48 protein-coding genes, 4 tRNA genes and 1 pseudogene (2 of these 53 cut by a window edge) are annotated in these 57671 nt (G+C 34.3%); 32 read left to right on the forward strand and 21 right to left on the reverse strand.

All coding sequences use genetic code 11. The features are described from left to right. Positions 1 to 149, reverse strand: the start of a protein-coding gene (gene bshA / locus EYY60_RS03725) for an N-acetyl-alpha-D-glucosaminyl L-malate synthase BshA (RefSeq protein WP_132988062.1). Its footprint begins 988 nt before the window's first position; 149 of the gene's 1137 nt are visible here — the first part of the coding sequence; the start codon lies at positions 147 to 149; its stop codon lies off the left edge, out of view. 484 nt (positions 150 to 633) lie between these two features. On the opposite strand from bshA, the gene EYY60_RS03730 reads away from it, so the two are divergent. The 6 genes and pseudogenes from EYY60_RS03730 (at position 634) to EYY60_RS03755 (ending at position 8929) form a co-directional block, all read left to right on the forward strand. After that, positions 634 to 1311, forward strand: coding sequence for a response regulator transcription factor (locus EYY60_RS03730; protein WP_132988063.1), 678 nt, complete (start codon positions 634 to 636; stop codon positions 1309 to 1311). Then, on the forward strand, positions 1308 to 2666 hold the full coding sequence (locus tag EYY60_RS03735) for a sensor histidine kinase (RefSeq protein WP_132988064.1): 1359 nt from the start codon (positions 1308 to 1310) through the stop codon (positions 2664 to 2666). The genes EYY60_RS03730 and EYY60_RS03735 overlap by 4 nt, the downstream gene beginning before the upstream one ends. A gap of 97 nt (positions 2667 to 2763) precedes the next feature. Beyond that, positions 2764 to 4050: a TolC family protein gene (locus tag EYY60_RS03740; protein ID WP_132988065.1), complete on the forward strand. Its 1287-nt coding sequence runs from the start codon at positions 2764 to 2766 to the stop codon at positions 4048 to 4050. 26 nt (positions 4051 to 4076) lie between these two features. Then, on the forward strand, positions 4077 to 5165 hold the full coding sequence (locus EYY60_RS03745; RefSeq protein ID WP_132988066.1) for an efflux RND transporter periplasmic adaptor subunit: 1089 nt from the start codon (positions 4077 to 4079) through the stop codon (positions 5163 to 5165). 33 nt (positions 5166 to 5198) lie between these two features. Further along, a pseudogene (locus EYY60_RS03750) lies at positions 5199 to 8302 on the forward strand (efflux RND transporter permease subunit). A gap of 198 nt (positions 8303 to 8500) precedes the next feature. Continuing rightward, positions 8501 to 8929, forward strand: a complete 429-nt coding sequence (locus EYY60_RS03755) for a hypothetical protein (RefSeq protein WP_132988067.1) — start codon at positions 8501 to 8503, stop codon at positions 8927 to 8929. 105 nt (positions 8930 to 9034) lie between these two features. Here EYY60_RS03755 and EYY60_RS03760 read toward each other — a convergent pair whose 3' ends face one another. From EYY60_RS03760 to EYY60_RS03780, 5 genes are all read right to left on the reverse strand, one after another. Next, the gene (locus EYY60_RS03760; protein ID WP_132988068.1) at positions 9035 to 9517 is read right to left on the reverse strand and encodes an ABC transporter ATPase; all 483 of its coding nucleotides are present in this window, start codon (positions 9515 to 9517) and stop codon (positions 9035 to 9037) included. A 95-nt stretch (positions 9518 to 9612) separates the two neighbouring features. Further along, complete coding sequence (locus tag EYY60_RS03765; protein WP_132988069.1) at positions 9613 to 10404, reverse strand: (Fe-S)-binding protein; 792 nt, start codon at positions 10402 to 10404, stop codon at positions 9613 to 9615. Between the two features lie 134 nt (positions 10405 to 10538). Next, positions 10539 to 11876 (reverse strand): (Fe-S)-binding protein, encoded by a 1338-nt coding sequence (locus EYY60_RS03770; protein WP_132988070.1) that lies wholly within the window; start codon positions 11874 to 11876, stop codon positions 10539 to 10541. Between the two features lie 6 nt (positions 11877 to 11882). Further along, positions 11883 to 12848, reverse strand: coding sequence for an MlaD family protein (locus EYY60_RS03775; protein WP_132988071.1), 966 nt, complete (start codon positions 12846 to 12848; stop codon positions 11883 to 11885). Positions 12849 to 12898: 50 nt separating this feature from the next. Beyond that, on the reverse strand, positions 12899 to 14026 hold the full coding sequence (locus EYY60_RS03780; protein ID WP_132988072.1) for an N-acetylmuramoyl-L-alanine amidase family protein: 1128 nt from the start codon (positions 14024 to 14026) through the stop codon (positions 12899 to 12901). Positions 14027 to 14108: 82 nt separating this feature from the next. On the opposite strand from EYY60_RS03780, the gene EYY60_RS03785 reads away from it, so the two are divergent. Both EYY60_RS03785 and EYY60_RS03790 read left to right on the forward strand, forming a co-directional pair. After that, positions 14109 to 16853, forward strand: a complete 2745-nt coding sequence (locus EYY60_RS03785) for a putative LPS assembly protein LptD (RefSeq protein ID WP_162847845.1) — start codon at positions 14109 to 14111, stop codon at positions 16851 to 16853. 127 nt (positions 16854 to 16980) lie between these two features. Beyond that, a complete protein-coding gene (locus EYY60_RS03790; RefSeq protein ID WP_132988074.1) occupies positions 16981 to 17361 on the forward strand; it encodes a RidA family protein in 381 nt (126 codons plus the stop codon). Here the strand turns inward: EYY60_RS03790 and EYY60_RS03795 are convergent. From EYY60_RS03795 to EYY60_RS03815, 5 genes are all read right to left on the reverse strand, one after another. Next, the gene (locus EYY60_RS03795) at positions 17342 to 17716 is read right to left on the reverse strand and encodes a methylglyoxal synthase (protein ID WP_132988140.1); all 375 of its coding nucleotides are present in this window, start codon (positions 17714 to 17716) and stop codon (positions 17342 to 17344) included. The genes EYY60_RS03790 and EYY60_RS03795 overlap by 20 nt on opposite strands. Before the next feature lie 10 nt (positions 17717 to 17726). Continuing rightward, positions 17727 to 18578 (reverse strand): N-acetylglucosamine kinase, encoded by an 852-nt coding sequence (locus tag EYY60_RS03800; protein WP_132988075.1) that lies wholly within the window; start codon positions 18576 to 18578, stop codon positions 17727 to 17729. A 134-nt stretch (positions 18579 to 18712) separates the two neighbouring features. Beyond that, positions 18713 to 19717: a type I glyceraldehyde-3-phosphate dehydrogenase gene (gene gap / locus EYY60_RS03805; RefSeq protein WP_132988076.1), complete on the reverse strand. Its 1005-nt coding sequence runs from the start codon at positions 19715 to 19717 to the stop codon at positions 18713 to 18715. Positions 19718 to 19809: 92 nt separating this feature from the next. Further along, entirely contained in the window at positions 19810 to 20796 is a 987-nt protein-coding gene (gene pfkA, locus EYY60_RS03810) for a 6-phosphofructokinase (RefSeq protein WP_132988077.1), read from the reverse strand. Positions 20797 to 21104: 308 nt separating this feature from the next. Further along, a complete protein-coding gene (locus EYY60_RS03815) occupies positions 21105 to 25574 on the reverse strand; it encodes a translocation/assembly module TamB domain-containing protein (RefSeq protein ID WP_132988141.1) in 4470 nt (1489 codons plus the stop codon). 227 nt (positions 25575 to 25801) lie between these two features. Between EYY60_RS03815 and tsaD the strand changes: the two genes are divergently transcribed. The 8 genes from tsaD to EYY60_RS03855 all read left to right on the forward strand — a co-directional run bounded on the left by tsaD (position 25802) and on the right by EYY60_RS03855 (position 33022). After that, positions 25802 to 26824, forward strand: coding sequence for a tRNA (adenosine(37)-N6)-threonylcarbamoyltransferase complex transferase subunit TsaD (gene tsaD / locus EYY60_RS03820; RefSeq protein ID WP_132988078.1), 1023 nt, complete (start codon positions 25802 to 25804; stop codon positions 26822 to 26824). Between the two features lie 2 nt (positions 26825 to 26826). Continuing rightward, positions 26827 to 27540 (forward strand): 16S rRNA (uracil(1498)-N(3))-methyltransferase, encoded by a 714-nt coding sequence (locus EYY60_RS03825; protein ID WP_132988079.1) that lies wholly within the window; start codon positions 26827 to 26829, stop codon positions 27538 to 27540. A 143-nt stretch (positions 27541 to 27683) separates the two neighbouring features. Next, a complete protein-coding gene (locus EYY60_RS03830; protein WP_132988080.1) occupies positions 27684 to 28322 on the forward strand; it encodes a DUF4159 domain-containing protein in 639 nt (212 codons plus the stop codon). A 12-nt stretch (positions 28323 to 28334) separates the two neighbouring features. After that, positions 28335 to 28832, forward strand: a complete 498-nt coding sequence (locus tag EYY60_RS03835) for a TrmH family RNA methyltransferase (protein WP_132988081.1) — start codon at positions 28335 to 28337, stop codon at positions 28830 to 28832. A 281-nt stretch (positions 28833 to 29113) separates the two neighbouring features. Further along, complete coding sequence (locus EYY60_RS03840) at positions 29114 to 30073, forward strand: M43 family zinc metalloprotease (RefSeq protein ID WP_132988082.1); 960 nt, start codon at positions 29114 to 29116, stop codon at positions 30071 to 30073. A 106-nt stretch (positions 30074 to 30179) separates the two neighbouring features. Then, positions 30180 to 31271, forward strand: a complete 1092-nt coding sequence (locus EYY60_RS03845) for an AI-2E family transporter (RefSeq protein ID WP_132988083.1) — start codon at positions 30180 to 30182, stop codon at positions 31269 to 31271. Positions 31272 to 31273: 2 nt separating this feature from the next. Further along, the gene (locus EYY60_RS03850) at positions 31274 to 32455 is read left to right on the forward strand and encodes a THUMP-like domain-containing protein (protein WP_132988084.1); all 1182 of its coding nucleotides are present in this window, start codon (positions 31274 to 31276) and stop codon (positions 32453 to 32455) included. A gap of 3 nt (positions 32456 to 32458) precedes the next feature. Beyond that, complete coding sequence (locus EYY60_RS03855) at positions 32459 to 33022, forward strand: hypothetical protein (protein WP_132988085.1); 564 nt, start codon at positions 32459 to 32461, stop codon at positions 33020 to 33022. Here the strand turns inward: EYY60_RS03855 and EYY60_RS03860 are convergent, their stop codons facing one another. Next, the gene (locus tag EYY60_RS03860; protein WP_132988086.1) at positions 33023 to 33676 is read right to left on the reverse strand and encodes a M15 family metallopeptidase; all 654 of its coding nucleotides are present in this window, start codon (positions 33674 to 33676) and stop codon (positions 33023 to 33025) included. Between the two features lie 151 nt (positions 33677 to 33827). On the opposite strand from EYY60_RS03860, the gene EYY60_RS03865 reads away from it, so the two are divergent. Beyond that, entirely contained in the window at positions 33828 to 34346 is a 519-nt protein-coding gene (locus tag EYY60_RS03865) for a hypothetical protein (protein WP_132988087.1), read from the forward strand. A gap of 72 nt (positions 34347 to 34418) precedes the next feature. On the opposite strand, the gene EYY60_RS03870 is transcribed toward EYY60_RS03865, so the two are convergent. Then, positions 34419 to 35522: a fatty acid desaturase family protein gene (locus tag EYY60_RS03870; protein ID WP_132988088.1), complete on the reverse strand. Its 1104-nt coding sequence runs from the start codon at positions 35520 to 35522 to the stop codon at positions 34419 to 34421. A gap of 324 nt (positions 35523 to 35846) precedes the next feature. Here EYY60_RS03870 and EYY60_RS03875 point away from each other — a divergent pair, with 324 nt between their 5' ends. Then, the gene (locus EYY60_RS03875; protein ID WP_132988089.1) at positions 35847 to 37607 is read left to right on the forward strand and encodes a glycoside hydrolase family 9 protein; all 1761 of its coding nucleotides are present in this window, start codon (positions 35847 to 35849) and stop codon (positions 37605 to 37607) included. 29 nt (positions 37608 to 37636) lie between these two features. After that, positions 37637 to 38437: a ThuA domain-containing protein gene (locus EYY60_RS03880; RefSeq protein ID WP_132988090.1), complete on the forward strand. Its 801-nt coding sequence runs from the start codon at positions 37637 to 37639 to the stop codon at positions 38435 to 38437. Here EYY60_RS03880 and EYY60_RS03885 read toward each other — a convergent pair whose 3' ends face one another. The 5 genes from EYY60_RS03885 to EYY60_RS03910 all read right to left on the reverse strand — a co-directional run bounded on the left by EYY60_RS03885 (position 38438) and on the right by EYY60_RS03910 (position 41529). Next, complete coding sequence (locus tag EYY60_RS03885; RefSeq protein WP_132988091.1) at positions 38438 to 40714, reverse strand: polyprenyl synthetase family protein; 2277 nt, start codon at positions 40712 to 40714, stop codon at positions 38438 to 38440. A 245-nt stretch (positions 40715 to 40959) separates the two neighbouring features. After that, a tRNA-Arg gene (locus tag EYY60_RS03890) sits at positions 40960 to 41033 on the reverse strand. A gap of 219 nt (positions 41034 to 41252) precedes the next feature. Continuing rightward, positions 41253 to 41326 (reverse strand) — tRNA-Arg (locus EYY60_RS03900). A 30-nt stretch (positions 41327 to 41356) separates the two neighbouring features. Continuing rightward, a tRNA-Pro gene (locus EYY60_RS03905) sits at positions 41357 to 41431 on the reverse strand. A 14-nt stretch (positions 41432 to 41445) separates the two neighbouring features. Beyond that, positions 41446 to 41529, reverse strand: a tRNA-Ser gene (locus tag EYY60_RS03910). Between the two features lie 241 nt (positions 41530 to 41770). Between EYY60_RS03910 and EYY60_RS03915 the strand changes: the two genes are divergently transcribed. Then, a complete protein-coding gene (locus tag EYY60_RS03915; protein WP_132988092.1) occupies positions 41771 to 42949 on the forward strand; it encodes an acetyl-CoA C-acyltransferase in 1179 nt (392 codons plus the stop codon). Between the two features lie 70 nt (positions 42950 to 43019). After that, a complete protein-coding gene (locus EYY60_RS03920; protein ID WP_132988093.1) occupies positions 43020 to 43781 on the forward strand; it encodes a C40 family peptidase in 762 nt (253 codons plus the stop codon). Positions 43782 to 43887: 106 nt separating this feature from the next. Here the strand turns inward: EYY60_RS03920 and EYY60_RS03925 are convergent, their stop codons facing one another. Further along, positions 43888 to 44733 (reverse strand): AraC family transcriptional regulator, encoded by an 846-nt coding sequence (locus EYY60_RS03925; RefSeq protein WP_035647005.1) that lies wholly within the window; start codon positions 44731 to 44733, stop codon positions 43888 to 43890. A 119-nt stretch (positions 44734 to 44852) separates the two neighbouring features. Between EYY60_RS03925 and EYY60_RS03930 the strand changes: the two genes are divergently transcribed. The 5 genes from EYY60_RS03930 to EYY60_RS03950 all read left to right on the forward strand — a co-directional run bounded on the left by EYY60_RS03930 (position 44853) and on the right by EYY60_RS03950 (position 48673). After that, positions 44853 to 45839: an aldo/keto reductase gene (locus EYY60_RS03930; RefSeq protein WP_132988094.1), complete on the forward strand. Its 987-nt coding sequence runs from the start codon at positions 44853 to 44855 to the stop codon at positions 45837 to 45839. 443 nt (positions 45840 to 46282) lie between these two features. After that, on the forward strand, positions 46283 to 46888 hold the full coding sequence (locus tag EYY60_RS03935; RefSeq protein ID WP_132988095.1) for an NAD(P)H-dependent oxidoreductase: 606 nt from the start codon (positions 46283 to 46285) through the stop codon (positions 46886 to 46888). Between the two features lie 2 nt (positions 46889 to 46890). Continuing rightward, complete coding sequence (locus EYY60_RS03940) at positions 46891 to 47169, forward strand: putative quinol monooxygenase (RefSeq protein WP_132988096.1); 279 nt, start codon at positions 46891 to 46893, stop codon at positions 47167 to 47169. Positions 47170 to 47177: 8 nt separating this feature from the next. After that, positions 47178 to 48155, forward strand: coding sequence for a zinc-dependent alcohol dehydrogenase family protein (locus tag EYY60_RS03945; protein ID WP_132988097.1), 978 nt, complete (start codon positions 47178 to 47180; stop codon positions 48153 to 48155). Positions 48156 to 48211: 56 nt separating this feature from the next. Continuing rightward, the gene (locus EYY60_RS03950; protein ID WP_132988098.1) at positions 48212 to 48673 is read left to right on the forward strand and encodes a DUF3291 domain-containing protein; all 462 of its coding nucleotides are present in this window, start codon (positions 48212 to 48214) and stop codon (positions 48671 to 48673) included. Between the two features lie 127 nt (positions 48674 to 48800). Here the strand turns inward: EYY60_RS03950 and EYY60_RS03955 are convergent, their stop codons facing one another. Then, the gene (locus EYY60_RS03955) at positions 48801 to 49508 is read right to left on the reverse strand and encodes a class I SAM-dependent methyltransferase (protein ID WP_132988099.1); all 708 of its coding nucleotides are present in this window, start codon (positions 49506 to 49508) and stop codon (positions 48801 to 48803) included. 292 nt (positions 49509 to 49800) lie between these two features. Here EYY60_RS03955 and EYY60_RS03960 point away from each other — a divergent pair, with 292 nt between their 5' ends. Together EYY60_RS03960 and EYY60_RS03965 are read left to right on the forward strand one after the other, a co-directional pair. Continuing rightward, on the forward strand, positions 49801 to 50688 hold the full coding sequence (locus EYY60_RS03960) for a LysR family transcriptional regulator (protein WP_132988100.1): 888 nt from the start codon (positions 49801 to 49803) through the stop codon (positions 50686 to 50688). Between the two features lie 398 nt (positions 50689 to 51086). After that, complete coding sequence (locus EYY60_RS03965; protein WP_132988101.1) at positions 51087 to 52373, forward strand: DUF2130 domain-containing protein; 1287 nt, start codon at positions 51087 to 51089, stop codon at positions 52371 to 52373. Positions 52374 to 52550: 177 nt separating this feature from the next. Here EYY60_RS03965 and EYY60_RS03970 read toward each other — a convergent pair whose 3' ends face one another. Beyond that, a complete protein-coding gene (locus tag EYY60_RS03970; protein ID WP_132988102.1) occupies positions 52551 to 53324 on the reverse strand; it encodes an META domain-containing protein in 774 nt (257 codons plus the stop codon). A 269-nt stretch (positions 53325 to 53593) separates the two neighbouring features. On the opposite strand from EYY60_RS03970, the gene nirB reads away from it, so the two are divergent. The 4 genes from nirB to EYY60_RS03990 form a co-directional block, all read left to right on the forward strand. Then, positions 53594 to 56107, forward strand: a complete 2514-nt coding sequence (nirB, locus tag EYY60_RS03975) for a nitrite reductase large subunit NirB (protein ID WP_111379144.1) — start codon at positions 53594 to 53596, stop codon at positions 56105 to 56107. Between the two features lie 265 nt (positions 56108 to 56372). Further along, positions 56373 to 56750 (forward strand): nitrite reductase small subunit NirD, encoded by a 378-nt coding sequence (gene nirD / locus EYY60_RS03980; RefSeq protein ID WP_132988103.1) that lies wholly within the window; start codon positions 56373 to 56375, stop codon positions 56748 to 56750. Between the two features lie 167 nt (positions 56751 to 56917). Beyond that, complete coding sequence (locus EYY60_RS03985; protein WP_132988104.1) at positions 56918 to 57502, forward strand: DUF4202 domain-containing protein; 585 nt, start codon at positions 56918 to 56920, stop codon at positions 57500 to 57502. A 6-nt stretch (positions 57503 to 57508) separates the two neighbouring features. Further along, positions 57509 to 57671: the 5' end (the start) of a sensor histidine kinase gene (locus tag EYY60_RS03990; RefSeq protein ID WP_132988105.1), read on the forward strand. 1649 nt of this gene lie beyond the right edge of the window; 163 of the gene's 1812 nt are visible here — the first part of the coding sequence; it begins with the start codon at positions 57509 to 57511; the stop codon falls past the right edge of the window.

Below are 57671 nucleotides of genomic sequence, written 5' to 3' on the forward strand. Positions count from 1 at the left end.
ACATTCGGATTTAAAAGTGCCAATCGAACTGGCTGACTATATGTGATAAAATGTATTTCGTGTCCTCGTCTGGCTAATTCAAGACCTAACTCAGTGGCTACTACCCCACTACCGCCAAACGTCGGATAACAAACTATTGCTATTTTCATGTATTAGATTTAATTCTACGAAAATACTCAAAAATCACGTTTAATTGACCGTTTCATTTGTTAGATTTTTGTAAATCTTAGATTCATCAGAGTATTAGGCTATTAGAATTTACAACATAAAATATTCTAATTTTTATCAGGAGCAGAAAAATTTGTTTTCATAAGAAAGTCCGGTCCCGCTGTCCGCTATATTCCCGATTAACAAAAACTACGGCTGAAAAAGCCTTGTTTTTCTAAATCGGGAGATGCCACTTCCATCGGGGCTAGATTAGACGTTTTTGTTTTCATAAACTACATTTAAGCTTGTATTTCTTTAAAGATTAAATAATTCGATAACAAAACTCAATTTTAATAAGACACATGTCCTTATATGGTTCAAAAAATAAATATTACTTTTGACAATCCTATTTTTTGAAAACAACTCATCAGAAGATTAAAATATTTCCGTTTTAATCAAAACAACAACTATTATAATATACCATATATGAATGTTTTACTCATAGAAGATGATAAACGCATCAGCGAATTTATAGTAAAAGGTTTGGAGGAAAACAACTTTACTGTGCATCTTGCCGAAACCGGTGAGATTGCCAGAGATCTCATCCAACAGGATATTTGGGACATTATTTTAATGGATATTATGCTTCCAGGAATTGACGGCATACAGTTGGTGAAACTTATGCGTTTCAAAAAAAATCATACGCCCGTCTTAATGTTAAGCGCTTTGAGCGATACCGACGATAAAGTAATCGCTTTAGATTCTGGCGCCGATGATTATTTGGTAAAACCATTTCATTTTAAAGAATTAATTTCTAGAGTCAACGCGCTTACCCGCAGAACAAAATTTAATTATGACAAAGAAGAAACCTTATATACGCTGGGAAGTTTGACCATAAATCCAGCAGAACATAAGGTTGCAGAAAACAATAACCCTATCGATTTATCGCCAAGAGAATATAAACTGTTGTTATATTTATTAGAAAACAGAAACAAAGTAATTCCGAGAACGCAAATATTAAATGCTGTTTGGGGCATTAATTACGACAATAATACCAATGTTGTCGATGTTTATATTTCTTATTTACGAAACAAAATTGAGCAAAATCATAAATTCATCCACACCATAAAAGGAACGGGATATATGCTTAAAGAAGAATCATGAAAATACGCAATAGGTTTACCTTAATATCGTCTTTTACTTTTAGCGTTGTCTTTGTCATTGCTTCTGTTATTACGTATTATTCTTTCTACAGTTATTCAGAAAAGATTATTTATAACGAATTGCAAAAAACGTGTTTGCTTACCGGAATTTTCTATCTCGAAAAAGACGAACTTCCCAAAAATCAGCATTTGTTGATTGGACAGCAATTCAGGGAAAATTCACTTGAAATCATCACGCGTGTTTACAACAATAAAAATCAAATTGTTTACGGCGACAAAACAATTGATGCTAATATCAATGTCGAAAAACTGGATTACATAAGGAAAAACAGAAAGCTCAGTTTTAAATCCAAACATCATTTTTATTTTGGAAGTTACTATCACGACAATCAGGGAGATTTTGTGGTTTTCGTTAAAAAAAATGATGTCGAGTTTAAAACCATGACCAATCAATTGCAAATCATCATGATTATGGTTTTAATCATCGGATTGATTACGATTTATATTGTGAGCCGTGTTCTTTCTAACCTGGCTTACAGCCCTATAAGAAACATTATTGATCAGGTAAACGAAATTCAGGCTTCGTCGCTGGATCGACAGATTGTTTCTCCAAATACCAAAGATGATGTTCAGGAATTGGTCGAAACCTATAACAATTTGTTTAAACGTTTATCGGATACTTTTATCATTCAAAAAAACTTTATCAACTATGTTTCGCATGAATTTAAAACACCTTTAACTGCAATTTCTGGAAACTTAGAAGTATTTGCCCAAAAAGACAGATCCAGCTCCGAATACAAAGAAATGTCTGAGAAAGTATTAGAAAATGTCTATCAAATCGAAGACACCATGAATACTTTGATGATGCTTTCGGGCTTGCGAGATAATACAGAACTCAACGAAATATTTAGAGTTGATGAATTAGTTTGGGACATTAACGATCAGCTTCCCGCTATTTACGATCTAAAAAATGCTCCGATACAAATTGTTCTAGAAGTGACAAATGATAAACTGCTTTCAATAAGAGGAAACAGCAACGAAATTAAAATCGCTTTATACAATATTATAGAAAATGCCGTAAAATACTCGAACGGAAATCCGATAAAAATAAGTCTATTGGAACAAAACAATCAACTCAAAATTGTCATTGAAGACCGCGGAACTGGAATTAGCGAAGACGATTTAATCTTCATTAAACAAACCTTTTACAGAGGTAAAAATGTAAAAAACATAAAAGGAAGCGGTGTTGGACTTTCGTTGGCCAATATTATCTTCAAACAAAACAATATTGATTTTAGCATTGCATCTAAAAAAGATGAAGGAACAGCGGTAACACTACTTTTTCCAGTACTCTAATCGTTTTCTAATGTTGCTCTAACCGTCTTATAACACACATCAAATTAAGGACTAATATGTCGCCAATAACTTTGCGTCATCATTAAAACTACTTAATTTGAAACGTTTATTTTTAACCTTACTTGTTATTGTATCACACAAAGGTATGGCGCAGACTGCCACACTAAACGATACAATTATGCTGTCCAGACCACAGGCCGAGGCTTTGTTTTTGGAAAAAAACATTTCTCTTATTTCCGAAAAACTGAATATCGATATTGCCGATGCCCAGGTTATTCAGGCAAAATTATGGCCTAATCCAACTTTTACCGTAGGCGAAATCAATCTTTGGAACAACGCTACTGCACAACAATTACCTGCGCTGTGGGGAAATTTTGGAAGAACTTCGCAAGTCAATGCCGAACTGGAACAGTTGGTTCAGACCGCCGGAAAACGAAGAAAAATGATTGCTATGGAAAAAGTAGGTGTTGATATCGCCAAAGAATACTTCAAAACCTTTTTACGCAATTTAAAAATCGAATTCAGAGCTAATCTTACCGAACTGCAATACAATCAGGCGCAACAAGCAATTTATAAAAAACAGCTTTCGTCTATGCAGACTTTACTGAAAGCTTACGGAAATCAGGTAAAACAAGGCAATGTTGGCAAAGGCGAATACATCAGATTAAAAGCAACAGAACTTCAATTCTTAAAAGAAATAGCCGATTTGCAAAAGGACAACAATGCTTTACAGAAAGAGCTTAAAGTTTTAATGAATCTCCCGGCTACAAATTATATCAAACTTACCGATGATGGTTTTGTTCCCGATAATAAAAATATCGACAACATCAATTTAGGGAATCTATTGGCTTCAGCTGTAGAAAACCGTCCTGATATGAAAGTGCTTAAACTCGGAAATGATTATAACGACAACAAATACAAATACGAAAAAGCCATGCGAACGCCAGATGTTACACTTGGTGTAAGTTATGATCGTGGTGCAAGTTTAATGAATGATTTTGTGGGAGTTGGTTTCTCTCTCGATCTTCCGTTTTTTAATCGAAATCAGGGAAATATAAAAGCTGCAAAACTAGCCATTGATCAGGGAAAATTATTGGCCGAAGAAAAAACGATCAGCATACAATCGGAAGTTTTACAATCGTATGAAGATTTATTGGTTACCAAAAAATTGTACGATAGTGTCGAAGCCGATTATGAAGGAGATTTAGATAAACTTCTGGAAGCGTATCGCAAGAACTTTCTTCAAAAAAATACAAGCATGCTTGAATATCTTGATTTTGTTGATGCTTATTTAGACAACAAATCGATACTGCTGAATTCTAAAATGGACCTGAATAAAAATCTGGAAGAACTGCGCTATATCTCAGGTCAGGAAATCAACTAAATCTAATTTTCAAATACAACAAACAAATGAAGAAATATATTGTACTCCCAATTCTTGGGTTAATGCTCGTTTACGGATGTGGCAAAAAAGAAGAAATTAAAGAAACGAAAGAAGAAAAGTTTTGTATCGATAAAGCCCTAAAAGAAAAAATCACCATCGAACCCATACAAAAACGTTCTGTAAGCGAATCTATAAATCTTACAGGAAACATTACTTATAATGGCGATCATGTTGTTCAGTTTAACAGTCTTGTGGAAGGAATTATTACCAAAACTACTTTTTCATTGGGCGATTATGTTCGAAAAGGACAAGTTTTGGCAGAAATAAAAAGCACCGAATTAAACAGCATGCAATCTGAAAGCAAATCGCTTCAATCACAAATAAATGTGGCTCAACGCAATTTGCAAGCAGTGAAATCAATGTTTGAAGATGGAATTTCGTCTCAAAAAGATTTACTGCAAGCGCAAAGCGAACTCGATGTTTTAAAGTCTTCCCTTGAAAATGTAAGAGCCAATTTGGCAATGTTTAGCGCGAGCAACGAAAGATCTGTTTTTTTAATTAAAGCGCCGACTGAAGGTTATATCGTAGACAAAAACATAAGTCCGGGAATGCAGATTACAGACGGCAGTGAACCGCTTTTTACTATTTCTGACTTAAAAGAAATTTGGGTTTTGGTAAATGTGTATACCAGTAACTTAAAAAATGTATCCGAAAATATGCCTGTAGATGTAACAACTCCAGCCTATCCGGGAGAAGTTTTTAAAGGAAAAATAAAAATGATGGCCAAAGTTTTTGATGCCGATGAACATGTTTTGAAAGCCCGAATTGTAATGGAAAACAAAAACTTAAAACTAAAACCTGGAATGACCGCAGATATCACAATCGATAAAAGTCTGGGTGGCGAAATGCTGGAAGCTGTTCCTGCAAAAGCTGTGATTTTTGACAACAATCGCGATCATATTTTAATTTATAAAAACGATTGTACAATAGAAACAAGAGAAATTAATCCGGTTATTAAAAACAACAACTGGGTTTACTTTAAAGATGGAGTTAAAGAAGGCGAAATGGTGATTACCAAAAATCAGCTTTTAATTCACGAACGATTAAAAAACTAATTATCTGCCAAACAGATAAACACAATACAAGACATGAAAAAATTTGTACAAGGTTTAGTTGCTTTCTCGCTAAAAAACTCCCTTATTGTTTTTTTCCTGACCGCAATATTACTAGTCGCCGGTATAGTGAGCTATATTCACACACCAATTGAAGCTTTTCCCGACGTAACCAATACAAGGGCAAGAATTATTACACAATGGCCGGGAAGAAGTGCCGAAGAAGTTGAGAAATTTATCACGCTTCCTATTTCCAAACAAATGAACACGATTCCGAAAAAAGCCGAAGTACGTTCTATTTCGCTTTTCGGATTATCGGTTGTAACCGTATTATTTGATGATGGCGTAGAGGATTTTTATGCACAGCAATATGCCTCAAACCGTCTTAACGGACTGGATCTTCCAGAAGGAGCTGATGTAGAAATCGATCCGCCATCTGGAGCAACAGGAGAAATCTTTCGATATGTAATTAAAAGTGATCTTCCGATTAAAGAAATCAAAGCCATTCAAGATTGGGTTATTGAGAGAGAATTAATCGCCGTTCCCGGAGTTGCCGATGTGGTGAGTTTTGGTGGTGAAGAAAAAATGTTCGAAATCAAAATTAATCCAACACAGTTAGAAAATTACAACCTTTCGGCTTTAGACGTTTACGAAGCGGTTTCGAAAAGTAATATCAACGTAGGCGGAGATGTTATTCAGCGTGGCGATCAGGCTTACGTGGTTCGTGGTGTCGGTTTAATTAATAAAGTCGAAGATATTGGCAATATTTTAATTGAAACCAAAGGCGGAGCTCCCGTTTTAGTAAAACACGTAGCCGAAGTTTCGATTTCGGCAAAACCACGATTGGGACAAGTTGGTTTGGACGGAAATGATGACGTTGTAGAAGGAATTGTAGTCATGCTTCGCGGAGAAAATCCTGGTGAAGTAATCAAAAAACTTAAAGAACGTTTAGCGGAACTTAACGAAAGAGTTTTACCTGATAATGTAAAAATTGTTCCGTTTATCGATCGTACCGAATTGGTCAATACCACTGTAAAAACCGTTACCAAAAATCTTGTTGAAGGTATTTTACTGGTATCTTTAATTGTATTTATTTTCCTTTACAATTGGAGAACGTCTTTGATTGTGGCTTCTGTAATTCCGCTTTCTTTTTTGTTTGCCATTGTAATGTTGAGAATTCAGGGATTGCCAGCGAATTTAATTTCGATGGGAGCTTTAGATTTTGGATTACTGCTCGAAGGAACGCTCGTTATTGTTGAACAGGTCTTTGTTTCGCTCGAAAAGAAAGCGCATAAAGTGGGAATGGAACGCTTTAATAGCATGAGTAAAATGGGATTGATCAAGAAAAGTGTCGGCAGTGTAGCGACTTATATTTTCTTTGCCTTAATCATTTTGATTGTAGCCTTGATGCCTATTTTCTCATTCACGAAAGTAGAAGGAAAAATGTTCTCGCCTCTTGCCTTTACGCTAAGTTATGCACTTTTAGGATCGTTACTTTTGTCACTTACGTACGTGCCTGCGATGTGTAAAGTCATGTTGACCAAAAACATTGTCGAGAAAGAAAATATGATTTCTCGTTTTTTTAGAGAAAACCTTTTTAAACTGTTTCAATGGAGTACCAAACATCGTAAAGCTACTTTTTATGCGTTTTTAGCTTTATTAACGATTTGTTGTGCGAGGTTTGCTTTTTACGGATCAGAATTTATTCCGAAACTGAATGAAGGTGCAATTTATGTAAGAGCAACACTGCCAAATAGTATCAATCTTGACGAATCGGTTAGATTGACGAAGGAAATGAAAACCAAGATTAGAAAATTTGAAGAAGTAAAATTCGTGCTTTCTCAAACTGGAAGGCCGAACGACGGAACAGATCCAACGGGATTTTTCAATATCGAATTTCATATCGAATTAAAGCATAAAGACGAATGGAAACATGATATCAGCAAAGAAGAATTAATTGCCGAGATCAAAAAAGTGCTTGATGTATATCCCGGAATTGCCTTTGGTTTCAGTCAGCCCATTCAGGATAATGTGGAGGAGTACGTAGCCGGAGTAAAAAGTCCGCTGGCGATCAAGATTTTTGGAAGCGATCTTTTTCAATTAGAAGAAATGGCTGCAAAAGTCGCTAATTCCATCAAAGACGTAAAAGGAATTGAAGATATCAATGTCTATAAAAACATTGGATTGCCGAATTAAGAATTCAGCTTAATGACGAAAAAATGGCGCGTTATGCTGTTACTACTGCCGATGCACAAGCCGTAATCAGAATGACAATTGGCGGACAAGCAGCAACCAAATTTTATGATGATGAAAAAATATTTGATATCACGCTTCGTTTTGAAAAAGAATATCGTGATTCGAAAGAAAAAATTGAAGGTATTCTAATTCCAAACCTAAATGGCAAAAAAGTGCCGTTAAAAGAAATCGCAACGGTAGATTACAAAACAGGTCCAACCTTTATTTACCGTGAAGGAAACAGCCGTTATATTGCTGTAGGATTTAGTATTGAAGGACGAGATTTGGGAAGTACAATTGATGAAGCGCAGAAAAAAGTAGCTGCCGAAGTAAAACTTCCTAAAGAAAACGTGATGAAATGGGCGGGAGAATTTGAAAGTAAAGAAAGAGCAACAAAACAATTAGCGATGATTATTCCCGTGGTTTTGGTACTAATTTTATGTCTGTTGTATTTCAACTTTGGCAATTTCAAAGACACTTTGATTGCTGTAACTGCAATGCCTTATGCTTTTATCGGCGGATTCCTGTCGCTTTGGGTAACGGGAACTGTATTTGGAATTTCGGCGGGAATTGGGTTTATTATTCTCTTTGGAGTGAGCGCGATTGACAGTATTGTCCTCATTGGAATGATTCGAGAAAATATGCGTAACGGAATGCAATTAAAAGACGCTATTTCGCACGGAATTCATAGTAGAATTCGTCCTATTGTTATGATTGCCCTTATGGGATCTTTAGGATTGCTTCCTGCTGCTTTATCGACTGGAATGGGTTCTGAGGTGCAAAAACCATTAGCTATTATGATTGTGGGCGGTTTAATAACGTGTATGATTTTATCGCTTACCGTTCTACCACAAGTATTCTATTGGTTTTACCATAAAAAAGATCCAGACAACACAGAATCTTAATCTTAACTTTTATATAAATTAAAAAGCACCTTTAGACCTTTGGTTTAAAGGTGCTTTTATTGAAATATAACGAATCGCAAAAATACCGTATTATAATATAATTAAAACTTTTACGGGTAAAATATCTCGATAACATACTTTCAAAACACTAATTAAATGATCTAAAAACAATTGTATTCTTTTTTAAATTTTCTTTTTATGAAACAGAAAACTGAACATCAAAAAATTGACGAAATATCAGAAATAGAGTTACTGCATCATGTCAAACTTAGTATAAATCCTAAATTTCAGGATTGGGTTTTGTTTAAAAACGGAACGTACATTATTTTTGAACATGCAGATGAAATTTCCAATTTACAAAGCAAAGCCCTAAAACTGATAAAAGAATTTGGTCCCGTTTATACAGAACGATCCGAAGATTTTGATGTCACCGATTTAAAAAATACAGAAGGCTGGATTGTTTCTGGACATGGCTATGGAATATACACTTATGTAAGTTCTCAGGAAATGAAATCTAAAAAGCCAAATACCGCAACAATTGGTTTATTAGGTCGCGGAAAAAGAGATTTGGACGGCCGCAATCCAGTTATTGTTCATGTAAATAGAAAAACAAAAAAATCTCAATGAAGAAAAAGAAACTAAGGAAGATAATTTCATCAACGAGCAATTTTAAACAAAAAAAAAGCATAAAATTTAAATTTTATGCCTTTCAAATATTCTTATAAATTTCTCTTAGAAAAATCTGCTATGCCAGCTATCGGCAGCAGGAACTTCCCAAGATTCATTAAATTCTTCTATATTATTTACAAGATTATTAAACACAATCGTATTCTCAGAAACCGATTTATCTTTAACCATCTTTTTAAAATCAATTAGAGGTTTATGAGCGATATGTTCACCCAATTTAAAAGTAACATTCATTTTGTCAAGCAAATCAACGTCGTATTTTTTTTCTAAGCTTTGAATAAATTCAACTGAACTATCAATAGAACAGCCCGTTGCTGCCTGCACATCTTGATTCACCGCCAATATAATAAAACGGTTGTATTTCAGCAAAAACGAAGCCTCAAGACTTGTTCCGTGCGCCGCCCATTGCTCCACAAAAGCTTTTAAATCAGTTTCAATTTCAGAAAACTCTTCCTCAGAAAATTTTCTGTTCGATTGGTAAATCCAAACTCTAGATTCACCAGGTAAATTTTCAAAAGGTATATACATTTTAATTTTAGATTTTAGATTGTTGATTTTAGATTTCTTGATTTCTTTCAGATTAAAAAACTTAGCATCTTAGAATCTTAGCAACTCAGAATCTTTTATAAATCTTGTGCATTTGCAATTAACTCGGCAACGTCCATAACTTTTACCTCACCCTCTTTATGTGCATGTTTAATCCCATCTGTCAACATGGTATTACAGAAAGGACAACCTGCCGCAATAATATCTGGTTTAGTTTCTAGAGCATCTTCTGTACGTAAAACGTTCACTTCTTTATTTCCAGGTTCAGCATCTTTAAACATTTGTGCTCCTCCAGCTCCACAGCATAATCCATTCGCTTTAGAACGCTTCATTTCAACTAATTCAACATCTAATTTTTGAATTAAATCTCTTGGCGCTTCGTAAACTTTATTCGCTCTTCCTAAATAACAAGGATCGTGAAACGTGATTTTCTTTCCTTTAAACTGTCCGCCTTCAACAGTCAATCTTCCTTCATCAATTAATGACTTTAAAAATTCAGTATGATGAATAACTTCATAGTTTCCTCCTAATTCAGGATATTCATTTTTTAAAGTATTAAAACAATGCGGACAAGCCGTAACAATCTTTTTTGCTTCATAAGCATTTAAAACCTCGATATTCATCATGGCCTGCATTTGGAACAAAAATTCATTTCCGGCACGTTTCGCAGGATCTCCGGTACAACTCTCTTCAGTACCTAAAACTGCAAATGAAACATTCGTACGATTTAAAATACGCACAAATGCTTTAGTAATTTTTTTTGCTCTATCATCAAAACTTCCCGCGCAACCTACCCAAAATAAAACTTCTGGCTGTGTTCCTTGGGCTAGCATTTCAGCCATTGTTGGCACTACTAAACTTTCTGACATCTTCTTTTGTTGTTAAATCGGTTAATCGTTTATTTGGTTAATCGCTCTCTATCTTAACCTTACTAAAAACCTTAATATTTTTTATTTATAATCGATTAAACGGTTAAAACAATTAACCGTGTAAACAATAAATCTTAATTTTCGTTTTTCCAATTCAATCGGTCTTGCTGGCTGTACTGCCAAGGCGCACCGTTGTTTTCAATATTAGTCATCATTGCATTTAGCGACATTGGTGCCGCACTTTGTTCCATAACTAAATAACGACGCATATCCATAATGATAGAAAGCGGACTAATATTTACTGGACATTCCTCAACACAGGCATTACATGATGTACAAGCCCATAATTCTTCTGGAGTGATATAATCGTTTAAAAGTGATTTGTTGTCTGGAACAAAAACACCTTTATTGGCATCAATATTTTTCCCAACTTCTGTCAAACGATCTCTTGTATCCATCATAATTTTACGAGGAGACAATTTTTTTCCTGTTTGATTTGCTGGACAAGATGAAGTACATCTTCCACATTCGGTACACGTATATGCGTTCAAAAGTTGCACCCAATTTAAATCCTGAACATCGCTGGCTCCAAATTTAGCCGGAGCAGCATTTTCATCAACGGGAGCCGCCGCAAACGGATCAGCATTTGGATCCATCATCAACTTCACTTCTTTGGTAACCGATTCTAAATTATCAAACTGGCCTTCTGGTTTCAAGTTTGCAAAATACGTATTTGGGAAAGCTAAAAGAATATGCAAATGTTTTGAAAAGTATAGATAGTTCATAAAAACCAAAATACCTACAATGTGAAGCCACCAAAACACTTCGAACAACAATCCAACCAATTCGTTTGATGTACCATTAAAAATTGGTGCAATAAACTGACTGATAGGATAACTTCCTGCTTTATGAAAATGAGAATATCCGCCAGGAACATTCTGCAAATGCAAATCTGATGCATTCATCAATAAAAACAGAATCATTAAAACTGTTTCAAAGTACAAAATGTAATTCGCATCGCTCTTTGGAAAACCAGTTAGATCTTTGCTAACAAAACGTTTTAAACGAATCACATTTCTTCTGATCCAAAAAGTTACAACTGCAACAATAACAAGTATTGCCAAAATTTCAAATGAAGCAATCAAAACATCATAAACCACTCCTAAATAAGGAGCAAAAATTCTATGTGTTCCAAAAAGCCCGTCAATGATAATTTCAAGCAATTCGATATTAATAATTACGAAACCAACATATACAAAAATATGAAGTATTCCGGCAACAGGGCGTCTCACCATTTTTGATTGCCCAAGAGCAATCAGTGCCATGTTTTTCCAACGAGCTTTAGGATTATCTTTTCTATCTACGTCAACTCCTAAATTAATGTTTCGGATGATTTTTTTTACGCTCGCTGTAAAAAAACCAAAACCTACTACAAGAAGTATGGCGAATAAAATATTATCTAAATAACTCATTTATGATTATTTTTTAGTAGTTGAATTAGCGTCTTCAGTTGGTGCTACGTATGGTTTGTTTTTCTTTCCAAAAAGCGAAACATTCACGTAACGAGTTGGGTATAAACGAACATCTTGCAATAATAACTCAAGCTCTTTTGAAGTTTTCGCCAAATTATTATACAAAGCATCATCATTCAATATTTTTCCTGCAGTTCCTTTTCCAGAATTCAAATTCGCCATCAAGACATCAACTTTAGCCAAAGTCTGATTCAAATTGCGGACTGTTTTTCCTAAATCAGCTTTGTTTAAAGAATCTGAAATTTTGCTGAAATTACCTGACATTTTATTCAAGTTTGTCACAACTCCGTTAATTTGACCTTTATTAGTATCCAAAATAGAGTTAAGACTTCCACCGGCTTTATGAAACTGCTCCATTGTCTTACTTAATTCAGCAATAGTTTTCTTTAAATTTTCCTGTGTATTTTTATCTAAAGTATTGTTTAATCCAGTAACCAGATTATCAATATTCACAAGCATTTTATCTAATTTGGCTTGAATTGGCTCAAGTTTTCCTCCCAAAGACTCTGTTAGGCCAAGCTCGACAGTTCCGCTCAATGTTTGACCTTCTTCTGCTGGATCTTTATCTGCAAGATTTGGTACAATTTTAATTTGTTTTCCTCCAATTAAACTTGGAGAATACAAAGCAGCTGTACTTGTTTTTGAAATTGGAAAATCTGTTTTAAGTTGAAGTTCAACTAATAATTTTCCTGTTGTTTCATTGATTGTAATTTTATTTACTTTACCAATTGCAAGTCCGTTTATGGTAACTGGTGCTGACGGTGCCAAATCCTCAACATTATCATACTCAACAAATAATGTTTTATAATTGGTAAAAAGGTCTCTTCCTTTCAAAAAACTGTAGCCCCAAATAAATAATAAAATTGCCCCGATGACTAGAATAGCCGTTTTAATTTCTCTTGTTAGTTTCAAAATTCTAAGTGTTTGTACAAAATTAATATAAATATTCGAACTTGTGGCTATTATTTAGTAGCGTCTTGAATACTGATTTTTTCTCCATCTTTAGTTGCAGTCAAAAATGCTGCTCCATAACCTTTACTCTTAGCCTCTTGCAAATATTTCTTTGCAGCTTCGTAATCAGATGTTTCTTGATAGAAATATTTGTAAATATTATTTTCATAAAGCATCGTTACATTTTTCAAGCCTTTAAAATTCTTAGGCTCTAATGGGGTCTTTTTTATACTAGCAATAAGCTGTACTTTGTAAAAAGTTCCCTTAACTGCGCTTTTAGCTGCCGCTGAAGGCTCTGCTGGTTTAGTTTTTTTTGGCGTCGAAGTATCTTTTGCTGGCCTAACATCTGACATTTCAGGAACTCCTGAACCAAAATACTCGCTCTTATAACTTAAGATTGCTTCAGCAATTGCTTTTGCAATATCATTTTGTCCTTCCTCAGAATTCAAGATATTTCCTTCTGTAGGATTAGAAACAAAACCTGTTTCAACTAAAACTCTAGGCATATACGCTTTATGAAGTACCATAAATGGCGCTTGTTTTACACCACCTTGTCTTATTTTTTTTCCAAGTCGGTCAAAATTATCTTCAATTTTTGTTGCCAATGAAATGCTGTTATCCAAATATTCTTCCTGCATTAAAGTCATTCCGATCATAGATTCTGGTGAGTTTGGATCGTAACCTTCATATTTACGTTTATAATCTTTCTCTAATGTAATTACCGAGTTCTCTTTTTTCGCTGCTTCAAGGTTGGATGCCACTTTACTCAAACCCATTACATAAGTTTCTGTTCCGTCAGCTGCAGTATTTTTGTTTGCATTACAGTGAATTGAGACAAAAATATTCGAATTTGCTCTGTTTGCGATATTAGCTCTTTCAACCAAATCAATAAAAACGTCCGTTTTACGCGTATAAATCACATCAACATTTGGGCTTGCTTCTAAAATTTTCCCAACTTTAAGTACAATCGCCAAAGCAATATTTTTTTCAATTCGGCCACTGTAAACAGCTCCAAAATCATGATCACCGTGCCCGGCATCAAGTGTTACTTTAAAAACATTTGCCTGACTGTAAGCACAAAACGAAATTATAGTTAGAAAAAAACTAAATAATAGCCTAGTTTTGTTAAATATATTCATAAATCTAAAAGTTAATTTTAATAATATGCAACTGTTATAATTTTCGCAATTGATTATTTTTGCCAAAAAATTATATGTAGTTTTGACATGTCAAAAAACAAGCCATACTTTTACAAAAATAGCATTTAAACCTTTGCACACAAACTTATTTAATATCGTTTTATTATCATTTCTCCTAACTTTAGGATGTGGTAAAGTATATTCGCAAGATATAAAACCGAAAAAAAAGTCATTACCAACTGTAAAACAAACAGATAAAGCTTCAACTGCTAAAACTGATGCAACAAAACAAACCGATAAATCTACAGCTGTTAAAGTTGATACTGTAAAGATCGACAGCATAAAGCCTGCAAAGACTTTTCTTGATGGTAAAGTAAGATACAAGTCAAAGGATTATGCAACAATAGACAAAAAAAAGAAACAACTTACCTTATATAATGAAGCCGAACTATATTATAAAGATGTAGAATTAAAATCCGGAATCATTATTTTGGATTATGGCAAAGACGAAGTTTATGCTGGAAGAATAAAAGATTCTGCCGGCGTACTTGTTCAATATCCAAACTTCAAACAAGGATCAAACGAAGTACAGCCAGATTCTATCCGATTTAATTTTAAGACCAAAAAAGCCTTAATTTTTAATTCCAGAACAGAACAGGGTGAATTTAAGATCAAAGCCGCTGTTACCAAAAAAGAAAACGATTCGGTTTACTTTTTAAGAGGCGCACGTTTCACAACATCAACAGATGTTGATAATCCAGAGTACTATTTCCAAACTAATAAAGTAAAATTTGTTCCTGGGAAAAAGGTTGTTACGGGATTAACAAACATGGTTATTGCCGACGTTCCCACTCCGCTAGCGCTGCCGTTTGCTTATTTCCCAATGAGCCAAGAAAAAAGTGTTTCGGGTATTATCATACCAAGTTATAACGACTCTAACACGAGAGGATTTTCTTTGCAAAATATGGGATATTATTTTGCCTTGAGTGATAATTACGATTTAACCGCTTTAGCAGATTATTATACCAACGGAAGTTACGCCCTTCGTTTTGAATCGGCATATGCTGAAAGATACAAATACCGAGGCAACCTGAATGTACGTTTTGAAAATTTGATAAGCAGTGAAAGAGGTTATCCTGATTATTCAAAACAAAAAATTTACAACATTCAGTGGTCGCATTCTAAAGACTCGAAATCCAATCCAAACTCAACGTTTTCTGCTTCGGTGAACATGGGTAGTAGTAAATATTTTAAGCAATCCATTAACCAAGCGAATATTGGTTCAAACCTGAACAATACTTTAAGCTCATCTATATCATACAACAAAACTTTCAATATAATTCCTCAAGCCCGAATTGCGTTAACAGCGACACATTCGCAAAACACACAAACAGAGGTCATCAACATGACTCTACCATCGCTTCAAGCAAGTATTGATCGTATTTATCCTTTTGTTGGAAAAGATGGAGTTAAAAAAGGCTTTATAAAAAACATTAACCTGCAATACAACTTAAGCGGTAAAAACAGTTTTGTCACAACTGATTCATTGTTCTTTAAGCCACAAATGTTTAAAGATGCTCAAATTGGAATGCAACACACAATTCCATTAAGCACCAACTTTAAGTTATTCAAGTATTTCAGTGCTGGAATGGCGACCAATTACCAAGAAACTTGGGTAACTAAAACCATTCACAAAGATTACGATGATACACAAAGTAAAGTTGTCACTCAAACTGTAAACGGTTTTGACGCTTTTAGAACGTATAATTTCAGCTCTAATTTAGGAACTACAATTTACGGTACATTTAATTTTGGCTCAGATAAAAAAATTCAATCTATTCGCCACGTCATGCGTCCGTCGATTACGTACGCATACACGCCTAGTTTTGAAAAATACTACGACACCTACGCAGTTGATGCTTCTGGACGAATTACAACACAATACACGCGTTTTGAAGGCGGTGTTTATGGCGCGCCAGGAAAAGAGAATTCAAACATTGTAGGTTTTGCATTAAGCAATACTTTTGAAGCTAAAGTAAGAGATAAAGACAGCACAAAAACAGAACCTAAAAAAATCATGTTGTTGAACAACTTAAACTTCAGCACAAGCTATAATTTCAATGCAGACGGAAAACAAACTCTAGCATGGCAACCTGTACTAGTTTCTGGAGGAACACAATTTTTTGACAATAAAATGAATGTCAATTTTGGAGCTACATTAGATCCTTATGCAATCGACAATTCTGGAACAAGAATAGACAAATACAACATTGACAACGGAGGAAGCTTATTCAGGATGACTAGCGCCAATGTCACATTGAATTACTCGTTCTCCAACAAAGGAGGCGAAAAAGAAAAAACCAACTCCCAGAGCCAGCGAAATGGAGGTCGAAATGATGATTTATTCGGAACCAATACTGACTTGACCGACAGCCGAAACAGCCAATTTGCCAATGAAAAAGATGACGATAAGGATGTTATCACCGAGTTTTTTAATTCAAAAATTCCTTGGGACATGACAATGGCTTATTCGCTTACTTATTCAAACGTAAACCGCGAAAATAAAATCTCAGGAAATTCTATTATGATTTCTGCCAATATGGACATTACGCCAAAATGGAAAGGTGGAGTCTCTACAGGATATGATTTTGTTCAAAAAGGAATTACCTTTACCCAATTCCGTTTTGAAAGAGATTTATTGAGCTGGAGAATGGCATTCAACTGGCAACCACTTGGAACAAATTCTAACTGGAATTTCTTCATCGGAATTAAATCTGGTATGCTTAGCGACATCAAATGGAACAAACGAAGCGTTTCAAATCGATAAAAATTATTTAAGTCATAACGCTGAAAATCATAAAATCAAAAGTTTGTCTTTATGAGTATGTAAAAGTTTATGACTAATAGCTTATCGCAAAAAATCAAACTTATACTTTTAATAAAATATATTGATTATGAAAAAAATCATCTTTACCGAAAAAGCACCGGCTCCAATAGGGCCTTACAATCAAGCCGTTTTATCAGGAAACACACTTTATGCTTCTGGACAAATTGCGATCAATCCAGCTTCAGGAGAACTTGTAACTGACAATATCAACGACGAAACAAAGCAAGTGATGGAGAACATTGCAGCAATCTTAGAAGCTGCAGGTATGACATTTGAAAATGTTGTGAAATCAACTATCTTCATTATGGACATGAATAACTTTGGCGCAATAAACACAGTTTACGGATCTTATTTTAACGAAAAAACCGCTCCAGCACGTGAAACGGTTCAAGTGGCATGTTTGCCAAAAAATGTAAATGTTGAGATTTCTATAATTGCTGTGCAATAGCATCTAATAATAATTGTGCCGTTGCTTCGTTTGTTGCCAGCGGCACATTATGCACATCGCACACACGAATCAGCATATTGATATCAGCTTCATGCGGATGACTTGACAAAGGATCTTTGAAAAAGAAAACCATATTAGTTATCCCTTCCGCAACTCTTCCAGCAATTTGCGCATCACCACCAAGAGGCCCTGAAAGCATTCTCTGGGTTTTAAACCCTGCAGCTTCAGCTTTTCCCCCTGTAGTTCCAGTACCAATCAGCCTTATTTTTTCATTGTGCAAAACTGCTTCATTTTTAATTAAAAAATCAATCAAATCCGCTTTTTTGCCGTCGTGAGCAATAATTGCAATTTCCATAAATCCAGAACTATTGATTAGCGACATGATAAGCAATTAAACCATCGATTGGTCTTCTTAAAACATTTCCTAATTTAAGCTCATATTTATCGAAAGTCACTTGTAGCTCATCTTTTAAATAAAATGCAATAGAACCAACAAAATGTACAGGAACTTCTTTACAGTTGTCAAACTGTTTGATGTAGTTTTTAACGAAAGATTTCATCCCTTTGAAAATGATTTTTCTGCAGAATTCAGTGTCTTTATGCTTAATTAAAAACTTTGCATAAGTCGCTAAATACGCATTTGGATTTGGCTCTTTATATAATTTGTTTTTAATAAAATCAGGATCAACGTCGTACTCTTTTTCAAGTTCAACCGCCAATTCTTTAGGCATTTTATTGAAATAATATTTTCTGATCAATTCTTTTCCGAAAACATTTCCACTACAATCATCCATCACAATATATCCTAATGATTGTACTTTTTGATGCAATACTTTCCCATCGAAATAACTGCAGTTAGAACCCGTTCCTAGAATTGAAACAATTGCCTCTTCTCCTTTTGGAGTTGTTGCATAAACAGCTGCATAAGTATCTTCTTGAACGTCTACAATTGCATTAGAAAAATATTCTTGAAAGACTTGTTTCAAATATTCTTTCATTCGGTCTGTTCCGCATCCTGCTCCATAAAAAAACAAGTGCGAAGCATTCTTTTTGTTTTGTAAAATATCAAAACGGTCATTTAATCTTTCGATGATTTCAGGACCATCAAGAATTTCAGGATTCAACCCTAAAGTTTGTGTCGTGAATAATACTTTTCCATTATCATCTATCGCAATCCAGTCTGCTTTAGTAGATCCACTGTCAACTATTAATTTCATTTTATTTTTTTGTTTTTTGAGTTAGTTTTTCTTCATTTAAATAAAAAGTGTATTTTTTACATTAATTAAAGACGTAACAAAATAAGAAAATCCCGTTACTTTGAGATAACGGGATTTTGCAAAAATATATATTATTATTTTAAACCTGCAATATGTACAGACAAATCGATTAATTTGCTTGAGTATCCATACTCATTATCATACCAAGATACTAATTTGAAGAAAGTTGAATTTAAACCAATTCCTGCAGTAGCATCAACGATAGATGTTCTTTTATCAGAGATAAAATCTTGAGAAACAACAGCATCTTCAGTATATCCTAAGATACCTTTCAATTCGTTTTCAGAAGCTTTTTTCAAAACTGCCATAATTTCTTCATATGAAGTTTCTTTAGCAAGTTTTACAGTTAAATCTACTGTAGAAACGTCAGCAGTAGGAACACGGAAAGCCATACCAGTTAATTTTCCATTCAAAGATGGAATTACTTTTCCAACCGCTTTAGCAGCACCTGTTGAAGAAGGAATGATGTTGATTGCAGCAGCACGTCCACCTCTCCAGTCTTTTCTAGAAGGTCCGTCAGCAGTCATTTGAGTTGAAGTTGTTGCGTGAACAGTAGTCATTAAACCTTCAACGATTCCGAAATTATCATTGACAACTTTAGCTAAAGGAGCTAAACAGTTTGTAGTACAAGAAGCGTTAGAAACAACTAAATCAGAAGCTTTTGCAGTTTCGTGGTTTACTCCCATTACAAACATTGGAGCATCAGCAGAAGGAGCAGAAATGATTACTTTTTTAGCTCCACCTTTTAAGTGCTCGCTTGCAGTTTCAACAGTTGTGAAAATACCAGTACATTCAGCAACTACGTCAACATCAACTTCGTTCCATTTTAAGTCAGCTGGATTCCTCTCAGCAGTGATACGGATGTTTCTTCCGTTTACATATAATTTTCCTTCTTTAACTTCAACAGTTCCGTTGAAACGACCGTGAACTGAATCATATTTTAATAAGTAAGCTAAGTGATCTACATCTAATAAATCATTGATTGCTACAACCTCAACATTATCTCTATTGAAAGACTCTCTAAAAACGATTCTTCCGATACGTCCAAATCCGTTTATTCCTAATTTTACTTTTGACATTTTACTAAATTTTTTGCTTTTGTTTTTATTACACTAATTTAAAAGTCTAATTTCCTCACAATAAACTTTCTTTCCTTTTAAACTTTTATTTATTAGGTCGACATAATGTCAGACACTCTTAATAATTCTCTATCAATTTCTGATTTTCCTTTAATTGCTTGTTCAAGCGGCGTCAAAACTACTTTGTCCTCTTTAAGACCAACCATATAGTTTGATTTACCTTCTAATAAAGATTCTACAGCCTTTACACCTAAACGACTCGCCAAAACACGGTCAAAACAAGATGGAGAACCACCACGCTGCATGTGTCCTAAAACAGAAACTCTTACGTCATACTCAGGCAAATTAGCTTCAACGTAATCTTTTAATTCGAATACATTTTTACCAATTTTATCACCCTCAGCAATAACAACTATACTTGATGATTTTCCTGAAGCTTTACTTTTTTGAAGAGAGTCCAACAATCTGTCTAGACCTAAATCTTCTTCAGGAATAAGGATTTCTTCAGCACCTGCTCCAATACCAGCATTAAGAGCAATATGCCCAGCATCTCTACCCATAACCTCTACAAAAAACAGACGGTTGTGCGAGCTTGCTGTATCTCTGATTTTATCTATAGAATCTACAACTGTATTTAAAGCTGTATCATAGCCTAAAGTATGGCTAGTCCCATAAATATCATTATCAATTGTACCTGGAATTCCAATTACTGGAAAATCGTACTCTGAATTAAAAATCAAACCTCCAGTAAAACTTCCATCTCCACCGATAACCACTAGAGCATCAACTCCAGCTTTTACAAGGTTTTCGTGAGCTTTTTTTCTACCTTCCGGTGTTCTAAAGTCAACAGAACGAGCCGATTTCAAGATCGTTCCTCCTTTATTTACAATATTGTTTACGCTTCGAGGGCCCATTTCTTTAAAATCACCTTCGATCATTCCTTGATACCCTCTATAAATTCCTATGCATTCTATATTATGATAAGCGCATGTTCGAACAACTGATCGTATTGCAGCATTCATTCCTGGCGAGTCTCCTCCTGAGGTAAGAACACCAACTTTTTTTATTGTTTTTGGCATTATTTAAGTATTAAGTTGTAAAATTAGCAAACATTCGGCACTTTTCAGGCTATGTTTATCATAAATTAATAAAATATGTTAAATTCAAACGTTTTCGTTAATAAGTTTTTTGATACCAAAAAATTCATTTAAAATAATAAAAGGCACTTATTTTAATTAAATCCTTAAAATTAACAATACATTAATGAAGTGTTACAAAATTGCGAAAGTGCACTTTGTTCAAAAAAACATTTAAACCTCTAAATTTAAGCATAAAAAAAACCATTACGCGAATAATGGTTTATAATTTGATTTTATTTAACAATCTGTTAAAAATCGTCGTTATCAGGAATCAGACCTTGATTGTTATATACAGGTGGTGGTTTTTTCTCTTCTTCCTTTTTCTCAGGTTTCTTTTTATTTTTTTCAGCATCCTTTTTATTGGTAAAATTGATGTAATCCGGATTTAAATACGAATCTTGCACATCATCCGTTGATCCTTTTTTAATAGTACGCTCCAATTTATGGCTCTTAAACAATTTATTAACCAATTCGCTGAACGTATCAAAATCAACCTCATACGAAATACCAACACCTTGCGTATAACCAATTCCTTGTCCTATATAATTAATGTCGTTTTCTTTATTAAACAATCTGAGGTTCATTGAGCCATCTTCATTAACGCGATAAAGGATTTCAATATCTCCAACAATAGCCGATTCGTTCACTCCTCCTACCGGCACTCCGACTTTTCCATTGATAGATATCTTTTCGTTAATCTGCGATGAAATATTGGCTACAAACTGCCCATCAGCTTCTTGCCCGATTCGCTTGTCTGCAGAAATAAAATTCAGATCGATATTTACTTTATCATTATCTGATTTGATTATACCTCCTAACAAACTTGCCGCAGTCTCTGCAAATGTTCCCGACAAATCACTTTGATTAAATCCATCAGGACTCATGAACGAGCCTGTTGAAAGCAAATACAATGCTTGTGTTTGGCGAACATCTTTATCATCTAACTTATATTGTATCTCCGACTTTAAAACACTGCTCACAGACGGAAATTGAATATCAAAATTAGGATCTGGACTTGTCAAATCTCCTCTTAAGCCAATAACAACCTCTACAGGAACTTTTTTATTAAAAGAAGAATTCTCCAATAATACCGCAGGATTTGCCGATGTTCTATAAACAGCTTCCAGATTAAGTTGCGCTTTCATTGGGTTTCCTTCCCAAATAATAGAGCCACCTTTTTTAACCGCAAATTTTTTATCGATTAAACCTCCATATTTAAAATTATAAGTTCCTTCATATGCCTGGAAATCTCCCCACATATTAAACTTGCCAAGCGTATTGATTTTAAATAATAAAGATCCGTATCCTTTTCCTTTCATACCGTGACCCGAATTTCTGTCCAAGATTACTTCAACTTCGGCATCTGGCGTAATATCAAAATCAAACTCTAATTCAAGACCGTTGTAATTTCTTGTTTTTTCGACTATACCATTGGCCAAATTGTATTTTTCTTTTGGTGTAACAAAATGAATCCAGCTGCTTTCACCAACACTTTGTGCATTGCTTATCGGAATTTTAATTTCTGTTCCTTTTTCAGATTTTGCATCTACCTTAATAAATAATCCTTCTGTAGGACCTTTGATACTTGCTGTTCCGTTTATAAATGCAGTTCCAAAATATGCCGCATCTTCACTGTCCTTGGTATCAAGTGCCAATAATCGTTTTGAAGTCACTGTAAGATCCAATTTCCAGTTTCCAAAATTATGATGCTCAATCGTTCCATTCAGCAATCCTTTTGTTTTGTATTTGGTATCTGTTAATTGATTATTTCTAAACAAAAATTTCTCGTCTGTCAAATCAATTACGGTTCGATCACTTAGCTCATAATCTGTATTTAGGTACGGAATTGTCATTCCAGCTTTTTCAACATAAAGCCTTCCATTGATTTCTGGTTTTTTCAAATTCCCAACAACTGCAGCATTTCCAGAAACAGATCCGCGAACATTCGAAATTACTTCACCGCCAACTGGTCCTAAAGTAGCCAAATTAAATCCTTCCATTTTCAAATTCAGATCTAAAAATGTTTCTTTGTTTTCAATCGCAAAAGTTCCGCTCGCTTTAAATGATTCAGTAAAACCATTTTGAATCGATGAGTTTACCGTGAATTTCCTAAAACTCTCATCTCCCGAAATATCAAAATTCAATGTTCCCAACTCGGTTTTATTCATATTAAGATGATCGATCTTAATCGAAGCTGTAGGTTGGTAAACATTTTTATTCTGCTTGTAGTTTACCTTTCCGTTCAAATTTCCATTGAAAACAAACTTGGAATTATAAGGGGTAATCTTATTGATGTCAACATCTTCAAAATTGAGGACGAGATCTTTATAGTCTGTTCCTTTAATCACGCCATTTAAATCAATTTTCTGGCCTTCATGAGATAAAACAATATTATCAAAATTGAAGTTTTTAAAATGCTGATCAATAATGATCTGATTGTCTTTTTCTGATTTTTCGTTTAAATACCATATATAGTCTTTAAATTTCATTTCAGATTTCTTGATCCCGACAATGTTGTTTTTGTTTTTATCTATTGTATGAAACAAATCGAGATTGAAGTAATCTTCTCCCTTATCACCACCTTTAAATTCTGAACGTACATACAGCGTATCTTTTGCAGTAACATTAATTAAATTGAAGTCGCGTATTTTATAATATGGCGTTTTTATACTATCTAACTCAACATAAGCATTATAAAGCGCATTTTTATTATCAATATTGATTCGGATGTTGTCAAAAGTGTTTTTGTCCAGCTTGATCTTTTGCGATTTGAATCTGAATTTGAATTCTTGCAAATCGGCATCAATTTTACCACGCATAACCGTGGAAGAATCAATGTTAATTTCCGGATAAAGCATTTCCACAACTTTATCATATACATGAAAATTAAAACGCAAAAACTGTCCTTTTCCAACCTTATAAGGTTTATAATTGGTATACAAACTTCCTACTGAATTCATTACCAATTTATCCAATTGATCAAAGCGGAATTTCCCAACAATTTGCCCGTTTACAACATCTGTCGAATTTACCGCAATTGTTCTAAGTCTATCAGCATCAAAACTAGAATTGATAGTCAGATCATCAAAAGCATAGGTGTTTTTCGGGTTTTTATATACCGCATCTTTAATGAAAATATTTCCTTGAAGATTCTCAATAGAATTTCCAGAAACTTCAACAACGGCATCTCCCGTGAAAGTAGAAATAGAATCAGACACAAATTTCAATTTGCGCAAATCGGCATTTTCTACATTAATATGAAAATCATATTTGTTCTCACGTTTACTCAAATCCACCAAACCATCAAAAGTCAAACTTAAGTTAGGATCGTTCACAGAAACTTCTCCTTTATAATATGGAAGTTTGAAATTACCATTAACAGTTATATTATTATAGGTGTAATTATTGTAATCCAGTTTTGCAATATCACCTTTTATAATTGTATTCAAATATTTCTCGGTAAAACCAACTCCATCCACATCAACATTTAAAGTTGTTCTGCCAATATCTTTTCGATCCAGTAATGCTCCAACATTAAAATTATCCAAAATAATATTACCCGAATAAGATGCCTTATCAATAAAGTCCATATTATTCAAATGCAAATCGGCTTCTCCATTCCCTAAATCGGTTGCCATTTTAAATTTGGCTTCCAAATCAGTAGTTGAGACTTTTGTTTTACCCACGATATTAAACTTCCCGATTCTTTTAAGTTCTTTCGGAAGCCTTTTCCCAAGCACATTAGGCAGCAAAACCACAAGATTATCATAGCTCGAAGTCAATTTATCGAATTTTCCTTCCATAGAAAACTTCTGCATTTTATCTCCTAAAAGATTTTTAAAATTGATGTTTCCAACAATTCTAGAACCATTAGTATCACTCAATCTTAATTTATGCAGATTCAGATTATTAAGTGGCCCGTTTAATTTGGTTCGAATTCTAAAACGCTGATTTCTTCCTAATCCATCATAGAAATAACGAATATCATTTGAAGCAATCGAAGCAGAATCAATTGCAACATCAAACTTTACTTTATCTGTAAAATGAAGAAAATCTTCTACTTTATACCTTAAAATTGCCTGACCATAAAGCGTTGACCTTTTAGTTTTTATCGCAAGATTCTCAACTTTAATTTGTTTTTTGGTATAACTGAATTTCCCAGCGAAATTAGAAACATACAAGCCACGGTGATCTTGAAATGAAAACCTGTGGATATTGGTATTTACATCAGGTCCATACAATTTAAATTCGCTTATGTATGCATTTAGCTTTGTAAATTCAAGAAATTTTGGAGTCTTTTTATTTTCATCAACAACCGAGAAAAATCCTTTAGAAATGTATGCATTTTTAGCTGTAAGCAAAAAATGTTTTTTTGATTTTGAAGGTTTTCCTGTTTCAAACAGTTTGACAAACTTATTGATATTATTTTCGTCTTCGTTTTTATAGGTTTTCAAATTAAAAATCAAACCCGTCAATCGAAGATCGCCAAAAATCAAGTCACCATCCATCAATCTTTTAAAACTCAAAATATCAGTTGTAATAATATCAGAAGCGATCATTACTTTTTTATGATGATCTAAAATCAAAACATCTTTAAGCTTTACGCCTCCAAAAATATTTATCGCAACTCTCCCTACCGTAATATTAGCATTAAAATCTTCTCGCAAAGATTCTGTTGCATATCGGGCGATTTTTGTTTGTACGGCAGGCAAAGACAGTATGATAGCGAACGCTAACAAAAGTAAGATCAACCCAATTAGGGTTCTGGATACTATTTTCTTTACTTTTTTGATAGCTGCTTTAATTTTAGTTTTCTATTAATTTGTTTTGCACAGACAAAGTACGGCAGATTTTGATAAAAATTCTTTAATTTTGGCTTCTCCTTTACAATCAAAGAAATCAAAAATTTGATTTGTCAAATATAATTCAAAATTTGTGCCTTTATATGCAAAATTCAGAGGTTTTTATTCTTGCCATTGAAAGTTCCTGCGATGATACTGCGGCTGCAGTTCTACATAACGACAAAGTACTTTCAAATGTTGTGGCCAATCAGTTAATTCACAATCAATATGGCGGTGTCGTTCCAGAATTGGCTTCAAGAGCGCATCAACAGAACATTGTTCCAGTAATTGATGCTGCACTTCGCAAAGCAAATATACAAAAAGAACAGCTAAGTGCCATTGCTTTTACACAGGGTCCTGGCTTGATGGGGTCATTGCTCGTGGGTGGTTCATTCAGTAAATCATTGTCATTAGCTTTAAATATTCCGCTTATAGCAGTCAATCATATGCATGCTCATATTTTGGCGCATTTTATTGATGAAGAAGGCTTCGACAAACCTGAATTTCCATTCTTAGCTTTGACAATCAGCGGAGGACATACTCAAATTGTAAAAGTAAACAGCTTTTTTAACATGGAAATCATCGGCGAAACCACTGATGACGCCGTTGGAGAAGCTTTTGACAAAAGCGCCAAAATTCTTGGACTTCCTTATCCTGGCGGACCTTTGATCGACAAATATGCAAAAGAAGGAAATCCGAAAGCTTTTCAATTCACAAAACCAAAAGTTCCTGGATTAGACTTTAGTTTTTCTGGATTAAAAACAGCAGTTTTATATTTCATTCAGAAAAACAAACAAGAAAATCCAAATTTCATCGAAGAAAACCTAAATGATATTTGTGCATCTATTCAACATACCATCATTGAAATTTTGATGGATAAACTAAAATTAGCTGTAAAAGAAACCGGAATTACGCAGATTGCAATTGGCGGAGGAGTTTCGGCGAATTCAGGAATCAGAACTACGCTGAAAGAAGCAGAAGGCAAATATGGTTGGAAAACTTTTATTCCGAAATTCGAATACACTACAGACAACGCTGCAATGATTGGAATTGTAGGTTATCAAAAATATTTATCAAATCGTTTTGAAGACGCTTCTGTTGTTTCAAAAGCGCGAATTCAATTTTAATTATGCAGTTATTTTTCAATCCCGATATCGACGAAACAACCGAAAGTTTTTCTTTTGACAAAGAAGAAAGCCGTCATATCATAAAGGTTTTACGCAAAAAAGATTCAGATATTCTGCATGTTACAAATGGAAATGGATTATTATTTGAAACCGAAATTACTTTGGCATCAGACAATAAATGTATCGTGGATGTACTTTCGATTCAAAAATCTCCTGAACCAAAATTCCGATTGCACCTTGCTGTTGCGCCAACTAAAATGAACGATCGTTTTGAATGGTTTTTAGAAAAAGCAACCGAAATTGGCATTCAAGAAATTACGCCTATTTTTTGTGATCGATCTGAAAGAAAAGCAATAAATCCGGAGCGTTTTGAAAAAATCATTCTTTCGGCAATGAAACAATCAAACGAAACGTTTTTGCCAAAATTAAATCCGGCAATTTCGTTTAAAGAATTTATCAAACAAAAAAATACAGGTTTGCAATTCATTGCGCATTGCGAAGAAACAGATAAAAAATCATTGAAAGAAAGCTTGAAACCAAATGAGAATGTAACATTATTAATTGGTCCAGAAGGTGATTTTTCTGAAAAAGAAATTGCATTGGCAATCGAAAACAATTTCAAACCCGTTACATTAGGAAATACTCGTTTAAGAACAGAAACTGCAGCGGTTGTGGCTTGCCATAGTGTAGTATTCTTTAATGAAAGTTCAAATTAAAAATCACTGTTCGATTAATTAACGCTACGTTTGTAATCTCGACGAAGGAGAGATCGCAAACGTAGCGCTACAAAGATTGGCGATATAGCTTGAGGAATTTCTAGTGCGATTTCTCCTTCGTCGAAATGACAAAACATATAATTATGAAAAAAATATTCTTGTTGTTTTTATTGATTTCAATCTCTTCTTTTTCACAAGAAATTGCTTTGTTGAAATACAGCGGTGGTGGCGACTGGTATGCCAATCCAACTTCATTGCCAAACTTGATTCGTTTTTGTAATTCTAACATCAATACGCGCATCAAAGCAAAACCCTCAACGGTCGAACCTAGCAATCCTGATCTTCTTTCCTATCCTTTTGTCCATATGACGGGACACGGAAATGTAGTTTTCAGCGATTCAGATATCACTAATTTGAGAAATTATTTGACCTCTGGTGGTTTTCTTCATATTGATGACAACTATGGAATGGATCAATATATCCGAAAAGAAATCAAGAAAATATTTCCAAATAATGATTTGATCGAAATTCCTGCAAATCATCCTATTTTTCAAAAACCTTTCCCTTTCCCAAATGGATTGCCAAAAATCCACGAACATGATGGTACGCGCGCGCAAGCCTTTGGAATTTTTGTCGAAAACAAATTAGTGCTTTTATATACTTACGAATGTGATTTAGGCGATGGATGGGAAGATGCCGAAGTTCATAATGATCCTGCAAATGTTCGCGACAAAGCTTTAAAAATGGGCGCCAATATTATCAATTATATTTTTACCAATTAATATTTAACCAAAGTGCAGCTCACTCATTACGACAATCAATTTGAAAGAAAGACGTTTCCAATAACTTTAGTCTGTGATCATATTTATTTCCAGCAAAATATTGGTTCACTTTTTAGAATTAGTGAAGCTTTTGGAGTCGAAAACATCATTTTTTCAGGAAAAGATATTCCGCTTACACCTCGCAAAATCAACAAAACTTCACGAAGCACACATTTGCATGTATCGCATCAAGTAATTGAAGAAACTTCAAATTTAATTACTTATCTAACTGAAAACAATTTTGAAATTATTGCGCTGGAAATCGCCAGCAACAGTAAACCGCTTAAAGAAGTTGTTATCCCTGAAAATCAAAAAATTGCACTTTTAATTGGAAGCGAAATAAATGGTATTTCAGACGAGCTTTTAAAAATTTCGCATCAAATAGTACATATAAATATGTTTGGAAAAAACTCCAGCATGAATGTTGTGCAAGCGGCAAGTATTGCACTTTACGAGATTACTTCTTCATAAAATTCTTTTTAAGTATCCTATCGTTTTTTTCTTCCGATTTGATTTGTTTAATTTCTTCGATAAACAACAGATAATCACGATGAAATGCACTTTAAAATACAAAAGAAAGAAAAAACTTATTAATATTTTTTGTTAATTTTTTGTAGGAATCAGTATTTGTAAGGGATTGTAAAATTTCTCACAAAATAATCTTTGTAATATTTTTCCACAATATTTTTTTGTTATAAAATTGCGTTATAATTAACCAAAGTAATTTTTTTATAACAAAAACCCAAACTATTATGAAAAAAATTTTTATTACCGCAGTTGCAGCGTTAATGCTGTTTTCTTGTCAAAATGACCAAACTGAAGGAACTGGAGCAGAAGCAAAAGTTGCTACACTTCGTTCTTGTGCTTCACAAGACGTATTAGAAGCGCAATTAAAAGCTGATCCAATGCAGGCCATCAGAATGAATCAAATTGAAGCTTTTACAAACGAGCAATTGCTTAAAGGATTTTCTGGTCGTTTAGTAAATGGCAAAATCGAAATTCCGGTTGTTGTGAACGTTTTATACAAAACAACTGCACAAAACATTTCGGATGCACAAATCCAAACTCAAATTGATGTTTTAAACAAAGATTTCAATGCTCTAAATTCAGATTACAATAGCGTTCCAGCTTTATTTGCAGGAGTTAAAGCTAACATCGGAATTACATTTGTATTGGATCAAGTAATCCGAAAATCAACTACTAAAACATCTTGGGGAACCAATGACGCTATGAAAAAAACAGCTCAAGGCGGTATTGCACCAACATCTCCTACTACAAAACTTAACTTATGGTCTTGCGCTATTGGTGGCGGAATTCTAGGTTATGCGCAATTCCCTGGCGGTTCATCTGCAACAGATGGAGTTGTAATTGATTCTCGTTATTTTGGTTTGTCTGGTGCTGCAAATGCTCCATTCAACTTAGGAAGAACAGCAACTCACGAAGTTGGACACTGGATGAATTTACGTCACATTTGGGGAGATGCAACTTGCGGAAGCGATTTGGTATCTGATACTCCAACACACAATACTGCAAATTATGGTGTACCAGCATATCCACACTATAGCACTTGTTCTGGAACTCCAGTTGAAATGACTATGAACTACATGGATTATGTTGACGACAACGCAATGTATATGTTCTCTACAGGTCAAAAAAGCAGAATGTTAGCTATTTTTGCTTCTGGAGGACCAAGAGCTGCTTTTGCACAATAAATCCAAATAAAATGCACAATGAAAGCGAGATATTTACGTCTCGCTTTTTTTATGCTTGTTAAATTTTTCAAAGCTTTTTCCTATATTTATGGTCTAAAACTTAACTATGATCACTTCAAAAATCATTTCTAACGGAATTCTAAGAGCCTTGGCAACCATACTGGCAGTTGCTGCAGTTTTATACTTTTTATATGAAATACAGACAGTGATCGTTTACCTCTGTATTTCGCTAATTCTATGTTTGATCGCAAATCCTTTAGTGCAATTTTTAAGAAGCAAATTGAAATTCAGCAATTCTTTGGCAGCGACCACAACAATTATTCTTTTTATATTATTAATGGTTGGCTTCATTCTTTTATTTGTGCCGTTGATTATTTCCCAAGCCAATAATTTATCCTTATTAGATACAAATCATTTGCAGGCACAATTCATAGATACAGAAAAAAGTTTAGAAAACTACTTCAATATCGAACATGTTGATTTGAATAAAATGCTGAGTGATTCAAAAATAACATCGGCTTTGGATTTTAATTATTTCACAAGCTTTATAAATTCCATTATGAGTTTTATGGCCGATATGGGAATGGGATTAGTTTCTGTTTTTTTTATTACTTTTTTCTTCATCAAAGATCAGGAAGCTTTTAAAATTCAAGCCCGAAAAATTCTTCCTGACACAAACGAAGACAAAATCTTAAACTCAATTACAAAAATAAACCATTTGCTGACGCGCTATTTTATTGGGTTGCTTTTGCAATTAACCGTTGTCTTTTTTCTATACCTTATTGTATTGATTATCTTCGGAAATAAAAATGCTTTTGTAATTGCTTTTTTGTGCGCCATCTTAAATGTAATTCCATACATCGGACCAATTATCGGAACTATATTAGCTGCCATTTTAACGATGATCAGTTTGATTGGAAATGATTTTCAATCTGAAATTTTGCCAACAACGATTTACGTCGTAATCGGTTTCTTGTTGGTTCAGGCCATTGATAATAACATCAGCCAACCTATAATTTCGTCAAAAAGTGTAAATTCGCATCCTCTGGAAATATTCCTGATTACTTTAATCAGCGGTATTACTTTTGGAATTGTCGGAATGATCATCGCAATTCCAGTCTATACGATGCTGAAAGTGATTTTAAAAGAGTTTTTTCCAGACAATAAAATCGTCTCCGTATTAACTGAAAGAATTTAGCTTTGAACACAATTATTTTGCACCAAAACATTCAAGATTTTATATCCAAAAATGTTGGTGCTCCGATTTCAAAACTGGCACTTCAAAAGAATCCTTTTCCTGAAGTGGACTGGATTTTGATTTTAAATCAAATCGAAGCCAAAACAAAAGCTAAAGATAAACTCCCAACTTGGTTTAAGACCGAAAATATTATTTATCCGAGTAAAGTTTCGGTTGAACAGACTTCTTCCGAAAAAACAGCAGCTTACAAAGCTTCTTTAATTTCGGGAAAAACCTTAATTGATCTTACTGGAGGCTTTGGCGTTGATGATTTTTATTTCTCACAAAAGTTTAAATCTGTAACTCATTGTGAAATTAATCCAGATTTATCAGAAATTGTAAACCATAATTTACAACAATTAGGCATAAAAAATTGTTTTTGCTACGCAGATGATTCAGCCAATATTTTAAAAGAGTCAGAAATAAAATGGGATTGGATTTATATTGATCCTTCCCGAAGAAATGATGCAAAAGGAAAGGTTTTCATGTTGAAAGATTGTTTGCCGAACGTTCCTGAATCTTTGGATTTTTACTTCGAAAAAAGCGATTCTATTTTAATAAAAACCGCTCCCCTTTTAGACATTTCTGCGGGTTTATCTGAATTGAAATTTGTAAAAAACATTCACATCATTGCACTTGAAAATGAAGTGAAAGAATTGCTTTTCGAAATTCACAATAATTATTTGGGAGAGATTACGATTAAAACCGCCAATATCATAAAAGAAAAAACAGAAGCTTTTGAATTTGTTTTAGGCAATGAAACCGAATTTCCCTCTTATGAATTGCCTCAAAAATATTTATACGAACCGAATTCGGCTATAATGAAATCTGGTGGATTTGATGAAGTGAGTACTTTTTTCAAAATTAACAAACTTCACAAACACTCTCATTTATATACTTCAGAAGATTTAATTGATTTTCCAGGCAGAACTTTTAAGATAGAAAAAGTGATTCCGTACAGCAAAAATGAGATGAAAACGGAGCTTGCAAATCAGCAGGCCAATATAACAACACGCAATTTTCCTGATACTGTAGAAAACATCCGAAAAAAATGGAAAATAAAAAATGGAGGCAATTTGTATTGTTTTTTTACAACTGATGTAAAAGATAACAAAATAGTTTTAATTTGCACCAAAATAATCTAAACAATGAAACAACTAATTACACTAACCCTTTTTTTATTAACCTTTACTGCATTTGCACAAAAACCATGTGAATATAGCGCCAATGTAACTGACTCGCTAGGCACTTATAAAGTAACAAACGAATATCTTATCAGTGAAAAAAACTTTGGAGGAAACTCTAGTTATGTTTTCTTCTCTTTGGCACAAACCGATGGACTTCCAACACTTAATTTGCAGCTTATCCAAAAAAGCAAAGATTTTATAAAAGCAAACTGCTTTGACAAAAACTCACGCGTATTTTTACAACTACAAAACGGAAAAGTAGTAACTTTAATGCACATCGATCAAGAAAACTGCGGAACGCTTATTCGCGAAGGCGGATTTGACAATCGAGTAAACACGGGCATTTTTATGTTTGTAAAAGACAATTACGAAGAGCTTAAAAAATCGCCAGTGACGATGATGCGAATCAAATATTTGACTGATACCGAAGATTACATTGTAAAAAGCGAAATAACATCTGAAATGAATAAAAAGGTTTACAACCCTGACACTTATTTCATTCAGAACATTCGATGCGTTGAATAATTATTCGCATTTCCAGTTTTGATCAGATACTTTATCATTCAAACCTGCTTTTAGATTATAATGCCACCATTCTGAATCAAATGAATTAAAACCGTTTTTGATCATTATTTTTTTCAAAAACTTTCTATTCGATTTCACTTCTTTTGAAAGTGCTGTATAATTATGACTGGCTTCGATCCCAAAAAAATCAAAGGGAGTTCCCATATCAACTTCTTTACCATTGGCATCAACTATTGAAATATCAACGGCTCCTCCTCTATTGTGGATGGAGCCTTTTTTTGGATCGGCCACATACTTCGGGTTAGAAACAATTGTCCACATTCTTTTTTGAATTGACAAAGGCCTGTAACAATCATAAAGTTTGATTTTGAAACCTTTCTTTTTAAAATCATTATTTGCAGCAATTAGCGCTTTGACCGTTTTCATTCTCAAAACACATTCCGCACAATCATAAACTTTTGCTTTCAAAAAATTATCTTCTGTGGCATATTTCATGTCGTAAACAAAATCCTTGCTGAAATCTTTCAAATTAACAAAAGAAGTATCAGGAATTTCTTGTTTTACAGGGCCTTCGTACGCTTCGTTTTGGGCATTTGAAGAAATATTCCAAAAAAGAAAAACAGCAAAAAACAAGAATTTTACAAATTGCGACATAATGGTTGAGATTTAAAAAAATGAAATTAAACAATATTTCAAATCTTTCAAATCAGAAATCAATTTCTTTTTAAATAAAAAATGATGTTTTTTCATTAAATTAGCTAAACAAGACTTTACAAATCAATTAGTTAATTCAAAAAGATATACTATGAACAAAGGAAAGAAGCATTTTTTTATAGTTGCATTGAGTTGTTTTGCAATTGTATCCTGTAAAAAAGAACATATAAAAAGTGTCCCAACGACTGATTCCACTTCTATAAGAACCGAAGCCTTAAAAACAGATAGCACCGTTTTAAATCCAACAGATTCGCTGTATACTTTGGTAGATAAAAGCGTAATCGGAACGCAATTTTTAACTAAAAGCGCACTTGCTCCAAGATTAAAAACTTTGCTGGGAGCAGATTATGATGAAATGGTGAAAAATTGGAATACAGAAACTCCTTTTGAAAAACAAGAAAACATAGTACATGCTTGGGGCTGCAAACAGCATGACTGCAACACGTATTCTTATGATCTTTTTATTGACGTAAAAAACAATAAGATCAATGTTTACAAATTTGCAAAATCGAAAATGACGATTTTTAAAGAAGATAATTTTGAAATTGAAATCAAAGATGCTTTTTTAAAGGACTTAAATACGAAAAAGAGTAATGCTGAAATTAAATAGAGTTTTCAGTCGCAGTCACGGCCCACAGTGCTCACTGCATCTGAAAATTGAGACTGCGACTGAAGACTGCTACTAAATTTCTCCTGTCAATAGAATGTTTTCTTGAATACCTTTATCTTTCAACATTCTAAAATGAGAGCGTATCGCATGATAAAATGGATATGAAGTGTATGGCAAATCATATTCTTTTGCATAACGCATTATAATGGGTGTAATATAAGGATAATATGTATGTCCTACACCAGGAAACAAGTGATGTGCGACATGATGTGTAAAGCCTCCGTATAAGAAGTTTGCTAATTTGCTGTTTGTACTGAAATCTTTGGTCACAATCATTTGATGCATTGCCCATGTTGCAGAAAGATTTCCATCTTCATCCGTTTGTGGAAAATGAGCATCTTCATCGACATGTGTAGATACAAGAGCAACCACTCCTAAGGCGCTTCCGCATAAATGCATGGCCAACCAACCGTATAAAACCATATACCAAGGCTGTTGCAAAAGAAGCATCGGAATAAAAAGCATGTAAATCAAATTGATGATTTTGGCAGCAAATAATCTATAGATTTCGCGTGTTGGGATTTTTTCAACGACTTTTTTCACATAATTATTTTTTGTTCCAAAAAAATCTTTAAAATCACGAATATACATCCAATTCAGACTATAAAGAGGGTAAATAAACCACATATAAATATGCTGGTATTTGTGATAATTAAACAGCGGACTGTTTGGAAAAATCCTGATGATATCGCTTTGCTTGATATCGACATCCCAATCTGGGACATTTGGATACGCATGATGAAGATTAATGTGACGACGCGTCCAAAGCCAATGATTGCTTCCAAAAAGCTCCAAAACATACATAAAATACTCATTGTATTTTTGCTTCTTAAAAAGTGCTCCGTGAGCAGCATCATGAAATGCATTTATAAAAAGTACGATCATGGTAAAACCGCACAAGATATAAAATAGGAATAACAACGGAGTACTGTTTCCGAACAGCAAAATACAGGCATAAAATAAAAAAAAGAGAAATACAAGTCCGAGGGACTTGATAATGTTTAGCATATACAATGATGAATTTTGCAAAACAGTTTCGTTCACTTCAGTACGTAACTTTTTAAAAAAATCATCATTGCCCGCTTTAACGTAAACTGGGCGTTTTAATTTTTCCATAGAATTAAATTTTGCTGAAATTGTCATACCAAATTTAATAAAAAAAAGTTAAAAGACATTAAAACAAACCTTTACAATTCAAAAAAAGTAAGAAAAATCAATTCCTCAAAAAAGTATACTAAAAGTCCGATTTATTCGCAAAAAGCACAACAAAAACACATCATTTTTTTGTTCCATACATTTAAAACATCAGCAGAAATAAGCTAAAACTCAATGTTCTTTAATTTTTTATACGATTTTAAAAAGCGTTTCAAATTTTCAGTTTTTCGTATTTTGCTTAAAAGTTATTTGAAAACCAATTCCATTTTGCTAAAAAATTCAACCATGCTAAAACTAAAATGCGCTTTGCTAGTTTTGTTTCTTTCATTTTCAGCGTACAGCAAAACTATCATTCATGTAAATCAAGTTGGCTTTGATCCAAAAAGTCCAAAAATTGCTATTATCGAATACTATAACAACCTTTTGAAAACCACTTTTGATGTTATAGATACCGAATCTGGAAAAACAGTTTTTACTTCTAACATTGGAAAAGCGGAAAGTGTTGACGACTGGAAACTCGGTAAATTTTATTATAAAGCCGATTTTTCATCTTTTCAAAAACCAGGAAATTATAAAATTTCTTTCAAAATTGCTGATCAAATCTACACTTCAGCTCGCTTTTCAATTGAAGAAAATATATTAGCGAAGAAAACGATTTCTGCGATTGTACATTATTACAATAAGCAAAGAGCCAACACACCCGAAGAACTCGAAGCAGACAAAAACATGCTGTTGTTTGGAAGTATAAAAAAAGTAGATGTTCACGGCGGATGGTGTGATGCATCGGGAGACGTAAGCAAATATTTTTCGCATTTGGCCTACGCCAATTTTGTATCGCCACAACAAACACCATTGGTAACTTGGTCGCTTATTAATACTTCTGAAAGCATTCCGAAAAAACTAGAACAATGGAAAATAAAAGATTCACTGGATAACGAAGCCATTTGGGGAGCCGATTACATGATGCGCTGCCTTTCTGATGAAGATTATTTTTATATGATTGTTTTCAGTTATTTTGATAAAAATCCTTCGGCTCGCAGAATCGTTGGATTAAAAGCAAATAGTGTAACCACAGATGAATATCAGTCGGCTTTTCGTGAAGGCGCAGGTATGGCAATTGCTTCACTGGCGAGAATTTCGCAATGGAAGAAAAATGGAGATTTTACTTCACAGCAATATTTAGACGGTGCAAAAAGAGCCTACAAACATCTTTTATCAAACAACACAAAATATGATGATGACGGAAAAGAAAACATCATAGATGATTATTGCGCTTTGATGGCAGCCACCGAATTATGGATTGCTACAAATGAAAATTTCTATCGAGATGAAGCCAGAAAATGGGCCCACAATCTTGAAAACCGAATGACAGATAAAGGCTGGTTTAGAAGCAATGACGGAAATCGTCCTTTTTGGCATGCCGCCGATGCTGGCTTGCCTATTGTGGCTTTGACTCGATATCTGAAAAAAGAAAATGACAAAAAGAAAAGAAACATAGTTACGCCTGTGATCAAAAAAGCATTGGATTATAATTTATCCGTTACAAACAATACTAGCAATCCTTTTGGTTATGCAAGGCAAAGTTTTTTATTTAACGGACAAGTAAAAGACGGATTTTTTATTCCGCATGAAAACGAAACTGGCTGGTGGTGGCAAGGCGAAAACGCGCGTTTAGCTTCGCTTGCAACCGCCGCAATTGAAGGAGCAAAGGCTACATCTCTTCAAAAAAATGACAATACAAAAAAATCACTTGATATTTTCGCTTCACAGCAATTATCTTGGATTTTGGGATGCAATCCATATTCTGTTTGCTTTTTGTATCAATTTGGAGAAACAAATGTTCCGTACATGCATTCTAATTATGGCCACGGATCTGAAAAAGGCGGTATTTCGAATGGAATTACAGGAAAAGAAGGCAATCCCGACGGATCAGGAATTGAGTTTAATATGGATGTAGACGGAAATGACGAGTGGCGTTGGACAGAACAATGGATTCCGCATTCAGCATGGTTTTTACAAGCTATAACGGCTATGGTTGAAAATTAAAAATCAGCAAATCATAACATCAAGATTAAATGAAAAATTCAATTCTAATTGTCACTTTATTACTGACAACCTTGTTCTTTCAGACAAATTGTAGTGCTCAAAAATCAAAAAAGACAAGATTCAAGGCTCTAGTTTTATATGAAAATGGCGGACATCATTTGGCTTTTACTAAAGCAGCAAAACCTTGGCTGAACAAACTAGCAATTGACAGCAGTTTTACAATTGATTATATTGAAAACACAAAAACGATAAGTGAGAAACTTTTAAAACAATATCAAGTCTTTATACAGCTTGATTATCCGCCTTACACTTGGAGCGAAGAATCGATGCAAGCGTTTCAGAAATACATGAATAATGGGAAAGGTGGCTGGGTTGGCTTGCATCATGCAACTTTGCTTGGCGAATTTGACGGTTATCCAATGTGGAAATGGTTTTCTGATTTTATGGGCGGAATAAAATTTGTCAATTACATTCCGGATTTTGCCAATGGAAAAGTAACTATTGAAGACAAATCGCATCCTGTCACAAAAGGAGTTCCAACTGATTTTCTCATCAAAAAGGAAGAATGGTACATTTATGACAAAAGCCCAAGACAGAATGTTCACGTACTCGCCTCAGTTGACGAATCGACTTATGATCCCGATTCAAAAATAAAAATGGGCGATCATCCTGTAGTTTGGACCAATGATCATTTTGCTTCACGAAACGTTTATATTTTTATGGGGCATGCGCCAGAATTATTCCAAAACGAAGCTTACACTACACTATTGCGGAATTCTATTTTCTGGGCGGCTCAAAAAAATAATTTTTCTGTTAGAACAAAAAAATAATTATTCTATTTTCAATGCATACCAACCAAATGTTCGTAATTTAATTTTAAAAAAAGAATCAGTTATAATTTCATCTACTTTTTTCCAAGCTTCTTCCATATATGCTTCAGCTTCTTTACGAGACTCATCAATAGCGCCACAATCTTCCAATAAAACAATCACAGATTTTATTATCTCAAAATCAGTTGGCATAGTCTCCAAGATTTTCCAAACATATTCCCGTTTATCCAAAGGCAATAAACGCATTGCTTTTGCGACTGGCATAGTTATTTTTCCAGCTGTAATATCCTCACCTTTATCTTTAAGATTGTTTTCATACCCTTCCAAATTGAGTACATCATCCATTATTTGATAAGCAACTCCAATGGCTTCAAAAAAACTACCCAATGCATTTATTTCCGTATCGTTTCCTCCTCCAATCATAGCTCCCATTTTTGCTAATGTGCATGCTGGCGCAGCAGTTTTTAATCGGTGAATTGTATAAATTCTTTCCTCGAGCAAATAACTTTCTCCCTTGTCTACAGCTTCAGGCATAAAAGAATGAAGGCCACTTATATCCATGGCTTGACCCGCATGTGCAACACGCATCATTTCAAAATACATCTCATATACCTTTAAGCGGGTTTGATCTGTAAGCCTAGGTGAATAAGTGAACAATTCACCTATAAAATAACATATATTTCCTGCATTAATCGCAAGTGGTTCACCATATAAATGATGGAGCGCAACTCCTCCTCTTCGTGTATCAGACCTATCTTGAACATCATCAACAATTAATGATCCTGTATGGATAAGTTCTGGCATAGCCAGCCAGTCAATAAATGGTTGAGAGTTTCCACCAACAACATCCATACAAGCTAGAAAAACGTAAGAACGCCACGCCTTTTTACTCCTATCCACTACTTCTCTTATAGGCTTAATTACAGACAACACATATTGCTCTTTATCTTGAGAAGTAAAAAACCCAACTCCCAAAGGGCTATAAACCAACCTATGAAACTGATCATCAGTAGGATTTAAAGGCAGAAGAGATTCTATAGATTTTTGTGTCGCCTTACCAATACCTTTTAAAAAGCTTTCAATATTATCATTGGTATTAAATCCATTTCTCCCAATGTAGCCGTGACCAGAAACCTGAACCCCTCCAAAACTCCCCTCAACCTTTACAGATCCTTCCCACAATGCAGGTGGCGAGAGAATTGTAATAAACTCCTGTTCAGGAAAATTAGCTGTTATAGAAAGATAGATATTCATCTCTGGAATTTCAAATTTCCACAAAACAGGATAGGATACAAAAGTTCCGCTACTTGTCCAGTATTTTTCAGGAACAAACACAAAATCTTCTATGCTGTTTTCATTTCCATCTTTGTCAATTACAATTACAGTTCCTCCTAAAGGTTTTCCACTATCTGTATTATCAAAAAGATTATAAGCCGATATTTGACAATCGTTATCCATTTGCAATGCAGCCCAATTCCATGCAATATCATGTTTAAATTCTATTTCTGATGTTTCTTCTGCCGAACCACTAAACTCATGATCATACCAGCCACTTCCTTCAACTTCATAAATATCATCTCCTATTTTAATTTTCCCTTTGGCATTGCATTTTGGAATAAAATAATAAAACATATCTTCTTTTCTGATACCTCTTACCAATCCGTCTTGTCCATGTCTTATCGGTTTTGTTAAAGGAACAAATTCAATATCACACATAATCTCATCTGATAAATTCTCCAGTTTTAAGTGATAATTATTCTGATCATCTTTTTTAAAAGAGTTTTCATCATATTCAAGCAAAAGATTTTTTATCCCAACTTTAGCTGGTTGTTTTAAAAGTTTGTCAGGAAGTGGCAAATTTCCCTTTTCATATATCTCTTTTAAGGCACGGCGGACTAATTTATTCCCAACATTCTTTTCTTCATTTCTTTTAATGATCTTCAAAATTTCAGTTGGAGTTTCCCTATCTAAAAGAGAGCTTGAATGATATTTTTTAGTGCTCAAATCGGACAACGACCATATCATTGAATGTGTATGTTTGAAAGCGCCTTGCTTATCTTTTCCGAGTGTCAATCTAAAAAAGGAAGCAAATAGAGAAAACTTTTTCCCTTCTTTTGAAACAACATGACAATTAAGGTACCACCATTCTATCACAGAACCATGATGAGGCAAATCGTGTATATTTAAATCAATAAATCCTTCGGCAGGCCATGTTGAAGGATAATTTTCTAAAACAACTTTAAAATTCATTCCTTGAGTAGATACTTCTTCTTTCATAACATCAGAGATATTTAGTTGTAGTTATTTTCTTAAGAATAAAATTACATAAAAAACTAAATAAAAAAACACCACAACAATCTTATATACTTGAAAAACAAATACTTAACATTCAGATAACAACATTCTAAACCCCAATAAAAAAAATGATCACTTGTGACTTATAAAAATGTTTTAAAAAGTTTTCCTATCGAAATAAAAAAGTAGCAAAACGACAAAACCCGCTAAAAAGCGGGTTTCAGAAGTGATCTCAGAAGGATTCGAACCTTCGACCTACGCATTAGAAGTGCGTTGCTCTATCCAGCTGAGCTATGAAACCATTATTTTAAAATTTCTGAAGATAGAAATCAAAACTATCTACATAAAAACAAAAAAGCCCTTCAAATGAAGGGCTTTTCGTGAACGCAGAAGGATTCGAACCTTCGACCGTCCCGATTATAAATCGGGATGCTCTATTCATCTAAGCTATCTTATCTTTTCAATAAATAATTACAAACTACTACAAAACAAAAAAGCCCTTCAAATGAAGGGCTTTTCGTGAACGCAGAAGGATTCGAACCTTCGACCGCCTGCTTAGAAGGCAGGTGCTCTATCCAGCTGAGCTATGCGTCCATTTCTTTTTAAACTTATGGCAAAGTTTTGTCGGGGTGGCAGGATTCGAACCTGCGGCCTCCTGCTCCCAAAGCAGGCGCGATAACCGGGCTACGCTACACCCCGAGGCAAAATTTAAGCGGAGAGACAGGGACTCGAACCCTGGCGACGGTTACCCGTCGACAGATTAGCAATCTGCTCCATTACCGCTCTGGCACCTCTCCTTGCTCAAGGAATTGCTTCCGTTTTGCGAGTGCAAATGTATAACAACATTCCATATCTCACAACTATTTTTTTGAGTTTTTTTAGTTTTTTTTCATCTTTTTTCAAAACCTCTTCACAATCAAACAAATAGAATTAACATAAATTTGACCTTAAATTTAAAATCTGCCCTATGCAAGGTAAAATTTGAATTTATTCAAATAAACAGTAAATTTGCTTACATTAACTAATATTAAACAGAAAATGAACAAAAGAGTTGTTATCGTTTCTGCCGTTAGAACACCTATCGGAAGTTTCATGGGAGGATTATCTACCGTACCCGCACCAAAATTAGGCGCTGCCGCTATAAAAGGAGCCCTTCAAAAAATTAACCTTGACCCAAAATTAGTTGATGAAGTTTTTATGGGGAATGTAATTCAGGCAGGCGTTGGACAAGCTCCAGCGCGTCAAGCAGCACTTTTTGCTGGTTTATCTGAAGAAGTTGCCGCTACAACAGTAAACAAAGTTTGTGCTTCTGGAATGAAAGCTGTCATGTTTGCCGCACAAGCAATTGCATGTGGAGACGCTGAAATTGTAGTAGCAGGCGGAATGGAAAGCATGAGTTTGATTCCACATTACGTGCAAATGCGCGCTGGAAACAAATTTGGTCCAGCAACTATGTTGGACGGAATGCAAAAAGATGGTTTGACAGATGCTTATGACAACAACGCAATGGGAGTTTGCGCTGATTTATGCGCATCTGAATACAAAATCAGCCGTGAGGAGCAAGATGCTTTCGCAATTCAATCTTATGAAAGAAGTGCTAAAGCCTGGGATTCTGGAAAATTTGACAATGAAGTTGTTCCTGTTGAAGTTCCTCAAAGACGTGGCGAACCAATTATTTTTTCAAAAGACGAAGAATATACTAATGTTAAATTAGATAAAATTCCATCTTTAAGTCCAGTTTTCACAAAAGACGGAACTGTAACCGCTGCAAACGCTTCAACAATTAACGATGGAGCTGCTGCTTTAGTTTTAATGTCTGAAGAAAAAGCAAATGCTCTAGGCCTGAAACCTCTAGCATACATAAAAGGCTATGCAGATGCAGCACAAGAACCAAAATGGTTTACGACAAGTCCAGCAAAAGCATTGCCAAAAGCTTTAAACAAAGCTGGAATTTCAATTTCAGATGTTGATTTCTTCGAATTCAATGAAGCTTTCTCAGTAGTTGGTTTAGCCAATGCAAAAATATTAAATCTTGATAACGACAAAGTAAACGTAAACGGTGGCGCTGTTTCTTTAGGGCATCCTCTTGGAGCTTCTGGAGCACGTATAATTGTAACTTTGCTTAATGTTTTAGAACAAAACAATGCAAAAACTGGTGCTGCTGCAATTTGCAACGGTGGTGGTGGCGCATCAGCAATTGTTATCGAAAGAGCTTAAAATAATATCAAACAAAATTAGGAGTTATAGCAATTATAACTCCTAATTTTAAACTTATAAATTACCATAAATGTTCGGAATTTGCAATCTTGCCATAGTACCTGTTCGAGCTGAACCAAGCGACAGAAGCGAAATCACTACACAGCTTTTATTTGGAGAACATATCGAAATTTTAGAACGCCATAATCAGTGGGCTAAAATAAGAATTCAATTTGACGACTACGAAGGCTGGGTCGATTCAAAACAATATCAGGTAATTTCAAAAGAGCAATTTGACCAATTAAGCAAAGAAGCCATAATCCTGAATGCCGATTTAATTGATTATATCACGGCACCAAATAATCTATTGCTTCCTATTCCGCTTGGAGCTTCATTATCATTTTTAAATAATAACGAAATCAATATTTCAAATTTTGATTTCGAAGGCACCAAAACGAGCGGTATAAAACCAAAAAGCGCCTTAATAAGCACTGCTTTTATGTATTTGAACGCGCCTTATCTTTGGGGAGGAAAAACACCTTTCGGTATTGATTGTTCTGGCTTTACGCAAATGGTTTATAAATTAAACGGCTATAAAATTCACCGCGATGCTTCGCAACAAGCGTTAGAAGGAGAATCTTTGAGTTTCATTGAAGAATGCGAACCAGGCGATTTAGCTTTTTTTGATAATGATGAAGGAAACATCATCCATGTCGGAATCATTATGGAAAATAATTACATCATTCACGCAAGCGGAAAAGTTCGTATTGATCGTTTAGACCATACCGGAATTTATAATCCTGAAACAAACAAACACACACATAAATTGCGTGTGATCAAAAAGATTATTTAAACACGAATTACACAAATTATCACAAATAAAATCCTTTTAATCTGTGTATCCCGACATCTATCGGGAGTGGCTAAAAAAAATTCGTGCAAATTTGTACAATCCGTGTTTATGCACTAACACGAATCGTTTTTCTAAACTCAGAAGGACTATTTCCCTTTTGTTTTTTGAAGAACTTATTAAAGTGGCTTTCATCTGTAAAACCAAATTCATAAGCAATTTCATTGATACGTTTATCACTGAATTGCAAACGATGCTCAATCAGTTTCGTTTTATAATTGCTGATATATTGTTGCATCGTTTCATCAGCATGCTTTTTAAAATAGCGTCCTAAATACGTATTCGAAATTCCGAAATAATCACTAATGGATTCTGCTTTTATTTTCTCTGGATAATAAATATTCGTTTGAATATATTGCAGGATATCCATTGCTTTAGCTTCAGTTCCCACATTTACCTGTTCCGGCAAATATTTAGCAATATTTCTGGCAACTATAATAATAAGTGTATTTACCAATTGCTGAATCAATTCCTGATTGTAAACATCTTTATCCTGATGTTCACGACAAATCGCTTCCACCATCACTTTCACCAAACATTTATCGGCGTCGTTTTTTAAAATACAGCCCGGTTGATGATTCGCATTCTGCAAAATATATTCTAAACGCTGAATATTTTCATTTTGCAAACTCGAATTCTTCAAATAAATATCATTAAATCTTAAAAAGAAAAACTTCGTTTTAGTCTCAATCGTAAAATTGTGACAATCCTCAGGAGTTAACAAAAACATATGTCCGGCATCATATTCAAAAATATTTTTGTTGATGCATTGTGTTCCTGTTCCATTTAAAATATAAACCAGTTCAAAGAAATTATGACGATCTCCAACATCTGGATATTCATCTAATGTTTCAAAAGAAACGGTAAACGGTTCGTATAAATTTTCTTTTTTCATGACTCCTAAATTATTTGAAGTTGCAAATTTACATAAAAAAGACAAATATATACAAGTTTACACTCTTAAAAATGGTATAATTTTGCCAAGTAAAATTTAAGCTTTAAAAATACAACATTATGGAATATAGAAAATTAGGCAATTCAGAACTTCAATTATCAGCTATAACTTATGGTGCTTTTGCTATTGGAGGAAATATGTGGGGCGGCAATGAAAAAGCAGATTCAATCGCTTCAGTTCACGCATCAATTGACCACGGTGTTACTACAATCGATACCGCTCCTTTTTATGGTTTCGGTCTAAGCGAAGAAATGATTGGTGAAGCAATTAAGGGCCAAGATCGTTCAAAAATTCAATTACTTACTAAATTTGGTTTGGTTTGGGATGGCAGCAACAACGGAAAAGGCGATTTCTTTTTCGACGCTGACGACAATGGGAAAAAAGTTCCGATTTACAAATATTCATCAAAAGCAAACGTAATTAAAGAAGTTGAAGAAAGCTTAAAACGCCTTCAAACCGATTATATCGATTTATTGCAAATTCACTGGCCAGACAGCACAACACCAATTTCTGAAACTATGGAAGCTGTTGAAACTTTAATCCAACAAGGAAAAATTAGAGCTTTTGGAGTTAGCAATTACAGCATTCCTCAAATTCAGGAAGCGCAAAAAACAGTTCAAATCGCTTCAAATCAGGTTGCGTACAGTATGTTGAACCGTAAAATTGAAGAAGAACTAATTCCTTTCACTGTTACAGAAAACATCGGAATTATTGCTTACAGTCCGATGGAAAGAGGTTTGTTAACCGGAAAATATTTTACAGACAGTAAACTAAAAGAAAACGATCACAGAAATGGTTATTTCGGGCAATTTGATCTTCAAAGAGTAAAAACTTTGATCGAAGAATTAAGTTCTTTAGCAAACGCAAAACACATTTCGATTTCGCAATTAGTGCTTCGCTGGACAACATTACAAAAAGGAATTTCAATAGTTTTAGCAGGCGCAAGAAATGCAGAACAAGCTATTTTAAACGCTAAAGCAATGGATTTTGATTTATCAGCTTCAGAATTGGAATTTATCAATCAAGCAATTTCAAAAATAAAATAATACTTCTTAACACATAGAAACATAGTCTTTAGTTGTGATCAAAGGCGTTTCACTCGCATTAATAAAACATAGCCAACATAATTTGTCATTTCGACTGAAAGGAGAAATCACACTAGAAACTCCACAATGCATATCGCCAATCTTTGTCGAATCCCGAGTGTGATTTCTCGTTCCTCGAAATGACAAACATGAGAACTATGTGCTAGAAACTAGTTTCTTTCAATTCCCTTTTCAAGAAAGAAAATTCTATGTTTCTATGTGTTTAAAAAATCTCAAAAAACAATTAAATGATTAGAATTTGGGCGTGTTTCGTCGCGGCGAACCGGGCTATCCGCTAAATTCCCGATTAACAAAAACTACGGCTAAATAGCCTTGTTTTTCTAAATCGGGAGATACCGCCTCTATCCCTCACACATCCGTTTTCAAAAGAAAAAATAATTAAAATGAAAAAAATATTTATAATTAACGGCGGGCAAAAATTTGCTCATTCAGGTGGAAAATTCAATCAAACCGTTCAGGACTGGACGGTTGAATTTCTTTCAAAAAATACAAATTACGAAATCAAAACAACGCATATCGAAAACAAAATCGATCTTCAGGAAGAAGTTGAAAAATTCGTTTGGGCAGATTTAATCATTTACCATACACCAGTTTGGTGGTTTCAGTTGCCAAACCTTTTTAAAAAATACATTGACGATGTTTTTACGCAAGGACACAACAACGGAATCTACAAAAGCGATGGAAGAAGCCGAGTAAATCCAGATATCAACTACGGAACTGGCGGACTTTTACACGGTAGAAAATATATGCTTACAACAAGCTGGAACGCACCCGCAACCGCTTTTACGCTTCCAGGAGAATTCTTCGAAGAAACTTCTGTTGATGATGGCGCAATGTTCGGTTTCCATAAAATGAACAAATTCACAGGAATGGAAAAACTAGACGGATTTCATTTTCATGATGTCGAAAAAGGCGCAACACCAGAAAATATTATTACCTTTAAAGAACAGTATACCAAACATTTAGAAGAAACCTTTAAAACTTTATAATCATGATATCTATCACTGCCATCATTAAAAGTAAAAAAGAGAACATTCAACAACTTCAAAGTTTATTGAATAATCTGGTAACCGAAACAAGAAAAGAAGCTGCTTGTATACGCTATGATCTTCATCATTCTGAAAACGTTTTTATAATCTGGGAAGAATGGAAAGATCAACCCGGTTTAGACCTTCATAACAATCAATCACATTTACAAGATTTTATCAGCAAAAGTGAAAATCTTATTTCAGCACCAATTCAGGTCTACAAAACAGCACAAATTTTATAATTAATCAAATGAAAGCATTATTTACAAATACATACGAATCAGATTTTGTAACGGCAGAAACTGAAAAACCATCTCCTAAAAAAGGAGAAATCTTGGTTAAAATACATGCAAGCGGCGTTAACCCAATTGATAACAAAATCCGACTTGGACTTTCGCCTTATGCATCACCAGTTCTACCAGCAATATTAGGCACTGATCTTGCCGGTATAATCGAAGAAATTGGCGAAGGCGTTACTGATTTTAAAGTTGGTGACGAAGTGTACGGACTTGCCGGAGGTGTTTTAGGTCTTCAGGGAACTTTAGCAGAATATACCGCTGTCGATGCAGATTTACTCGCCATAAAACCAAAAAACTTAACCATGAAGGAAGCAGCGGGAGTTCCGTTGGTATTGCTTACTGCCTGGGAGGGTTTAATTGACAGAGCAAAAGTTCAAAAAGGAGACAAAGTTTTGGTTCATGCAGGCGCAGGCGGCGTTGGGCACATGGTAGTGCAACTTGCCAAAATTTTTGGTGCCGATGTATACGCAACAGTTTCCTCTCAAAAAGCAGAAATTGTAAAATCGTATGATGCAACTCCAATTGATAAAAACACAACAGTTGATGATTATGTTAATCAATACACAAGCGGAAAAGGATTTGATATTATTTACGATACTATTGGCGGTCAAGCATTCGATAATTCTTTAAAAGCCATTCGCCATTACGGACAAATCAGCAGTTGTTATGCTTTTGGAACTCATACTTTAGCAACAAGTTCGCTTCGTAATGCGAGTATTCATGGTGTTTTTGTTTTACGCCCAATGATTGGCAACGAAGGAAGAAAACATCATGGTGATATTTTAAAAGAAACAACAAAATTTATTGAAGAAGGAAAGCTAAAACCATTAATTGACCCTAGAACATTTACTTTAAACAATGCTATGGAAGCCCATAAAGCAGTAAGTGATGGTTCAGCAATTGGAAAAATTGTAGTCGATATTATTTAATTTTTTGAATATACAATCTAAAAAAGGTAAATTGCTGTCTCTTTAATAGTCTAAATATGAGCAGTTATCATCTAGCAGAAATTAATATCGCCAAAATGAAAGGCGTCGACATTAACGACCCAATCATGAAAGAATTTGTAGACAATTTAGATTTAGTAAATACTTTAGCTGAAAACAGTGACGGTTTTGTCTGGCGTTTAAAAGACGATAGCTACAACGCCACAAACTTAAACCCATACAATGACGAGCAGATTATTGTAAATGTTTCGGTTTGGGAAAATATTGAAACTCTCGAACATTATATGTACAAAACGTTTCACAGCGAATTTTTAAGACGCCGAAAAGAGTGGTTTCAGAAATTCGGAAAAGCCCACACAGCAATGTGGTGGATTCCAAAAGGACATATTCCAACGCTTGATGAAGCTGTTGAAAAATTAGATTATCTTCAGCAAAATGGACCATCAGAATTAGTTTTTGACTTAAGAACTAAATTCCCGGCTCCTAAACAAATCGCATAATTATTTGTTTGCCACGACCCGAGCGATAGCGAACTGGCGAAGCAATTACACTAATTTTCACAAATTTTTATACGCTGATAAAAAATTAATTCGTGTAAATTAGTGTAATTCGTTGCTATAAAAAAACTTATTTAATTCCTCCAAAAGCGCCAAAACACATATTTTTATGCAAAATTTCGACTTTTGAGAAACCAACTTTTTTCATCAAATCCAATTGATAATTCATCGATCTTGGAGAATCTTCTTTTTCGATATAATCCAAAACTTTCTGACGGTACTCCGCCCCTCCTATTCCTTCCAAATACTCGCCATAACGCTGCCAAGTATATTCGTTCAATAATTCTGTGTCCTGCGTTATTAAATCAGAAATCATCAAACAGCCACCAGGCTTCAACAATTTAAATAATTTTGTAAAAGTCGTTTCCCAATCGTTATCATCACGCAAATGATGCAAAACTGCACCTGCCAAAATAATATCAAAACTACTTTCTTCTAAATCTATTTCTCGAATATCACCTTGTTTGATTTCAACTTTTCCGTTTGTTTCCGCTGAAACTCTTTCAAAAGCACGATTCAACATTGGCAAACTCAAATCGACCAAAGTGCAATTCAAGTTTGGCACTTTAGATAGCATTTTTAAAGTATAATTACCAGCTCCGCAACCCACATCCAAAATAGTTGCAGCATTTGGAACAATGCGTTTTGAAGCTTCCGTTATTAATTCTAAAGAAATAGTAGCGTCAATTGTTGCTACTTGTCCTGTCTCTAAATTTGAAAATCGTTCGACATCATTGTCAAATCGTTCTTTGATTTCTTCAATAGTTGATTTTTTCATGGTCTTTGTTTTTTTTAATCTCTCGCAGATCAAGCAGATTGAGCTAATCTTTTTGCTATTATATGATTGGGATATTATTATGATTAAGATGATCTATCTAAATTAATAATCTGCTCTATCTGCTAGAGACTTATTTTCTTTTAAAATTTATAAGCTTTTTGTTAAGAGTTATTCGTTACAGCTTTCACTTTTAACGTTTCACATCTAACATTTAACTTAAAACCAAAACTACCTCTTTCATAAATACTTTAAAAATACTATTTTTATCAATTAACAATACTTTAAAAGTATAATGGAATTACGTCATCTAAAATATTTTTTGGCTGTAGCCGAAGAACTGAACTTTACAAAAGCTTCTGAAAAACTCTTTATTTCTCAACCTCCATTAAGCCGGCAAATTGCAGAACTGGAAGAAGAACTTCAAGCAAAACTTTTTATCAGAAATAATAAAAAAGTAGAACTAACTGAAGCAGGTAAATATTTTAAAGAAGAAGTTACAGCGATTTTTCAGAATCTAGAACGCATTTCTGTGAAAACAAAAAAGATTGCAGAAAATGTCTCTGGAGAATTTAGGATCGCTTATATCAGTTCGATATATTCTGCTGTGATTTCAGATTTAATCAAACATCTAAAGGCACTATTTCCGTATGTAAATTTCAAACTTTTTGAAATTTCAACAACCAAACAAATTGATGCTTTAGAGCAAGGAAAAATCGAAATGGGAATTATTCGATCGCCTATTCATTCACCCAAAATAAAATCGCATTTATGGTTTAAAGATGGTTTTTCATTGGTTTACAATAAAAAATTCATTCAGATTAAAACTGAAAATGAAATTATAAAACTGAAAGACGAAACGTTTGTATTCTTCAATAAAGATTACGCACCGCATTATCATGAAGTTTTATTGGAATTGTGTGCCTTTTATAATTTTACACCACAGATCGTACACGAAGCAAATAACATCAACTCAATTGTGCAATTAGTCAAAAACGGATTGGGAATTTCGATTGTTCCTTCAAACATTGCGAAAAATAATCAAGATTCTGAAATTGGTTTTATTGAATTGAAAAAGGTTAATCTATATACAAATGTCTCGTTAATTACATCAAAAGAGGATCATTCTGAGATTACTCGATCTGCAGTTGAGTTTTTGTTGAATAAAAATGGTTCACGCTAAGTTTTGTGGTGAAATTAATCTCGCAAAGACGCAGAGGCGCAAAGTTTTTTTTAGCCACAGATTAAAGGATTAAAAGGATTTATTGAATTGCCTCCAGCTTTAGCTGGAGGTATAAAAGTTGAATTAGAAAAGGCTTTAGCCAAATCCGTAGCTGTTTGGTTAAAGTCTTTTGAACTTAATTATTGTTCCATCCAGTTAAAGCTGGACGTAACTTATAAATAAAACTTTGCGCCTCTGCGTCTTTGCGAGATTAAATCATAAAAAAAATTTTGCGTCTTAGCGCCCTCGTGGCCATAACAAAAATTCGTTACAAATTAGTACAGAAATCCACATCATAAAAAGAGAACTTTTAAATATCTTAGCAAATTCAAATTCTACAATAAAAATTTCAATATAAAATGGCTGAGCAATCTTCAATTCAGTGTCCAAACTGCGGAACTCCTATCGATGTAAATGATGTTTTAAAACATCAGTTGGAAGATAGCATTCGTAAAGAATTCCAGCAAAAAGCTAACATTCAAAACCGTGAATTAGAGCTTAAAAACGAACAATTGGATAAAGCCAAAGCCGAATTTGAAGCCAAAAAGAAACAAGAAAATGAACTTTTTGCCGAACGTTTAGAGCGTGAGAAAAAAACAGCCGAAAAAGAAATCTCCGAAAAACTAAAAGCCAAACTTGAAGAAGAAAATAAAGATCGTTTGCTTTTAATGGAGAAAGAACTCTCTGAAAAATCGGAAAAAATCAGAGAATTAAATAAAATGGAAGGTGAAATCGCCAAATTACAACGCGAAAAACTGGAAATGAAAGATGCCATTCAAGCTGAAGCCGAAAAGCAATTGAATGCTCAACTGGCTTTGGAACGTGAAAAAATCAGAAAACAAGAAGACGATAAAAACGAACTGAAATTCAAAGAACTTCAAAAACAGCTTGAAGAACAAAAAAAGCTGACGGAAGAAATGAAACGCAAGCAGGAACAAGGTTCGATGCAATTGCAAGGCGAAGTAATGGAGTTAGCAATTGAAGAATGGCTTGCCAATAACTTCCCTCTTGACAGTATTGATGAAATTAAGAAAGGGGCAAACGGCGCTGACTGTCTTCAAGTTGTAAATACAAGAGAACACCAAAATTGCGGTTCTATTTATTACGAAAGTAAAAGAACAAAAGCTTTCCAACCTTCGTGGATTGAAAAATTTAAAAATGATATTAGAACCAAAAGAGCCAATATTGGAGTTTTGGTTACTGAAGTTATGCCAAACGGAATGGACCGAATGGGAATGCGCGACGGAATCTGGATTTGTACCTATGAAGAATTCAAAGGTTTAAGCGCTGTGTTGCGTCAATCTTTAATTCAGATCAATCAAGCGGTTCAGGCACAGGAAAACAAAGGCGATAAAATGTCGATGTTATATGATTTCCTTACAAGCAACGAATTCCGTTTGCAGATTGAAGGAATTGTAGAAGGTTTCACTCAAATGCAAAGCGATCTCGATTCTGAAAAAAGAGCCATGCAAAGAATCTGGAAACAGCGCGAAAAACAAATCGAAAAAGTGGTTCACAATACTTTAGGAATGTACGGATCAATTCGTGGTATTGCTGGAAATGCAGTTCAGAGTGTAAAGGCTTTGGAATTGGATTTTATTGAAGGTGATCACGAAGAGGAAGAAACTAAGGAATTGCTTGAGTAAAGGATTTAATCAAGATTTAAGCGTTAAGTTTGTCATTCCGAGGAACGAGGAATCACACAAGTAATTCCGCTTGCAATATCGCCAATCTTTGTCGACAAACTAGTGCGATTTCTCCTTTCAGTCGAAATGACAACAGCAACATGAAACTTTAAACCTAAAACAAAATAAACAAAACTTTTAATCTACCTTCTTAAAAACAGCCAATTTCCCCGAAGGATTTGACAAAGTCAGCTGATTATTTCCAACAGAATACGTTACTGTACTTTGTAAAGCTTTCAAAAATTCACCTTCTTTATTTCCTTGAGGGCAAGCCATTAAAGTTGAAATTACCTTTGTGAAACGTAAAACATCTTTCTCAAAAAAGATTTGTCCAGTTATCGAATTACATCCACCAAAACCAGAAAATCTGTTTTCTGTTGAATTAATCTCAAGTCTTGGAAATTCCTTTTGAAAATCGGTTGCAAAAACTTTATAGCCGTTTAATTCTTCCAAAACCCAAATATCATGAAGGCGATAATCTGTGATATATTTACCGCATCCGCTTAATTTTTTCGTTTCCAGTTCAGAATTATTCTTGATTTCTACCTTGACACTATAAGGAGAAATTGCACCGGACATAGAATCCTGACAATCCAACTGCTGAATGGTAATTGTTGCCGAAGCAGATTCATTATTGACTTTGTACATTTTCACATTAGCATCCATTGCTCTAATCGCATCAACCGCTGGAAAAACGATTTTTTCTTTCCCAGGTATTAATGACGTAAAAACAATTTCCTCATTCCCTATTTTGATTCCCCAAAACGGTTCGTTTCCTGTTCCTTTAAAATAATATTTTAAATCTTCTTCTGTTGAACTTACAGAAGTTGTTGTGCCAGATTCTTTGTTTGCAGTCGTTCTACAGCCAATTATTAAAGCTGATAATAACAATATTGAAAGTACTTTTTTCATGAGATTTTAGTTTAAAAATGTTCTTCCTAACAAAACACCAGTAAAATTCTTATGAATTTACGACATTTTTTTCAAACGCTTATTTAGAATCCTTTCAAATTTAAAAAAACTAAGTAACTCCAAAAACATTGAAAACCCGCACTACGTAAAAGATTAAGACAAAATACGTAGTTTTTAAAATATGCCCACTACTTAAAAAATATTTTATTTACGTATTTTTATAAGTATAAATACTTATATTTGCGTAGTAATACTTAATTAAAGAAATCATGATTAGAGTAATAGTAGTTGGAAACGGCATGGTTGGTTATAAATTTTGCGAAAAGTTTGTTGCAAAATCAGGACAAGAAAAGTATCAAATCACGGTATTTGGAGAAGAACCAAGACGCGCCTACGATCGCGTTCACTTAAGCGAGTACTTTGGAGGAAAAACGGCAGATGATTTATCACTATCAACGACCAATTGGTACACAGAAAACAATATTATTCTAAATACATCAGAGTTAATTACAGATATTAATCGTGATGTAAAAACTATTCATACGCACTTAGGCAAAACACATACGTACGACTACTTAGTTTTAGCTACAGGTTCTTCGGCATTTGTACCACCAATTGAAGGTGTAGAAAAAGAAGGTGTTTTTGTTTACAGAACTATCGAAGATCTAGATGCTATTATGGCTTATGCCAAAAAAATAAAAATTAAAGGCGCTACAGAAGCAGCAGTTTTGGGCGGAGGTTTATTAGGATTAGAAGCTGCTAAAGCCGTTAGAGATTTAGGCTTAAATCCGCATGTGGTGGAATTTGCACCACGTTTGATGCCGAGGCAATTGGATCAAGGCGCGAGTGATATGCTTCAATCAAAAATAGAAGAATTAAACATCGGAATTCATCTTAACAAAGCAACACAATACATTGATGGAAAGGAAAGTATAACGGGAATGATGTTTGCAAACGACGAATTGTTAAAAGTAGACATGTTGGTTATATCTGCTGGAATTAAACCTCGCGACGAACTGGCAAGAGTTTCAGGACTTGAAGTTGGTGTACGAGGCGGAATTGTGGTAAACAATCAAATGCGAACATCAGATCCTTCTATTTTTGCAATTGGCGAAGCAGCTCTTTACAATCATAACATTTACGGACTTGTTGCACCAGGTTACGAAATGGCCGATGTAGCTGCTGAACAAATCTTAAATGGTGATAAAACCATGAGAGAAACCATCGATATGTCAACACAATTGAAATTAATTGGTGTTGAAGTTGCGAGTTTTGGTGATCCTTTTATCGAAAACAATGACGTTACTGCTATTATTTATGAAAATAAATTAAGTGGCGTTTACAAAAGAATCAACGTTACTAAGGATTCTAAAAAACTTTTGGGCGGAATTTTAGTTGGAGATTCTAGCGATTACGGTTCGCTTTTTCAGATTTACATCAACGAAATGGCGTTGCCTAAAAACCCAGAAGATTTGATTTTAGGTTCTCGTGACGGTTCTGAAGGTTCTTCTTTAGGAAGCGTAATGGATTTGCCAGACACCGCCGTAATTTGTTCTTGCGAAAATGTTACAAAAGGCGCTATCTGCTGTAAAATTCTAGACGAAAGCTGTTCTTCACTTTCAGATGTCGTTAAAGCGACTAAAGCAACTTCGGGTTGTGGAGGCTGTAAACCAATGGTTTCTGATTTGGTAAAAGCAACACAGAAATCTTTAGGAAAAGAAGTAAAAGAAGTGATCTGCGAACATTTCAGCTACACACGTCAAGAATTATTTGATTTGGTAAAAATCAACAAATACGAGAATTTCTACGATGTTTTAGATCATCACGGAAAAGGCGACGGATGCGAGGTTTGTAAACCCGTTGTTGCTTCTATTTTCTCAAGTATTTACAATGATACTGCTAATAAACACGTAACTACACAAGATACAAACGATAGATTTTTAGCAAACATTCAACGTAACGGAACCTATTCTGTAGTCCCAAGAGTTGCTGGAGGAGAAATTACTGCTGAGAAATTAATCGTAATTGGCGAAGTGGCAAAACAATTCGATTTGTACACTAAAATTACTGGAGCACAAAGAGTAGATTTATTTGGAGCACATTTAAGCGATTTACCTAAAATCTGGAAAATCTTAATCGACAATGGTTTTGAAAGCGGTCATGCCTACGGAAAATCACTTCGTGCTGTAAAAAGCTGTGTCGGAAATGCTTGGTGCCGTTACGGAATGGACGACAGCGCCGGATTTGCCATCGAACTAGAAAACAGATATAAAGGAATCCGTTCTCCGCATAAACTAAAAGGTGGCGTTTCAGCCTGCATTCGCGAATGCGCCGAAGCTCGCGGAAAAGATTTCGGATTAATTGCCGTAGAAGGCGGATGGAATTTATACATCTGCGGAAATGGTGGAGCAAATCCAAAACATGCCGTTTTATTGGCTGAGAAAATCGACAAAGAAACTGTGATCAAATACATGGATCGCTTCTTAATGTATTACATACGTACCGCTGGTCCGCTGATTAGAACTTCAACTTGGCTGGAAAAACTAGACGGAGGTTTAGAGTATTTGAAACAAGTAATTATCGAAGACAGTTTAGGAATCTGCGAAACGCTTGAAGCTGAAATGCAGACTTTAGTAAACACTTTTGAATGCGAATGGAAACAAGTGCTAGAAAAACCAAGATTATTGAAACGTTTCAATCATTTTATAAACTCAGACGAAAAAGACGATAACGCTGTTTTCGTACCATTAAGAGATCAAAAAATGCCAAAAGCTTGGTCATAAATATTTAAAATTAAACACATAGAGACATAGATTTTGCAATTATAAAGCATTTCAATTCTCCTAATACTAGAATGATTTTCTTTTGACAATTCTTTTTTCAAACTCATAAGTCTATGTCTCTATGTGATTAAAATAAAGCTCCAAAAAAAAGAAAAAAAATCATTAAACGTTTGCTGTCCTTCTTGCCCTCTTTTTTACTGCGCCATCAAAACTCTCTTGATTGTAAAAAGAGGGACAAGAAACAGGAAATCAAAATTTAAACAAAATGGAAGAAATCTTAAATCAATACGAAACAGTTCACGCAAGCGACGCTACAATTTGGTTCAAAGCAGGTAAAGTTGAAGATTTCCCAACCAATCGAGGCGGATGCATCAAATACAAAAACAAACAGATTGCAATTTTTAATTTCACACGCAGAAACGAATGGTACGCTTGTCAAAACGCCTGCCCACACAAAATGGAAATGGTGCTTTCAAGAGGAATGACAGGTTCTGCAGATGATATTCCGAAAATCGCCTGCCCGATGCATAAAAAGACTTTTTCACTTGTTGATGGTTCAAATTTAAACGGCGAAGAATATAGCATTGCAACTTACCCAGTAAAGATTGTCGAAGACGAAGTTTTTGTTGGATTTGTTGATTAGACTTTTAAAGAGCCAAGAAGCAAGAAGCAAGATTTGAAAAACCTAGATAGTCTTGCTTCTTGGCTCTTTCATCTTACTTTCGACTTTCGACTTTTGACTTTCAACTTTTGACTTTCGACTTTTCTACTTAATTCCGTATCTTTGAAATTCTATTATCAAACCAAAAAATGACTACACCTTTTCAAAAAGCAAGCGAATGGATTGATGCTGAAAACGCACAAGATCCAAACATCGAATTAGACCAAAACAAAGAATATCCGAAAGAATTGTTGTATTCTGACAGGATGTATAAAAAACTGATGGAATTTGAACCGAATGCATCCGAAGAAGTTCAAATTGCTTCAAAAGCACAACACATCTGCCGATGGAAAGTCGCTCGCGAATCATATCCAATGGATCGTGTCGGTTATTTAAAATGGAGAGAAGAACTGAAAAAATTCCACGCAAAAACTACAGCTGAAATTTTGGTTAAAGCAGGTTACGACCAAGCTTTTATCGATCGTGTTTCGTTTTTAATTGAGAAAAAATTACTTAAAAAAGATGCTGAAACCCAGTTGCTTGAAGATGTAATTTGTCTAGTGTTTTTAGAATATTATTTAGAACCTTTTGTTCACAAACATGACGAAGAAAAACTAAAAAACATCATCAAGAAAACCTGGGATAAAATGTCAGACAAAGGACATCAAGAAGCTTTAAAAATAAGTTATTCTGAAGAAAATTTAAACCTAATAAAAGCTTCTTTAGGATTGTAAAAAGATATGAAGAAAAGCAATCAGGAAGCAGCAGAAAAAATCACTTTCAAAAATTTACGCCGTCTGTATTTTTTTGCGCTTCTTACTATTGCCTTAACTATAATTATCAGTCAGTTTCTGGTTCAATACAATCTGAATCAGCAATTAAGCGATTCCAAAATCATTAATT

This window comes from Flavobacterium zhairuonense (genome assembly GCF_004352915.1).
In the GTDB taxonomy this organism is placed as follows: Bacteria; Bacteroidota; Bacteroidia; order Flavobacteriales; family Flavobacteriaceae; genus Flavobacterium; species Flavobacterium zhairuonense.

What these genes read in the sequence shown, in the direction of transcription:
- EYY60_RS03940 (WP_132988096.1), top strand. Translation starts at nt 46,891, where the DNA reads ATGATATCTATCACTGCCATCATTAAAAGTAAAAAAGAGAACATTCAA.
- EYY60_RS03965 (WP_132988101.1), top strand. Translation starts at nt 51,087, where the DNA reads ATGGCTGAGCAATCTTCAATTCAGTGTCCAAACTGCGGAACTCCTATC.
- EYY60_RS03885 (WP_132988091.1), bottom strand. Translation starts at nt 40,714, where the DNA reads ATGAAAGAAGAAGTATCTACTCAAGGAATGAATTTTAAAGTTGTTTTA.
- EYY60_RS03780 (WP_132988072.1), bottom strand. Translation starts at nt 14,026, where the DNA reads ATGAATATATTTAACAAAACTAGGCTATTATTTAGTTTTTTTCTAACT.
- EYY60_RS03845 (WP_132988083.1), top strand. Translation starts at nt 30,180, where the DNA reads ATGATCACTTCAAAAATCATTTCTAACGGAATTCTAAGAGCCTTGGCA.
- EYY60_RS03830 (WP_132988080.1), top strand. Translation starts at nt 27,684, where the DNA reads ATGAAAAAAATATTCTTGTTGTTTTTATTGATTTCAATCTCTTCTTTT.
- EYY60_RS03935 (WP_132988095.1), top strand. Translation starts at nt 46,283, where the DNA reads ATGAAAAAAATATTTATAATTAACGGCGGGCAAAAATTTGCTCATTCA.
- EYY60_RS03960 (WP_132988100.1), top strand. Translation starts at nt 49,801, where the DNA reads ATGGAATTACGTCATCTAAAATATTTTTTGGCTGTAGCCGAAGAACTG.
- EYY60_RS03950 (WP_132988098.1), top strand. Translation starts at nt 48,212, where the DNA reads ATGAGCAGTTATCATCTAGCAGAAATTAATATCGCCAAAATGAAAGGC.
- EYY60_RS03765 (WP_132988069.1), bottom strand. Translation starts at nt 10,404, where the DNA reads ATGTCAGAAAGTTTAGTAGTGCCAACAATGGCTGAAATGCTAGCCCAA.
- EYY60_RS03865 (WP_132988087.1), top strand. Translation starts at nt 33,828, where the DNA reads ATGAACAAAGGAAAGAAGCATTTTTTTATAGTTGCATTGAGTTGTTTT.
- EYY60_RS03880 (WP_132988090.1), top strand. Translation starts at nt 37,637, where the DNA reads ATGAAAAATTCAATTCTAATTGTCACTTTATTACTGACAACCTTGTTC.
- pfkA (WP_132988077.1), bottom strand. Translation starts at nt 20,796, where the DNA reads ATGCCAAAAACAATAAAAAAAGTTGGTGTTCTTACCTCAGGAGGAGAC.
- tsaD (WP_132988078.1), top strand. Translation starts at nt 25,802, where the DNA reads ATGCAAAATTCAGAGGTTTTTATTCTTGCCATTGAAAGTTCCTGCGAT.
- nirB (WP_111379144.1), top strand. Translation starts at nt 53,594, where the DNA reads ATGATTAGAGTAATAGTAGTTGGAAACGGCATGGTTGGTTATAAATTT.
- EYY60_RS03985 (WP_132988104.1), top strand. Translation starts at nt 56,918, where the DNA reads ATGACTACACCTTTTCAAAAAGCAAGCGAATGGATTGATGCTGAAAAC.
- EYY60_RS03825 (WP_132988079.1), top strand. Translation starts at nt 26,827, where the DNA reads ATGCAGTTATTTTTCAATCCCGATATCGACGAAACAACCGAAAGTTTT.
- gap (WP_132988076.1), bottom strand. Translation starts at nt 19,717, where the DNA reads ATGTCAAAAGTAAAATTAGGAATAAACGGATTTGGACGTATCGGAAGA.
- EYY60_RS03755 (WP_132988067.1), top strand. Translation starts at nt 8,501, where the DNA reads ATGAAACAGAAAACTGAACATCAAAAAATTGACGAAATATCAGAAATA.
- EYY60_RS03840 (WP_132988082.1), top strand. Translation starts at nt 29,114, where the DNA reads ATGAAAAAAATTTTTATTACCGCAGTTGCAGCGTTAATGCTGTTTTCT.
- EYY60_RS03795 (WP_132988140.1), bottom strand. Translation starts at nt 17,716, where the DNA reads ATGGAAATTGCAATTATTGCTCACGACGGCAAAAAAGCGGATTTGATT.
- EYY60_RS03790 (WP_132988074.1), top strand. Translation starts at nt 16,981, where the DNA reads ATGAAAAAAATCATCTTTACCGAAAAAGCACCGGCTCCAATAGGGCCT.
- EYY60_RS03745 (WP_132988066.1), top strand. Translation starts at nt 4,077, where the DNA reads ATGAAGAAATATATTGTACTCCCAATTCTTGGGTTAATGCTCGTTTAC.
- EYY60_RS03855 (WP_132988085.1), top strand. Translation starts at nt 32,459, where the DNA reads ATGAAACAACTAATTACACTAACCCTTTTTTTATTAACCTTTACTGCA.
- EYY60_RS03860 (WP_132988086.1), bottom strand. Translation starts at nt 33,676, where the DNA reads ATGTCGCAATTTGTAAAATTCTTGTTTTTTGCTGTTTTTCTTTTTTGG.
- EYY60_RS03735 (WP_132988064.1), top strand. Translation starts at nt 1,308, where the DNA reads ATGAAAATACGCAATAGGTTTACCTTAATATCGTCTTTTACTTTTAGC.
- EYY60_RS03945 (WP_132988097.1), top strand. Translation starts at nt 47,178, where the DNA reads ATGAAAGCATTATTTACAAATACATACGAATCAGATTTTGTAACGGCA.
- EYY60_RS03870 (WP_132988088.1), bottom strand. Translation starts at nt 35,522, where the DNA reads ATGGAAAAATTAAAACGCCCAGTTTACGTTAAAGCGGGCAATGATGAT.
- nirD (WP_132988103.1), top strand. Translation starts at nt 56,373, where the DNA reads ATGGAAGAAATCTTAAATCAATACGAAACAGTTCACGCAAGCGACGCT.
- EYY60_RS03760 (WP_132988068.1), bottom strand. Translation starts at nt 9,517, where the DNA reads ATGTATATACCTTTTGAAAATTTACCTGGTGAATCTAGAGTTTGGATT.
- EYY60_RS03915 (WP_132988092.1), top strand. Translation starts at nt 41,771, where the DNA reads ATGAACAAAAGAGTTGTTATCGTTTCTGCCGTTAGAACACCTATCGGA.
- EYY60_RS03920 (WP_132988093.1), top strand. Translation starts at nt 43,020, where the DNA reads ATGTTCGGAATTTGCAATCTTGCCATAGTACCTGTTCGAGCTGAACCA.
- EYY60_RS03955 (WP_132988099.1), bottom strand. Translation starts at nt 49,508, where the DNA reads ATGAAAAAATCAACTATTGAAGAAATCAAAGAACGATTTGACAATGAT.
- EYY60_RS03770 (WP_132988070.1), bottom strand. Translation starts at nt 11,876, where the DNA reads ATGAGTTATTTAGATAATATTTTATTCGCCATACTTCTTGTAGTAGGT.
- EYY60_RS03730 (WP_132988063.1), top strand. Translation starts at nt 634, where the DNA reads ATGAATGTTTTACTCATAGAAGATGATAAACGCATCAGCGAATTTATA.
- EYY60_RS03970 (WP_132988102.1), bottom strand. Translation starts at nt 53,324, where the DNA reads ATGAAAAAAGTACTTTCAATATTGTTATTATCAGCTTTAATAATTGGC.
- EYY60_RS03875 (WP_132988089.1), top strand. Translation starts at nt 35,847, where the DNA reads ATGCTAAAACTAAAATGCGCTTTGCTAGTTTTGTTTCTTTCATTTTCA.
- EYY60_RS03800 (WP_132988075.1), bottom strand. Translation starts at nt 18,578, where the DNA reads ATGAAATTAATAGTTGACAGTGGATCTACTAAAGCAGACTGGATTGCG.
- EYY60_RS03925 (WP_035647005.1), bottom strand. Translation starts at nt 44,733, where the DNA reads ATGAAAAAAGAAAATTTATACGAACCGTTTACCGTTTCTTTTGAAACA.
- EYY60_RS03930 (WP_132988094.1), top strand. Translation starts at nt 44,853, where the DNA reads ATGGAATATAGAAAATTAGGCAATTCAGAACTTCAATTATCAGCTATA.